This is a genomic window from Pseudomonas sp. 65/3-MNA-CIBAN-0223 (genome assembly GCF_040310425.1).
Lineage (GTDB): Bacteria > Pseudomonadota > Gammaproteobacteria > Pseudomonadales > Pseudomonadaceae > Aquipseudomonas > Aquipseudomonas gregormendelii.
This window is the reverse complement of the sequence record NZ_JBEOPV010000006.1, coordinates 168993-226663: the sequence shown is the minus strand read 5'-3', so window position 1 is coordinate 226663 and position 57671 is coordinate 168993. Positions and strand designations below refer to the sequence as shown.

General features: G+C 58.0%; 46 protein-coding genes, 2 tRNA genes, 1 other RNA gene and 1 pseudogene (1 of these 50 only partly in view). 33 read left to right on the top strand and 17 right to left on the bottom strand.

Annotation, left to right across the window (positions count from 1 at the left end; genetic code table 11):
* Nucleotides 1-232 precede the first annotated feature (232 nt).
* The 3 genes from AAEZ09_RS09170 to AAEZ09_RS09160 all read right to left on the bottom strand — a co-directional run bounded on the left by AAEZ09_RS09170 (nt 233) and on the right by AAEZ09_RS09160 (nt 4559).
* Entirely contained in the window at nt 233-1243 is a 1011-nt protein-coding gene (locus AAEZ09_RS09170) for a helix-turn-helix transcriptional regulator (protein WP_350599144.1), read from the bottom strand.
* Nucleotides 1244-1335: 92 nt separating this feature from the next.
* Nucleotides 1336-3447, bottom strand: coding sequence for an AAA family ATPase (locus tag AAEZ09_RS09165; protein ID WP_350599142.1), 2112 nt, complete (start codon nt 3445-3447; stop codon nt 1336-1338).
* A 275-nt stretch (nt 3448-3722) separates the two neighbouring features.
* Nucleotides 3723-4559 carry a BrxR family helix-turn-helix transcriptional regulator gene (locus AAEZ09_RS09160; RefSeq protein ID WP_350599262.1) on the bottom strand — a complete coding sequence of 279 codons (837 nt, stop codon included), beginning with the start codon at nt 4557-4559 and terminating at the stop codon, nt 3723-3725.
* Nucleotides 4560-4717: 158 nt separating this feature from the next.
* On the opposite strand from AAEZ09_RS09160, the pseudogene AAEZ09_RS09155 reads away from it, so the two are divergent.
* The 5 genes and pseudogenes from AAEZ09_RS09155 (at nt 4718) to AAEZ09_RS09135 (ending at nt 10843) form a co-directional block, all read left to right on the top strand.
* Nucleotides 4718-4974: pseudogene (locus tag AAEZ09_RS09155) on the top strand (hypothetical protein).
* A gap of 9 nt (nt 4975-4983) precedes the next feature.
* A complete protein-coding gene (locus tag AAEZ09_RS09150) occupies nt 4984-6036 on the top strand; it encodes an ADP-ribosylglycohydrolase family protein (RefSeq protein ID WP_350599141.1) in 1053 nt (350 codons plus the stop codon).
* A 512-nt stretch (nt 6037-6548) separates the two neighbouring features.
* Nucleotides 6549-7424, top strand: coding sequence for a putative GTPase (locus AAEZ09_RS09145; RefSeq protein ID WP_350599138.1), 876 nt, complete (start codon nt 6549-6551; stop codon nt 7422-7424).
* Nucleotides 7425-7479: 55 nt separating this feature from the next.
* Nucleotides 7480-9111 (top strand): GTPase, encoded by a 1632-nt coding sequence (locus AAEZ09_RS09140; protein WP_350599137.1) that lies wholly within the window; start codon nt 7480-7482, stop codon nt 9109-9111.
* Nucleotides 9098-10843, top strand: a complete 1746-nt coding sequence (locus tag AAEZ09_RS09135; protein WP_350599136.1) for a LeoA/HP0731 family dynamin-like GTPase — start codon at nt 9098-9100, stop codon at nt 10841-10843. Before AAEZ09_RS09140 ends, AAEZ09_RS09135 begins: the two co-directional genes overlap by 14 nt.
* A gap of 48 nt (nt 10844-10891) precedes the next feature.
* Here the strand turns inward: AAEZ09_RS09135 and AAEZ09_RS09130 are convergent, their stop codons facing one another.
* The 10 genes from AAEZ09_RS09130 to AAEZ09_RS09085 form a co-directional block, all read right to left on the bottom strand.
* A complete protein-coding gene (locus AAEZ09_RS09130) occupies nt 10892-12358 on the bottom strand; it encodes a DUF726 domain-containing protein (protein WP_350599133.1) in 1467 nt (488 codons plus the stop codon).
* A gap of 699 nt (nt 12359-13057) precedes the next feature.
* The gene (locus AAEZ09_RS09125; RefSeq protein WP_350599131.1) at nt 13058-14662 is read right to left on the bottom strand and encodes a hypothetical protein; all 1605 of its coding nucleotides are present in this window, start codon (nt 14660-14662) and stop codon (nt 13058-13060) included.
* A 299-nt stretch (nt 14663-14961) separates the two neighbouring features.
* Nucleotides 14962-16218, bottom strand: coding sequence for an integrase domain-containing protein (locus AAEZ09_RS09120; protein ID WP_350599260.1), 1257 nt, complete (start codon nt 16216-16218; stop codon nt 14962-14964).
* A gap of 185 nt (nt 16219-16403) precedes the next feature.
* Nucleotides 16404-16800: a transfer-messenger RNA gene (gene ssrA / locus AAEZ09_RS09115) on the bottom strand.
* 99 nt (nt 16801-16899) lie between these two features.
* Nucleotides 16900-17181 (bottom strand): PA2433 domain-containing protein, encoded by a 282-nt coding sequence (locus AAEZ09_RS09110; protein ID WP_122837448.1) that lies wholly within the window; start codon nt 17179-17181, stop codon nt 16900-16902.
* Between the two features lie 126 nt (nt 17182-17307).
* On the bottom strand, nt 17308-20118 hold the full coding sequence (locus tag AAEZ09_RS09105; RefSeq protein ID WP_350599128.1) for an FAD-binding and (Fe-S)-binding domain-containing protein: 2811 nt from the start codon (nt 20116-20118) through the stop codon (nt 17308-17310).
* Entirely contained in the window at nt 20115-20786 is a 672-nt protein-coding gene (locus tag AAEZ09_RS09100; protein WP_225570520.1) for a LutC/YkgG family protein, read from the bottom strand. The genes AAEZ09_RS09105 and AAEZ09_RS09100 overlap by 4 nt, the downstream gene beginning before the upstream one ends.
* Nucleotides 20786-22240: a LutB/LldF family L-lactate oxidation iron-sulfur protein gene (locus AAEZ09_RS09095; protein WP_350599125.1), complete on the bottom strand. Its 1455-nt coding sequence runs from the start codon at nt 22238-22240 to the stop codon at nt 20786-20788. Before AAEZ09_RS09095 ends, AAEZ09_RS09100 begins: the two co-directional genes overlap by 1 nt.
* Nucleotides 22237-23061: a (Fe-S)-binding protein gene (locus AAEZ09_RS09090; protein WP_350599123.1), complete on the bottom strand. Its 825-nt coding sequence runs from the start codon at nt 23059-23061 to the stop codon at nt 22237-22239. Before AAEZ09_RS09090 ends, AAEZ09_RS09095 begins: the two co-directional genes overlap by 4 nt.
* 151 nt (nt 23062-23212) lie before the next feature.
* Nucleotides 23213-24907 (bottom strand): lactate permease LctP family transporter, encoded by a 1695-nt coding sequence (locus AAEZ09_RS09085; RefSeq protein ID WP_350599121.1) that lies wholly within the window; start codon nt 24905-24907, stop codon nt 23213-23215.
* 261 nt (nt 24908-25168) lie between these two features.
* On the opposite strand from AAEZ09_RS09085, the gene AAEZ09_RS09080 reads away from it, so the two are divergent.
* Nucleotides 25169-25936, top strand: coding sequence for a GntR family transcriptional regulator (locus tag AAEZ09_RS09080; protein WP_350599119.1), 768 nt, complete (start codon nt 25169-25171; stop codon nt 25934-25936).
* A 143-nt stretch (nt 25937-26079) separates the two neighbouring features.
* Here AAEZ09_RS09080 and smpB read toward each other — a convergent pair whose 3' ends face one another.
* Nucleotides 26080-26562, bottom strand: a complete 483-nt coding sequence (smpB, locus tag AAEZ09_RS09075; RefSeq protein ID WP_028623113.1) for an SsrA-binding protein SmpB — start codon at nt 26560-26562, stop codon at nt 26080-26082.
* A 118-nt stretch (nt 26563-26680) separates the two neighbouring features.
* Between smpB and AAEZ09_RS09070 the strand changes: the two genes are divergently transcribed.
* Genes AAEZ09_RS09070 through AAEZ09_RS09060 form a run of 3 tightly spaced genes read left to right on the top strand, consistent with a single transcriptional unit; the run spans nt 26681 to nt 28833 of the window.
* Nucleotides 26681-28084, top strand: coding sequence for a sodium-dependent transporter (locus AAEZ09_RS09070; protein ID WP_045060060.1), 1404 nt, complete (start codon nt 26681-26683; stop codon nt 28082-28084).
* Between the two features lie 7 nt (nt 28085-28091).
* Entirely contained in the window at nt 28092-28526 is a 435-nt protein-coding gene (locus AAEZ09_RS09065; RefSeq protein WP_045060059.1) for a type II toxin-antitoxin system RatA family toxin, read from the top strand.
* A complete protein-coding gene (locus AAEZ09_RS09060; RefSeq protein ID WP_045060058.1) occupies nt 28519-28833 on the top strand; it encodes an RnfH family protein in 315 nt (104 codons plus the stop codon). The genes AAEZ09_RS09065 and AAEZ09_RS09060 overlap by 8 nt, the downstream gene beginning before the upstream one ends.
* A gap of 58 nt (nt 28834-28891) precedes the next feature.
* Here AAEZ09_RS09060 and AAEZ09_RS09055 read toward each other — a convergent pair whose 3' ends face one another.
* Nucleotides 28892-29419, bottom strand: coding sequence for an outer membrane protein assembly factor BamE (locus AAEZ09_RS09055; RefSeq protein ID WP_045060057.1), 528 nt, complete (start codon nt 29417-29419; stop codon nt 28892-28894).
* A gap of 97 nt (nt 29420-29516) precedes the next feature.
* On the opposite strand from AAEZ09_RS09055, the gene fur reads away from it, so the two are divergent.
* Nucleotides 29517-29921, top strand: a complete 405-nt coding sequence (fur, locus tag AAEZ09_RS09050) for a ferric iron uptake transcriptional regulator (protein WP_045060056.1) — start codon at nt 29517-29519, stop codon at nt 29919-29921.
* Nucleotides 29922-30123: 202 nt separating this feature from the next.
* Here fur and recN read toward each other — a convergent pair whose 3' ends face one another.
* Entirely contained in the window at nt 30124-31797 is a 1674-nt protein-coding gene (recN, locus tag AAEZ09_RS09045) for a DNA repair protein RecN (RefSeq protein WP_350599116.1), read from the bottom strand.
* Nucleotides 31798-32037: 240 nt separating this feature from the next.
* Between recN and grpE the strand changes: the two genes are divergently transcribed.
* From grpE to AAEZ09_RS09005, 8 genes are all read left to right on the top strand, one after another.
* On the top strand, nt 32038-32604 hold the full coding sequence (grpE, locus tag AAEZ09_RS09040; RefSeq protein WP_045060054.1) for a nucleotide exchange factor GrpE: 567 nt from the start codon (nt 32038-32040) through the stop codon (nt 32602-32604).
* 102 nt (nt 32605-32706) lie between these two features.
* Entirely contained in the window at nt 32707-34623 is a 1917-nt protein-coding gene (gene dnaK / locus AAEZ09_RS09035; RefSeq protein ID WP_045060053.1) for a molecular chaperone DnaK, read from the top strand.
* 298 nt (nt 34624-34921) lie between these two features.
* Nucleotides 34922-36046 (top strand): molecular chaperone DnaJ, encoded by a 1125-nt coding sequence (gene dnaJ / locus AAEZ09_RS09030; protein ID WP_205893406.1) that lies wholly within the window; start codon nt 34922-34924, stop codon nt 36044-36046.
* A 10-nt stretch (nt 36047-36056) separates the two neighbouring features.
* Nucleotides 36057-36860 carry a 4-hydroxy-tetrahydrodipicolinate reductase gene (dapB, locus tag AAEZ09_RS09025; RefSeq protein WP_045060051.1) on the top strand — a complete coding sequence of 268 codons (804 nt, stop codon included), beginning with the start codon at nt 36057-36059 and terminating at the stop codon, nt 36858-36860.
* A 258-nt stretch (nt 36861-37118) separates the two neighbouring features.
* Nucleotides 37119-38255: a glutamine-hydrolyzing carbamoyl-phosphate synthase small subunit gene (gene carA, locus AAEZ09_RS09020; RefSeq protein ID WP_045060050.1), complete on the top strand. Its 1137-nt coding sequence runs from the start codon at nt 37119-37121 to the stop codon at nt 38253-38255.
* 116 nt (nt 38256-38371) lie between these two features.
* Entirely contained in the window at nt 38372-41593 is a 3222-nt protein-coding gene (carB, locus tag AAEZ09_RS09015; protein ID WP_045060049.1) for a carbamoyl-phosphate synthase large subunit, read from the top strand.
* On the top strand, nt 41590-42066 hold the full coding sequence (gene greA / locus AAEZ09_RS09010; RefSeq protein WP_008029775.1) for a transcription elongation factor GreA: 477 nt from the start codon (nt 41590-41592) through the stop codon (nt 42064-42066). Before carB ends, greA begins: the two co-directional genes overlap by 4 nt.
* A 31-nt stretch (nt 42067-42097) precedes the next feature.
* The gene (locus AAEZ09_RS09005) at nt 42098-42502 is read left to right on the top strand and encodes a hypothetical protein (protein ID WP_045060048.1); all 405 of its coding nucleotides are present in this window, start codon (nt 42098-42100) and stop codon (nt 42500-42502) included.
* A 9-nt stretch (nt 42503-42511) separates the two neighbouring features.
* On the opposite strand, the gene AAEZ09_RS09000 is transcribed toward AAEZ09_RS09005, so the two are convergent.
* Nucleotides 42512-42820: a YhbY family RNA-binding protein gene (locus AAEZ09_RS09000; protein WP_045060047.1), complete on the bottom strand. Its 309-nt coding sequence runs from the start codon at nt 42818-42820 to the stop codon at nt 42512-42514.
* A 101-nt stretch (nt 42821-42921) separates the two neighbouring features.
* Here AAEZ09_RS09000 and rlmE point away from each other — a divergent pair, with 101 nt between their 5' ends.
* The 15 genes from rlmE to pnp form a co-directional block, all read left to right on the top strand.
* Nucleotides 42922-43551, top strand: coding sequence for a 23S rRNA (uridine(2552)-2'-O)-methyltransferase RlmE (gene rlmE / locus AAEZ09_RS08995; protein WP_045060046.1), 630 nt, complete (start codon nt 42922-42924; stop codon nt 43549-43551).
* Between the two features lie 197 nt (nt 43552-43748).
* Nucleotides 43749-45659, top strand: a complete 1911-nt coding sequence (ftsH, locus tag AAEZ09_RS08990; RefSeq protein ID WP_045060045.1) for an ATP-dependent zinc metalloprotease FtsH — start codon at nt 43749-43751, stop codon at nt 45657-45659.
* A gap of 8 nt (nt 45660-45667) precedes the next feature.
* Nucleotides 45668-46519, top strand: coding sequence for a dihydropteroate synthase (gene folP / locus AAEZ09_RS08985; RefSeq protein WP_350599110.1), 852 nt, complete (start codon nt 45668-45670; stop codon nt 46517-46519).
* A gap of 17 nt (nt 46520-46536) precedes the next feature.
* The gene (gene glmM / locus AAEZ09_RS08980) at nt 46537-47874 is read left to right on the top strand and encodes a phosphoglucosamine mutase (protein ID WP_045060043.1); all 1338 of its coding nucleotides are present in this window, start codon (nt 46537-46539) and stop codon (nt 47872-47874) included.
* A gap of 66 nt (nt 47875-47940) precedes the next feature.
* Nucleotides 47941-48696 (top strand): triose-phosphate isomerase, encoded by a 756-nt coding sequence (tpiA, locus tag AAEZ09_RS08975; RefSeq protein ID WP_045060042.1) that lies wholly within the window; start codon nt 47941-47943, stop codon nt 48694-48696.
* Between the two features lie 4 nt (nt 48697-48700).
* Nucleotides 48701-49084 carry a preprotein translocase subunit SecG gene (secG, locus tag AAEZ09_RS08970; protein ID WP_017336473.1) on the top strand — a complete coding sequence of 128 codons (384 nt, stop codon included), beginning with the start codon at nt 48701-48703 and terminating at the stop codon, nt 49082-49084.
* Nucleotides 49085-49106: 22 nt separating this feature from the next.
* A tRNA-Leu gene (locus AAEZ09_RS08965) sits at nt 49107-49192 on the top strand.
* A gap of 96 nt (nt 49193-49288) precedes the next feature.
* Nucleotides 49289-49365 (top strand) — tRNA-Met (locus AAEZ09_RS08960).
* Between the two features lie 138 nt (nt 49366-49503).
* Nucleotides 49504-49962, top strand: a complete 459-nt coding sequence (gene rimP, locus AAEZ09_RS08955) for a ribosome maturation factor RimP (RefSeq protein ID WP_010463487.1) — start codon at nt 49504-49506, stop codon at nt 49960-49962.
* 47 nt (nt 49963-50009) lie between these two features.
* A complete protein-coding gene (gene nusA, locus AAEZ09_RS08950) occupies nt 50010-51491 on the top strand; it encodes a transcription termination factor NusA (protein WP_045060041.1) in 1482 nt (493 codons plus the stop codon).
* A gap of 27 nt (nt 51492-51518) precedes the next feature.
* Nucleotides 51519-54044 carry a translation initiation factor IF-2 gene (infB, locus tag AAEZ09_RS08945; RefSeq protein ID WP_350599106.1) on the top strand — a complete coding sequence of 842 codons (2526 nt, stop codon included), beginning with the start codon at nt 51519-51521 and terminating at the stop codon, nt 54042-54044.
* 159 nt (nt 54045-54203) lie between these two features.
* On the top strand, nt 54204-54605 hold the full coding sequence (gene rbfA / locus AAEZ09_RS08940; protein ID WP_045060039.1) for a 30S ribosome-binding factor RbfA: 402 nt from the start codon (nt 54204-54206) through the stop codon (nt 54603-54605).
* Nucleotides 54606-54608: 3 nt separating this feature from the next.
* Nucleotides 54609-55526 (top strand): tRNA pseudouridine(55) synthase TruB, encoded by a 918-nt coding sequence (gene truB, locus AAEZ09_RS08935; protein WP_045060038.1) that lies wholly within the window; start codon nt 54609-54611, stop codon nt 55524-55526.
* Between the two features lie 117 nt (nt 55527-55643).
* The gene (gene rpsO, locus AAEZ09_RS08930) at nt 55644-55913 is read left to right on the top strand and encodes a 30S ribosomal protein S15 (RefSeq protein ID WP_028623136.1); all 270 of its coding nucleotides are present in this window, start codon (nt 55644-55646) and stop codon (nt 55911-55913) included.
* 195 nt (nt 55914-56108) lie between these two features.
* A protein-coding gene (gene pnp / locus AAEZ09_RS08925) for a polyribonucleotide nucleotidyltransferase (protein ID WP_045060037.1) crosses the window boundary here: on the top strand, nt 56109-57671 show its 5' portion. The gene runs 543 nt beyond the window's last position; only the first 1563 of its 2106 coding nucleotides appear in the window; its start codon is at nt 56109-56111; its stop codon lies beyond the right edge, outside the window.

The window sequence follows — 57671 nt, the reverse complement described above, 5'->3', positions numbered from 1 at the left end:
CAGCTACGGGCTGCCTGATGGATCAACTTATGCCAATTACCGTCAGCATATGGGCCCTCAATACCCCACATATCAACGACAAATAGCAGTGCAATTTTTTTCGGCCGACGGAGATTCGGAGTGAATTCAAGGGAGTCTGTCATTTAAAGTCCTTATTTATTGGGCGATGCTGATAAAACCGTGATGATGAGATTCCGATTACCGTCTATTTTCAGCCTGCATGGTTCCACTCTCACTCATACCCAGCCGCAGCATTCCTCAGCTTTTGCGCAATTTGCTCGCGTAGGTTCAGCGGCATTTCAACCACTAGCGCATCGCCCAGCGACAAGATCCACCACTGCAGTTGCCAGCTATCGCTGATCGTTGCTGTGACGCGATAGCCAACGCCATTGCCAAGGTCGGTTAGCGCCATATCTGCGCTCAGCGGCGTTTCTCGCAGCAGGCGAGCTTGCTTTTCACTTAGCCAAGCCTGGAAGGCGATTCTTTCTGTATTGCCGAACTGCAGCGCATCGCCATGCAAGTAGGCCTGTAGATTGAAATCCTTCAGTCCCTGCGTTGGGGACTCCAAGAGGGACAATTCGCGGAATCGATGGACTGCGTACTGGCGCACATCGGTGTAAGAGTCGGCGGTGCCGATCAGGTAAGTGATCAATCCACGTTGCACCAGGGCCAGCGGATTGAGTTTCAGTTGGCTGACTTTGTCGGAGTGTGCGGAGTAGTACTGACATTGCAACTGTTTCTCCTCCAGCAAGGCCTGTTGCAACGTCTCCAGAATTTCCTCTGGAATTTCCGGCGCTTGCAGGTTCAAGTCGGGGCGCACGCTGGCTACTTTATCCAGCCAGCGTGCGGCTTGATTCTCCTCGCCCAATGACTTGAGTTTTTGTCGCGCGTGGTTGAAACGAGGCTCCAGCACTCTGAGCATGCTGTTAGGCAGCAGTGGGCGGATTGCGTCTTCGACTAGAGCCAGGCTCAACGCCTCGGTCAGGGTAACTCCCTGCAATTCGACGCTGACACCGGGTTGCCAGTACCAACCGTAAGGCGCGCTTGCGTCATTGCATTGCAGGGGGAACATCAGCGACAGATCGATCAGGTCGCGTTCAATCGTACGCCGGCTGATTTTATAACCCGATAAGTGTAGGCGCGTGGCGAGTTCGGCGGTGGTGATTCCGGGTGATCTGGACGGCAACTGGCGAAGCAATTCCCACTGACGGCTGACGGTGGATTGGGCTTTGGCAGAGGGCAAGACAGGCTTCCTTGTGTAGTACTTAAGCTCGGCATGGCGACAAGGGTGATGGATGGCACTAAGCCAGTCAACACCCGTCCAAACGTCCGTTATTAGTGTACGAACCCTATAGGTCTCTGCTTCCCGGCAGTTTTGAGGCGGGTTTCAGCGATGAGCGCGCTGGCCAACTCGTTCGCATTGGTGAAGGGTTTGAAGCGCGCTTGCCTGGCCACAGAGGCAAAGTCGCCTGGGGTCAATTGCTGTTCGCTTCTCAGCCGCAGACTTGCCGTCCTGGTGGGGTCCTTGAGTTTAAGTGCCTGCAAGTGGGTGCTGAATAGCTGCTGTACCTGGGGTTGGTCCAGGTAACCAAAGTAGATTTTCATGTCGAAGCGGCGCAGCGATGCTTCGTCCAGATCACGGATCAGGTTCGTTGAGGCAATGAACAGGCCACGATAGCTTTCCATCTGGGTGAGCATTTCGTTTACCGCTGTCACTTCCCAGCTTTGCTTTGCCTTGCGTCGATCCTGCAAAAAGCTGTCGACTTCATCGAGGAGCAGTACCGCGCCGTCCTGAGTGGCCTGTGCAAAAGCTTCGGCAAGATTCTGTTCGGTCTGGCCCACATACGGGGAAACAAGATCAGATACCCGTTGCAGCATCAGCGGCCTGTCCAGTTCCTGTGCCAACCAACAGCCGAAGGCGGTTTTGCCAGTGCCAGGAGGCCCGTAGAAACATAAGCGTGCTTCAGCGTGCTTCCGTAAACCTTCGACCAGACCATCGAGCGGTACATCGGTGTTGATCAGTTCCGGCGAGTAAAAGCTCGGCAATCGCTGGCCCTGTGCGCCCTCCAACTTGCCAAAACCCTGGGCTTTGAGTGTGCTGTCGACCAGGCATTCGACCGTTGCATCAAGCTTTTTGCCGGCGCGGGGATTCAGGCTGCGGGCGATGCGAACCGCGCGAGTGATCACTGCCGGTGTTGCATGTTCATGATCGATAAGTTTCTCCACAAGCTCATCGCCCAGTTTGTCGGCGCTGCAGTCCCTAATGATTTGCTCGCGTTGTGCCCGAGGCGGGTTTGGCAGGTTGATGACCAGATCAAAGCGGCGAATGTGCGCCGCATCCAGCGACTCGACACTGTTGCTCAGCCAGAAGCAGGGCAGGGCGTTTTCTTCGAGCATCCGATTGATCCAGCCTTTCTGTGCCTTGCTGCGGGCACCCATACCCATGGGCGTGGGGCTATCGAAAATGTCTTCGATTTCATCCAGGACCAGCAGCGATTTGTGCGAATGCAAGACGCTCATAGCCGAGCGCAATGCGCACAAGCGCTGGCTGGCACTGACCGGATCGCCGTCACTGTCGGTGCAGGCGATCTCATACAGATCGGTATTCAGTGTTTTGGCGAGCAGGCGGCTCAACTGTGTCTTACCCGTACCCGGCGGGCCATAAAGCAGAATGTTCACCCCGCTTCGGCCTTCGACCAATGCCTTGGCCAGGTAGGCTTGGGCGATATCTACGTGCTGACGCAGGTGTTCGTATTTATCGAGCCCGAGCTCACCCGGCGGGCTAAGCCTGAACGCATACTTGAACAACTCGATGGGCTCGTCCTGATTGAAACGCATCAATCCCGGCAAATCAGAATTACCCACGCTCAAGCGGCTGCTCAGGGTGGTGACCGAGCAGGACAGGGTATTGACTTCAAGCAGCCCCGCCCGGACCAGTTGACCGTAGTTGCTCAGATACCGTGTCAGTTGCAGCTGTGGAATATCCAACAGGGTGCTGAGCACAGCGAGCATGCGGTTGAAACCGAGCATTCCCAGCTCGTCGGCAGCGTTGGTGAGCGTCGGATCGGTATGCATCAGGACACAAAAACCGAGAATGCGCAGTTCCGCCGCATCAAGTTCGAGCAACTCTCCCAGCGCCTCGAGATTTTCTTCCAGCATGTCGGGGTAATCGTAGGTGGTGAACGTCTCATCAAACAGCTTGCGTTCGCCCTTCAAGCGCAAGAGCGCCTGGCGTGGGTGGAAATCCTCTTCATCGATCAGCGCTTGCAGGCCCAGTTCGATGGCCAGTTCGTCATCGTTAAAGCCATGGCGCTGGATAAGATTCCGATGCCCGCCAAGATCGAGCATCATCATGAACGACCACTTCAGGGTCAGGGCGCAGGTGTCCGCGTTATGGGGGCCGGAACTACGTACATTACTGCGATTCAGCGAACGCGGGATGGGCACGGCGACTACTCCTGATACTGGCGAGACATGATCATGAGGCCAAGGTGCGTCGTAATGTGTCGCGCTCGGGTCAGGGGTGGAATGGCGATGATGCCGTGTCGAAAGAGGCTGGCATACTGATGCGCAGTCCTTGCTGGTGATGAATCAGAAGCAACGGGATGGACTCTCCTCACCTCGGGATCTTGAGTGTCAGACTGCAAGTGCGAATCTCAGTCAACAGTGAGAAGGGGTCCGGATTCCCGGCGTGGAAGTCCACGCCATCCACCACTTGAGCGTCAACCATTCATAAGCCAAGGCTTCAGTTCCTTGAGATTGGTCACCACTATTTGTTGCGCTTCAGGATTAGTGGTCAGGTTTCTGGGGTCGATCTGATAGCGTTGCAATACATACTTCACCAGCGCCCTGCGACTGGGAACCACTAGCTGGCCATCAACCATGCCGAAGTCGGTTTCGATGATTGACTTCTGCGCTGCGTTCAATCGCCCATCGGCTGCAAAGATGACGGGGATCTCGGTATTCCAGTCTTCATCCAGCTTACGAGTGTTCGGCGATTCGTCGAGCAAATCCGGCTGGCCCCGTAGACGGCTGAGTACAAAGTCGCGGTACTGGCCGTTTTTTTCACAGTAAGCCCGCACATGCCAGCGCATACCGGTATAGACCAGCGTGTGAGGGGTTATGAGGCGAATCTCCACGTTCGGGGTATTGAGCGACACGTACTCGGTTTCGAGGCGCAGGCCATCGCGACAAGCCTTGAGCAATGGGCGCAGGACTTCCGGCCGAATCGGACGATCAGGGACTTCGAGCACCTTGGTGTGGGCGTAGGCCAGGGCGAGCCCATCGATGTGCGGGGCGCGTTCGTTGTTCTGGTAAAGCAGGTGCAAATAGGCGCTGGCGCTGTCGTCGATGAACAGCGGCGTGAACGTCTTGCTGGGCACGTAGCCTTTTATTTTTTTGTCATATGTAAGATTTTTAGGCGCATGTTCTGTGATGTAGGTGTTGATGTCCTTGGACGCCTGCTGACGGCTGATGCCGAAGCTCTGCATCAAGTGTCCCGTGGTCAACCGGCCCTCCCACCAGGCAACGGTCTCAATCAAACGATAGCGAAGTGCCAGATCCTAGCGGACCTGTTCGATGGACTGCTTGCGTTTCATACCCTCTCCATGTGCGCGAATACTTTACCTGTATAAGTCTACATTCTAGACCTGTCGTTAAACACTACATATCGTGTGTCTGTCTTCAAAATGTATTGAAGTCATGAAAGGAAGTGGAGATGAGTATGTCGGAAGCGGTTTCGACGGGTGCATTGGTGATGATGGGGCAATCCTGCTGGTGCTTCTGCATCAGTGTCTGCGGCTGCATGAGCTCTGGCAGATGACTCTGGGCTGCCAGAAGAGTGTGCGCTGGGCGCGGATCTGGGAAATGGAAAACCGCGAACTGCGTTCAGCGTTGCGAGCCGAGAAAGAGCACGTCCAGCAGTTGCAGAGAAAGCTGGTGATTTTGCAGGAATTGATCCCTGCAGAAGGATGAGGAAAGGATATGAACAGACTTGAACGGATCAAGGGTTGCCTGCTCGGCGGCGCCGTCGGTGATGCGCTAGGCGCCCCAGTGGAGTTTCTCGAATGGTCAGCTATTGAAGCTAAGTTCGGTTCACAAGGTATCATTGATTTTGCCTCTGCTTTCGGTACCACCGGCGCCATCACCGACGACACTCAGATGATGCTTTTCACCGCAGAGGGCTTGCTGCGGGCTTATGTGCACAGCAGCTCACGAGGGACTTGCCACATCCCCAGCATTATTCATCATGCGTTGCTGCGCTGGCTGATAACCCAAGACTACCCTACGGCGATGCCGATCAGCGTGGACGGCTGGCTGATCAAGCAATCGGAACTCTGGTCTCGGCGCGCCCCTGGCACTACTTGCCTAGGTGCACTCAAGGCCAGTCCGCGGCTGGGAGCAGTTGCCGAGAACTACAGTAAAGGCTGTGGCGCCTTGATGCGCGTTGCGCCTTGCGCCTTTTTTGCAAACGCCTTTGACTACGCAGTCCAGTCCGGCCGCCTGACTCACGGACACCCTACGGGCTACCTGGCGGCCGGGCTGTTCGCCGATATTCTCCAGCGCATTGTCGATCGGCAAGACAGCCTGGAACACGCAGTCACTCAGAGCCTGGCCCAATATGGACAAGTGCCCGGTATGGAAGAAATACGGAGCCTCATTGAGCGCGTACTTTTCTTCTTTTACGAGGGCTACCAGCCCACTCCGCAACGAATAGGCGAGCTCGGTGGCGGATGGGTCGCCGAAGAAACGCTGGCTATCGGATTGTGGTGTGCCCTGGCAGCGCCTTCGTTCGAAGAAGGCGTAATCACGGCGGTGAATCATAGTGGCGATAGCGACAGTACCGGGCTCATCGCCGGGCACTTGTTGGGTGTTCAGTATGGTGCTGCAGCGATTCCTGCTCGGTGGTTCGAACAATTGGAGCTGCGCGAAGTGATTGTGCAAATTGCCGAGGATATTGAGCGCATTCCTCGTGAGTATTGTGGGTATGGCGGAGAGTTTGATCAGCAGATCGAACTGGCATATCCCGGTAGCTGAGAGAGCTGATGGTACTGAATTCGGACAAGTACTTAAGAGAGCAGAAATGCCAATGAAACCCAGGCCCTTTACGTATGAGTGTGAAGAGTGCGGTTGGACGAAAACAGTGGCGCCGCGCAGTGACGCATTGAGGCCGGGGGAGCGGTTTGACCGGTGTCCGAAGTGTGGGAGCAAGGCACCGAGGATGCGGGCTGCAGGATGGTTTGAGGGAGCGATAGCAGAGTTTCTGGCGCGACGGCGATTCTGAATCGTGGATGAAGTTGATGCCACGGAGAGGGAGTCTCACCCATATGCAGAGCTGAGATTCGAACCGTATTTATCTGGTGGGTGATTTTGCCAATGCGGCAGAAACCAGTCAGGAGCTGGAGGCTAGATCCTGCAAAAGTATTGCTCGGCAGGCGATTGCCAGATTGATCGTGTACTACACCGTCGATGAACTTGACAGCAATAGTGGCTAAATGCAATTTAGCCACCTTGATGTTCAGTGCAGTTGGGAACTAATAAGGAACGATATGAGTAAGGCACAGGATTTCTCCAAGCTTTACGCTCGGGTGGCGAGTGATATTGCCACGGCACTGGATGATGTCTCCAGGCTGGATGTGAGCAATGACAAGGGAAATGCGCACCTCGTCAACGTCAAGGGTAAGCTCGGCGAAATGAAGTCTCGGTTTGACTCCGAGATTTCTTATCTCGAGAAGCATGCCGAATGGGACAACTTCACCATTGCTTTCTTCGGCGAAACCAACGCAGGGAAAAGCACGATCATCGAAAGTCTGCGAATTCTGTTTGAAGAAAAGAAGCGTCAGGCACTTATCGAGAGAAACCAGGCCACTGTCAGCGATATCCAGGCGGTGTTCTCGGAGAAAAGCGACGCGCTAATCGACGAACTCAGCACTCGTTATGTCAGCTTCTGCGAGGACATTGCAGCGCTGGGAGACGACATCGGCGCCTTGGTCAACCAGACCCAGCGCGACCTGCAAAGCACTCGCCAACAGCTCGAACATACTCAGCAGGAGTACAACTACGGCAAGGAGCGGCTGAGCCATACCCTGATAGACCTCGATAGTACTCGTCAGGCGCTGCAGCGATCCGAAGCGCGTCTGGGTGAAAGCCAGATGACTCTCGGCCAGGTGCAGGGTGAACTGCAGCAAGTCGGACTGCAGCTACAAGGTGTGCGCAGCGACTTCCAACGTAGTCAGCAACAGCTGACGGAGCAGGGCACTCAGCTGCAGGCTTGCCAATCGAAATTGATTGAATGCCAACGTGAGGGCGAGGCAACGCGCATTTCGCTGGAGCAGCGCGCGAAGGTGCAATTGGTGCTCGGGTTGGTAGTGGGGGCGGCGATCGGTGTCATCGCGGGAGCGCTGGGCTATGCCCAGTTGCTGTGAGGCCAAGGCTTTTCGCTCAGCACTTATCTCTCTTTAGTCGAATCCGGACCCACCCATGCGCGAACAACATTCCTTGAGCGAGTTGGTCAGCGACAGGCTGCCAACCCTGCTGAAACAACAGAAAGAACTGGAGCGCCTGCAGCGCTGTGCAGGACAGGTCGACGGCGAAATCGTCGGTACCGGCCAGGCGGATTTCACACAGGACAATGTGATCTATGAGTTCAGCCACCAGGGCAAGAACTTCCACCTGATAGACGTGCCCGGTATCGAGGGTAACGAATCCAAGTATGAATCGATGGTCCAGGCCGCCATTGCCAAGGCCCACCTGGTGTTTTATGTAAACGGCACCAATAAGAAACCGGAGGCCGAGACCGCTCAGAAGATCAAGCATTACCTCAACCGTGATGCCAAGGTTTACGCCATCTGCAATTTGCGCGGCAAGGCGGACTCCTATGAGTTCTATAGGGACCGCGAGTCGCTTGATCGAACCCATAAAGACGCGAACGCCATTCGCGAACAGACCCGGGGAGTGCTGGAAGATATTCTCGGTGCTGAACTGGTTAGTGGTTGCCAAAGCCTGCAAGGGTTGCTGGGCTTTACCGGCGTAGCGTTCGACGAGCGAGGCCTGACCAGTATCCATTCCGGCCGGGCTGACCTGCTGAAATCGCAACGTGCCTATAAGCAGGACTTTGTCAGCCAACAAGCCATGCGCAGCTTCAGCCAGCTGGACCAGTTGCACCAGGTCATTGGTGATGGCTGCGCCAACTTCGAAGTCGACATCGTCGAAAGCAACAAGCGCAAAGTGCTGCGCCTACTGCAAGACACCGTCAATGATCTGAAGAAGCAACGGGACGAACACCAGGCGTTTACCGACAAGATCGGTGCAGAGATTCTGGAGTGCCAGAAAGCTATTCGGCTCAGTTTTGAAGAGCTGAAAAGCAGTTTCACCAAACAGCGCAGCAACGCCCTCGGTATCTTTTTCAATGAACTGACAAGTGCGGCACGGGCAGCTGTCGAAGAGCACTTCAGTGATAAAGATGATGTGGAGCGGGTGATCCAGGAGCACGTCAGTGCTGGCCAGCAGCAGCTTGCGAAAAACCTGGCAAAGAGCCAGGAGCAACTGCTTGAGCAACTGTCGCAAAGTATTGAACGGGCGCTCAAGCGTCTGCAGGAAAACGCCGAGCGGGTCAGCTTTCAACAGCGCTTGAGTGCCGCGGCCAGCAATTCACTCTCGCTTTCCAGCGCTATGGATGCAATCAGCTTCAATTTTTCCGATGTCGGCGGCTTGCTGCTGAGTGTCGGTGGTTATGCCATGAGTGGTTTCGCGCTCGGCTCGTTCTTCCCCGTGGTGGGTAACATTGTCGGCGCGGTTATTGGCGGTATCGTTGGAGTAATTGCCGCAGGCCTGAGCTACTTCTTTGGCGGGCGCAGTAAGAAGATCGCCGAGGCGCAAGCCAATGTCACCGAGGCCATCAAGAAAGAACGCGTTGCCAGCGAGAAGACATTCGATCAGGACACCCAGGCCATGCTGGCGAAAATCAAGGCGCAGATTGAGGGCTCGACCCTGAACCAGTTGGATGACGAACGTCACAAGATGGCCGACGTCGGTGCCTTGTTCGATGAAAAAATTGCCTCTATCCAGGCGCTGAAAAACGAAGTGGAAGCCAAACCCTATGGAACAATTTAAGCAGTTCAACGCCAGCAAAACCGAGGTCATCAAGTCGCTCGACAACCTCCAGAACCTTGTTGGTGCGCTTGAAAAACTGGGGCTGGACGTGACCCAGGACATCGACAAGATCAAAAAGGCTATTGGTGATGTCCAGGCCGATGCCTTGCGCATTGCCCTTCTGGGTGCGTTCTCTGACGGCAAGACCAGCGTGGTTGCCGGCTGGCTGGGCCAAGTCATGAAGGACATGAAAATCGACACCAACGAGTCTTCCGACGCTCTGGCGATCTACCGTCCTGATAACCTCCAGGACCGCTGCGAAATCGTCGATACCCCCGGTCTTTTCGGTGATAAGGAAAAAGTCGCTGAAAATGGCGCCTTGGTCCAGTACGGCGATATCACCAAGAACTACATATCCGAAGCGCACCTGATTTTCTACGTGGTCGACGCCACCAACCCGCTCAAGGAAAGCCATCAGGACATCGTTCGCTGGGTATTGCGCGATCTCAATAAGCTCAGCTCGACTATCTTCGTTATCAACAAGATGGATGAAGTGGCAGACCTGCGTGACGCCGAAGAATTTCAGCAACAGAGCAGCATCAAGAAGAACAACTTGCTGGATAAACTACAGCGTTTTGTTGACCTGTCGCCGGCCGAGCGCGAAGCGATCAACGTGGTCTGCGTTGCTTCCAACCCCAACAGCCGCGGGCTGGAGTTCTGGCTTGAGCAAAAGGACCTGTATGACCAGCGTTCGCGCATCAGCGAGCTCAAGCAGGTCACCCAACGGGTGCTGGACGGCAGCGGTCGTGAAACCCTTATCAAGAAGACTGGTATCGACGTCGTGCGCGACGTGCTGTGCAAGAAGATCGCCATCGCCAAGGATGAACTGATCAAGTTCGAGCTTCTGGCTGCTAACCAGCGTCGCGACTCGGCGCGCATCCAGGAAGACATTGATGAGGGCAAGCGCAAAGTCCTTGCCACCGTCGGCAACCTTTACCAGGAGCTTAGCAACCTGGAAAAAGACCTGCTTAACAGCATTCGCACCTTGCCCCGTGATCAGGTTCACGCCTTTCTTGAGGCGGAAATCGGTTTCACGAAGAACGACATCGGCGAGAAATTGCGGTTTCGCATCGACCATCTGTTCAGCACGGCGTTCAACCAGTCCTCCACCATCATGAATGGCATCAGCGCCAGCATCGAGCATCAGTTGGATACCTCGTCAGACTTTGCCGACAGCATCACTGCCTCGGCCTTGTCGGCCTCGAGCAGGGCGTTGAGTGCGGTGTCGAAGATTCCCGTCGAAAGCATCAAGAGTGGCGTGTTCCTAGCCCGAGAGACCCTGAAAAACCTCACCGGCTACGTTTATAAGTTCAAGCCTTGGGAAGCCACCAAACTGGCCGCCAATATCAGCCGCTGGGCAGGGCCGATCGGCGCTGGTATCCAGGTGCTGACCGACATCATCAGCGTTGCTCAGCAGCAGCGTGCGGAGGCGGAGCTCAAACAGCTGCAGAATGACCTCGCCGAAGTGGTCAAGAGCCACTTTGCCGAGCCAATGAAGCTGCTCAAAGATCACGACAAAGTGATGGAAATTTTCGCGCCGCAGATCAAAGCGTTTGAGAAGATCCTGGTCGAGCAGGAGGAAAGCCTGGACAACCTGCGCAACCGGCAAACGCAGCTGGCGGAGCTGGAGACCCATTTGAGCCAGGCGTTTAGTTCGCAAGCGGTGATTGAAGGGGAGTATCGGGTGGTTTGATCGCGTGAGCCTGGTCAGCGTTGCTGGCCAGGCCCACTAGCGTGGGCGTTAGAGCAGTCCTTCGTTATTCAGCTTCACGCGCGCATAGAAGAGTATGGCAACGGCCGGAATCAATGCCGAGTAGCCTGGTTTGACCGCACTTTTCAAATTGGTGACCGCCGTCTTCATGTGCACAGTTGGTATCAGTGCGCTGAGCGATGGCAGTATCGATGCGGATGCCAATACCAGTTCTTTGTTCGCCTTGGACAGCACCGAGCTTGTCTCCCGATACACCGGCGCAGGCGCTTCAGGTGTCGAGAAGTATGACGTTATCGTCAGGCTGGCTGCCAAGGCATCCACCTGTTCGAAGTAGCCTTTCTCGGACATGACGCCAACTTGCTGGAGAATTTCCTTCTTCGAAGCGAACGCGTGGCCCTCGCCAAAAGAAGACTGGAAGAACTGGCTGATCAGCAGTGCCTCCAGTTCGATCACTTGCGCACAATCGTGTAACTCATTTACCAGGTCATAATGCTCTGCGAGCATAAGCAGGATCTGCACGTACTTGAGCCCGCTACCCCTGGCCAGATTGACCAGGCAGTGCCCGCCGAGCAATTGCAGCTCCTTGGTCAGCAGATACAACGAATTGTCGGTTTCAAAGCTCGTCCAACTACTGGTACGCAGGTGCTTGACAACCTGGCTACGGATTCGGTCGCTGGTTAGCTCGAGCAGGTCGTAGAGCAGATGGTCGGACACAACCGGATCGGGATTCTTTAAGATTGCCTGTGCCTGAGTTGACGCTGGTAGGCCGCCTTGATAACCATGGAAACGTGAAGCTCGCAATACCCTCTCCAAACGCGGCCAATAGTCCGTATGGCCAAATTCGGGCATCTCGACGTTCTTACAGTTATCAACTGGGTTGCGACCTGCACTGGTTTCGTCAAGGTTCAACAGCAGGATATTGTCGGCGCTCGAAAAGGCATTGCACAGGCTGCCCTTGATGCGTTTGCCGATTGCAGAGGCTTCTTCCCCCGAGAGTTCAGAGGCGGCAGCCATCAACAGTACGTCACCGACTTCGAGGCCGTCAGGAGCCTGGTTGCTTAGCAGCTCGCGCAGTGCGCTGATCACCACGCGTCCACCGAGCGAGTGCCCGAGCAAGTTCACAGTCCCCACGTAGGGGTGATGCTTGAGAATGTAGGCTTCGAGTTGCTTGAGCAGTGTCTTGCCCATGGCGGTGGCGCGTTTGCGGCTGATGTTGAAATGAAGAGCGCGATCGGCGACTGCGGTACCAACGCCGGCAAGGAGGTTGAATCGGCCGGCCGCCAGAATACCTTTGGTGGACAATTCGTCGAACTGGCTCCAATGCCCCGATGGCCAGAAGGCGAAGATGTTGATGCAGTTGTGTAATGACGAAGGAATGTACCTGCGCAGGGAGGAGCGGTCTTCCATGTCGTGGCCGGCCGAGTAGCCGTGGATGAATACGTTTGCAACGGTTCCCGAGCGCTGGGGAAGTGTCAGGAATTTGAATTGGGTGCTCACTCAACGTCCTTGCATGAGGCTATAGGGTAAGGGGGATGATGGCATTGCGCTATTTTTATGTAAACGGATTTGCTAAACAGACAGGGAAGCAGCGAGAGGCGAGCAACGCAGGTATCGGTAGTGTTGGCAGGGATGATGTTCAACACATGCCAAATATCACAACAGGTTGAGTATATGTGCTGGAGCTGCTTTTGTTACTGCTACTACTGCAACAGGTGCGGATGCTGGGAGCGGTGTCGGGGTAGTTACTGCTGGTGTTGCTGTAGGAGTCTTGGGGAATTGGTTATATTTCTGTGGTTTTCGAGCTGGGGCGATAGCAGCCTTTATGCAAAAGAGCAGCTTCAGACACTCAAGTAGCCCGCGCACGTGTCCGCCTGCATGTCCCGCAGCAGGCCGATGGCAGAGAGAAGGGGGACGTGCACAATACCCAGAAGCTCACCGACTGGGGAGTGATTCCGGTAGCCAACGTGTTCAACAGAATCGGTCAGTTTCGGCCAGTCGTGGACACGTGACTTGCTGGTCAAATCCGATGCAAATGCTGGTCAGTTTTCAATCAGCGCCAACACACTGGCTCCAGTCCTTGTATTATTGCTGGCTCATTCCAGCTTCCATCGGGGAATACCTTGCGCGCGTGCCCAATACCCTGATTGAACCCGTCCCGGATGGGTCTGAATTCTGTGGTCGGTGACCGTTTCTCGATTATTGGCCCATCATTTTCTTATCTAGTTTTTTCAGCCCGGTCAAAAGGACGCGGCCTACAAAGCGGCTCGGTCTTGATGCGAGCACCTTGTAGCCCAGTTCGGCAGTGCCAACCAGCGCTCGTGCGGTACCTTCGATCGCAACGCCGACGCCTTCAAATATCGATTCAACCCCATCGCCACCGTTCTTGTGACGCTCTGCTGCATGGTTGATGCCCTGTATGGTGGCAAACAGTCCCAGCCCACCGATGCCGCTCAGTAACGCATCAGCAGCTGTATCTTTGACATCAATAACTGAGTCGCCGAGTGCAAGCTCTACCGAGCGTTCGAGTTCTTCATTGCTGTAGCCAGAGTTGATGGCTCGGGTCTGTTCTGCCACTTCTGAAGTGGCGATGACCGGAATATCCTCTTCGACGCTGTTGACGTAGACGGCGCTGGCGGTGGCTTTGAGTTGGTATGCCTGACCATCAATGATGATGTCGGTGCCAGGGTTGTTGAAATGCTCAAAAAGAGTTCCGCTTGTATCCGCAGCAACCAGCTGCTCGAAATAAGCACCTTTGGTCAAGGAGGCCAGCCCGGCGAGCTGTTCACTGGGCATGAACAGGGTTTGCCACCAGACTTCGGCATCGCTCATACCCGCGTAATTGCCGTTTACTTCTCGCAGGGCATCGTAGATATCTCCTGCTGTGGCCATATCCGCCCAGGCGGAAATCGGCACCGAAAGGGCTGAGAACCAGAGTGCCGCAGTCAGCGGTAGGTTCTCTACCTGTTCGCGCGTCACCTCGGTGGCAATGAAGTGCTGGATCTGTTGCTGGCTGGATATGATTCTATTTTTTGCCCTGTTGCTCAGCTCCGCAAAGTGCGTATCGAGTAGGGCAAAGTCCTCGGCATGTTTGCATAGCATCTTTTTCTGCATTTTCTCCAGCTCATGGATGGTTTTATCCATCTCGCTGAAGTCCAGTTCCCCGCCGTATTTCAGCTTGTTCCACCAGGACAGTGTCGGATAAGCCTGCTTCCATTGACGATGAAGCTGTTCGCGCCGCTGTTGCAGACCGCTTAGTGTATTGCGAACGCTGTTTTCGGCCATGACTAGCGGAATTCGGTTTTTGATATTTTTCAGACGCTGGTCACATTGTCTGGTTGCCTTGGCGCACTCAGCTGCAAGCTCGCTGTGCAACTGACGCCGAGTCAGGTTGTCGAGGTGTTGGTTCAGCGGGAGTTGCAGCGATTGCAGCGCCTCAGCAATCAGTGGCTGTCTCTTTGCCTGTTCGCGGACTGTGGCAATGGTGTTCTGGACAGCGGACAGTTGCTGGTTTTGCAAGGTGTTATTGAGCTTATCGAGCGTGTTTGCGTAGCTACGCTGGCGCAGGCGATGAAAGGTATAACCCGCCCATGCCAGCGCGCCGGCAAGGAATAGGGTTGCCAGTAATACGGTAAAGAGGTCGTGATAACCCACTTTCCTGCCGACAAGCAGGAAGGACTCAGCCGGCAATTGCTGCATGGCAACCATCATGAGCAGCGCCGCAACCGACAAGGCGACGGCTTGCAGTCGATACTTATGGTAGGCAACAACGCATCGTTGTAATTCTGGAGTCGAGGCGGTCACCGGATAACCACCAACAACGTGCGGTTTTTCTCCGTTTCCGGCTTGCCATTCACCAGTTGCTTAAAAGTGTCGAGTCGAGTCACGATGATGCTCATTTTCCTGGACATTTATTTTCCGATCTCGCGTGTAGCCTGGATGATCTCCAAATCGCGCTGCCCTTGCTGGGCTGCACCTCTGAAATCTGAAAGTCGTACCTAACCACCCTTAAAGTCTGGGTTGTGGGCATTTTTCAACGTAAAGATGCAAGTAGGGACGGTTGCACCATCGAAGCCGATATATTCCAACTGTGTAGCCCTTGCTCACCGTATAGCAACGACTTTTTTATCCCGATTTTCCTTGATCGCTGACACTGACAAACTGCCGGTAGCCGCATGCTGAATGTGCTCACTCCACCAGATCATCATGGGGCGTCTTCTCTCAATGTAATCTGCTCGGTTGTAAGCGCTGCGTACCTCGTCTTTGTCCACGTGCGCAAGTGCGACCTCGATCAGTTCAGCGTCCCATCCCTGTTCGTTCAGGATGGTACTGGCTATGGAGCGCATGCCGTGGCTCACCAATCGACCCTCAAAGCCCATTCGTTTCAGGGCCATGTTTGCTGTCTGGCTGTTGCAGTGAGTCCGTGGGTCTCTGTCAGCAGGGAACACGTACTCTCTGTGGCCACTGTAGGGTTTAATCGTTTCTAGCAGAGCAAGTGCGTGTTCGGTCAGTGGTATGACGTGAGCGCGTCGCTTCTTCATACGCTCCGCCGGGATCGTCCAGGTTTTCTTGTCGAGATCAATGTCAGTCCAGGAGGTCGTGGCGGCTTCCGCAGGACGGGTCATGGTGTGGAGCTGCCATTCGATCAGGCAGCGTGTGGTTCTTTTTATGCTCGCATTGGCGATGGCTACCATCAGCTCTGGCAACTCTTCGGGGCGGAGGGCGGCCATGTTCTGTTTTTTCGGCTTTTTAAAAACAGCCCGGATGCCGCTGAGCGGGTTGGCAAAGATCATTCCCGAGTTCACGCCGTAGGTCATGATCTCGTTGAGCCGTTGGGTCAGTCGCTTCACTGTCTCCAGACTGCCTTTGGTTTCTATAGGGCGCAGCAGCTCTATGACCGTCGGGGCATTGATCTGCGAGATAGGTGTTGTTCCTAGCGTTGGAAAAACATGCAGTGTGAGCGAGCGCCAGATGTCCTCGGCATAAGCTTGAGTGACGGAATCTTTTTTCAGTTCAAACCAAGCAGACGCCACGTTCTCGAATGTGTGCTCAGTTGCCTGCCTTTTTGTCTGCTCCAGCGCGCTACGTTGTACTTTTGGGTCGATGCCCTGGGCCAGAAGCTCTCTGGCTTCGACCGTTTTCTTCCTGGCTTGCGCGAGCGAGAGTTCTGGGTAGGTGCCGAGGCCCATGTTGATACGGTTCTTGGTAACCGGCTGCCGGTAGTTGAAGTTCCATAGCGTAGAGCCATTGGTTCTCACTCGCAGCTGAAGGCCGTCCCCATCGCTGAGGACGTAATCCTTGTCTTTCGGTTTCACAGCCTTGAGCTGGCGATCAGAGAGGCGGGTGGCTTGGGCGCACATGAGGTATTCCATGACAGCATTCGGTATTCCAAAAATTACCACTGAAGGGCTTGGAATACCATGTGGAATACCTTGTGACGTGGATTCTGTCGGACGTCCATGGACGCTAATGGATCATAAAGCCCTGATTTAACAGGATTTAAGGCACAAAAAAAGACGTCCGTGGACGTCTTTAGATGATGAAGTGGTGGAGCCGGGGGGATTTGAACCCCCGTCCGCCAGTACTCCGCTGTCGGTACTACATGCGTAGCCGTTTCTATTAAGTTAACCCTCAGCGACCCGAAGGGCAGGGTGCTTTGGGCGAGTTGTGTAAGTTTTAGCCGCTTCGTCCACAACGTACTGCACGGCGATTCTGTTCTATATGACAATCACTTCGGGTTTACAGACATCCCCTAGTGATTGCTGGGCCCGAAGGCACCAGAAGCTCAGGGCTAAGGCTGCTTACGCAGCGAGAGCGAATTCCTGGCCGTAGTTTTCGTCATTGGCAACTATAAGTAGTTGCAACAGTGGATTTACGAGTTCTGTTACCAACTCGGCATGCACCTAAAGTTTCGCGACCGGCGTCGAATCCTAAACGGCCCCGAACTCATTGCTCGTGAATCTTGGTGAGCAACAAGCCTGTACAGTGTACGGCAAATCGACCCGGAAGGCCAACCCGAAGGTTCACCTTCCGGGCAAGGGTCATTTATTGGTGCCGCTGCTGGCGTTCTGGATGTCCTGGATAGTCTGGGTGGTCTCAGCAATGCACTTCTCGGTGCCTTCCTTGGTGTTCATGGCCTGGTGCGCCTTGGCTTGCTGGACGCTGGCCTCGACACGGGTCTGGATTTCCGGCGCCTGGATCTGCGACTTGGCATTGGCGATGGTCTGCAGGTTCACTGCGCACAGGTCTTCAGTCGCGGCGAAAGAGGTGGAGGCCATCATGGAAGCAGTAACGAACAGACCTAACAGTACAGAACGTTTCATGTGTATCTCCTTGAACTGAGGCGCCGGGCTTGGCCGGCGTCAGGACGGGCTGCCGAGTTTGGGTAAAGCCCGGCAGGGCCGGGTTACTTGGTTGACTACAGCCAGGCGCAAGGGTTCTATTTTTCTTCAGGTCGCTCGCGCTCGGGTGACCCGGTCCACGAGGTAGACCAGCCCGTGGTAGTCGATTCCACCGTGTTGGCTGAGGCCGATTTCACAGGTGCGGCTGGTGGATATGCCTTCGCTGCAGTGCTGCACGGCGTCCTTGAGCGAGCGCAGTGAATGCGCGTTCAGTTCCGGGGTGGTGAAGCCTTTGTCGCCGGCAAAACCGCAGCAGTGAATACCTTCCGGAATGACCACGTTGGTGCTGCATTTGCGCGCCAGGTCGATCAGCGCCTGGCTCTCGCCCAGGTGTTGGGTGCTGCAGGTGACGTGGACGGCGATGGGCGCTTGCTGCGGGGTGAAGTCGAGGCGATCCATCAGGTGGGTGCGGATGAATCGAACCGGGTCGTACAGGTCCAGGCGCACTTCGCCCAGGTCCTGGACCAGGCGCAAGGTGCAGGGGCTGGTGTCGCAGTAGATCGGGTCAAGCCCGCCGCGGCTGGCGTGCAACAGTGCGCCGATGAGCTCCTGGCGCTTGTGTTCGGCCTGCTCGGCGTAGCCCTTGGAAGCGAAGGGCTGGCCGCAGCAGAGACTGTCCAGGTTGTCTGGGAAGACCACCTGGTAGCCGGCCTTTTCCAGCAGGCCGCGGGTTTTGTCGTAGAGCGACATTTGCTCGTTATCACCGGCTGCCGGGCCCATCACACGCGAGACGCAGGCGGCCAGATAGACCACCCGGGGGCGGTCGTCCGAGAGGGTCGGGCTGAAGCGAATGGCTTTTTCCGGCTGGGGCATGGCGTTGGTCCACTGCGGGACCTGGCCTCTGGATAATTTGCTGAGTGCCGCTGACACCTTCGCCAGTCGCGGCGCACCCAGGAGCATCCGGGCGCCGTTGGCCACGTGCAGGGTGAAGCGCGCGCCTTGCAGGGCGGTGGCGAAATTGCCTTCCAGCCAGTTGGCGGTTTTCTGGCTGGTTGCCTTGCGGCTGCGCAGCTTCTTCACCAGTTCGCCGGTATTGATGCCTACCGGGCAGCGCTGTGCGCAGAGACCAGTAGCGGCGCAGGTGTCGATGCCCTGGTATTCGTAAGCGGCTTCCAGCTCTGTGGTGTCGACACCGGCGCGTTTTTTCGCCTGGATATCGCGCCAGATCACGATGCGCTGGCGCGGGCTCAGGGTCAGTCCCTTGGACGGGCACACGGGTTCGCAAAAGCCGCACTCGATACACTTGTCCACAATCTCGTCGGCGGCGGGCAGGGGCTTGAGGTGCTTGAGATGGATCTGCGGGTCTTCGCTGAGTACCACGTCCGGGTTGAGGATGCCGGCGGGATCGAGCAGGCGCTTGAGCTGCCACATCAACTGGTAGGCATCGCTGCCCCACTCCAGTTCAACGAAGGGCGCCATGTTGCGGCCGGTGCCGTGTTCGGCCTTGAGCGAACCGCCAAATTCCACGGCGACCAGTTGCGCCACGTCTTCCATGAACGCCTGGTAGCGCGCGACTTCTTGGGGGTTGTTGAAGCCTTGGGTGAAGACGAAGTGCAGGTTGCCTTCCAGGGCGTGGCCGAAGAGGATCGCTTCGTCGTAATGATGTTTGTCGAACAGCTCGATCAGGCGGTTTACGCCGATGGCCAGCTGTTCCACGGGGAAGGTGACGTCTTCGATGATGACCGTGGTGCCGGTTTTACGCACGGCGCCGACGGCGGGGAAGGTGTCCTTGCGGATCGCCCAGAGGCGGGCGTTCTCGACCGGGTCTTCAGTGAAGTCGACTTGTTTTTCCACGGGGAACGAAGTCAACGACGCCATGATCCGCGCCAGTTGTTCCTGCAGCAAACTCGATGACGCGGCGCGGGATTCGATCAGCAGGGCGCAGGCATTGTTCGACAGCTGCTGTACGAAAGCCGGCATGCCGGGTTTGTCCTGCACCGAGCGCAGGCTGCGGCGGTCGAGCAGTTCCACGGCGGACACCGGCTGGCTTTTCAAAACGCTGACCGCGTTGCAGCAGGTTTCGACGTCCGGGAAGACGATCAGCGCCGAGGCTTTGTTGGGGTGGTCGATCACGGTGTCGTAGGTCACGGCGCTGATAAAGCCCAGCGTGCCTTCGGAGCCCACCAGCAGGTGGCTCAAGATATCCACAGGCTCGTCGAAATCCACCAGGGCGTTGAGTGACAGGCCGGTGGTATTTTTCAGACGGTATTTGTGGCGAATTCTTGCCGCCAGTTCGGTATTGGCGCGGGTTTCACGGCCTAGCGTGGCCAGGCGCTCCAGCAGGGCTGCGTGGCTCTGGCGGAATGCCGCGACACTGGCCGCGTCTTCGGTGTCGAGGCGGCTGCCGTCAGCCAGCACCAGGCGAATGCCGGCCAGGGTGTGATAGGTGTTTTGCGCAGTGCCGCAGCACATGCCGCTGGCGTTGTTGGCGACGATGCCGCCGATTTTGCAGGCGTTGATCGACGCCGGGTCCGGGCCGATCTTGCGTCCGAACGGCGCCAGCCATGCGTTGGCCTGTGCGCCGATCACGCCCGGTTGCAGGCGGATTTGTGTGCCCTGGCCGCGGATCTCGCGGCCGTTCCAGTTATCCCCAAGCACGATCAGCACCGAGTCGCTGATTGCCTGGCCGGACAGGCTGGTGCCCGCCGCGCGGAAGGTCACCGAAACCTGGTCCCGTTGCGCCAGCTTCAGCAGCGCCACCACTTCGTCTTCGGACTCGACTCGGATCACCAGCTGGGGAATCAGCCGGTAGAAGCTGGCGTCGGTACCGAAGGCCAGCGTCGACAGCGGGTCGTCGAAGCGCCGCTCCTGGGGGATCAGTTGCTGCGCGTCTCGCAGGAAAGCCGCCGGTAAAGTCATTGGTCCTCCAGAATCAAAACCACCAGGTCTTTCGGGCCGTGGGCGCCGTAGGCCAGCACTTGTTCGATGTCAGCAGTCTTCGACGGACCGGACACCAGCAAGGCGTTGGTCGGCATGCCTTGGGCCCACTCGAATTCCTGTTGCACCTGGTAGAAGTTGTCGCGGATTTCGCTCGCCTTGAGCAGGGCGAAATGCACCGGCGGCACCAGGCTCATCAAGCGAGGCTCTTCCCGGGTTGGCCAGAGGATCAGGCTGCCGGTGGCGGCGATGGCACCCAGGGTCGTGGTCAGGCTGGCCGGCGTGTCGTGGAACAGCTCGGCTTTCCATTCCTCGATCGGACGATTGTATGATTTGAGTGTTGGCAGCTGCGGATTGTTCGCCCAATGCTGAGTGACGCGTTGGCCGTGTGCAGTGGTCGGGGCGATCAGCAAGCTGGGTAGCTGGCGATCCTTGACTAGTTGCGCGAGCAGTGCCGGCCACTGTTCATCGCACGTCAGGTGGATCTCGGTGTGCACCGCTTCCATCAGCTTGCGCAGTTGCGGGATGCGTTGTTCGGGCGCGTAGGTGTAGGGCGCTGTCAGCAGTTCGACGTCGAAGTCGTCAGGCACCGGCGTGGTTCCCGTCAGACTGTTGCGTAACTTGCCGAGGATATTCTGCTTGGCACTCATCAACGATCTCCCTGTCTGGCCAGATGTTCGCGGGCCATGTCGTGCAATGAACGGGCAGCCGGCTTTGGCGCGCTGTGGTTTTGTGTCCACGGGCCCAGGCGGGTCGGTGTGAGGGCGCGCAGGCGGGTGGCGAAGAAGCCGAACAGGCGATAGAGCGTCGGTGAACTGTTGAGCCTGGCCCAGGAATTCCAGATGAAGCGTTCCTTGCGCGAATACTTGCTGCCCTGGCCGCGCATGACCGGGTTCGGGCTGTCGGGGGCCTTGACGTTCTCTTCGCGCAGGCGCCGCAGCAACGCGGGGATAGGAATTTTGACCGGGCAGACTTCACCGCACGCCCCGCACAGCGACGATGCGCTGGGGTGGTCCGGAACCTTCGCCAGGCCAACCAGGTGTGGGGTGATGATTTTGCCGATGGGCCCTGGGTACACCTCGCCGTAGGCGTGGCCGCCGATTCGGGTGTAGACCGGGCAATGATTCATGCAGGCGCCGCAGCGGATGCAGTTGAGGGTCTGGCGCAGCTCGCTGTCGGCGAAAGCCTGGCTGCGGCCGTTGTCCAGCAGCACCAGATGCACTTCCTGCGGGCCGTCGAGTTCATGTTCCTGGCGCGGGCCGGAGATCATGTTGACGTAGGTGGTGATCGGCTGGCCGAGGGCGGAACGGGTCAGCAGCGACAGCAGCGGCACCACGTCGCGCAGGTTCTCGACCACTTTTTCGATGCCGGTGACGGCAATGTGCACCGGCGGCACCGTGGTGGTCATGCGCCCGTTGCCTTCGTTTTCCACCAGCAGCAGGGTGCCGGTTTCGGCCACGGCGAAGTTGACACCGGAGACGCCGATGTCTGCTTCGAAGAATTTCTGCCGCAGGACTTTGCGACCGATCTGAATGAGTTGGTCAACGTCCTTGGTGTACTCCACGCCAAGTTTGTCGTGGAACAAGGACGCGACCTGACCGGCATTCTTGTGGATTGCCGGCATAATGATGTGTGAAGGCTTCTCGTGGTCGAGCTGGACGATGTACTCGCCCATGTCCGATTCCAGGCATTCAATGCCCCGATCAGCAAGGAAATGATTCATCTCCATTTCTTCGCTGACCATCGATTTGCCCTTGATCACTTGCCGCCCCTCGTGAGCGCGGATGATCGAGAGGACGATGCCATTGGCCTCGTCCACCGTTTCCGCCCAGTGCACTGTCACACCGTTGCGGGTCAGGTTCTGTTCAAGCTGCTCGAGCAGGTCGGGCAGCTTGGATAAAGCACGGGCGCGGACGGCATTGCCGAGCGTTCGCAGATGTTCCCTTTCGTGGGCATCGCTGAAAGACGCTGCCCTTTTTGTCATCAGTGAATCCATCGCCGTGCGAAAGTTGTTTCGCAACTGCGGGTCACCCAGTGCCGTGTGGGCTCGGGTGCGAAAATCTTCTTCTACGGCAACCGTAGGAATAATCGCGGAAGCGTTCATAGAACACCTCCGGTTCGCTGCCAGAGGAAACTGGCCAGGTGTTGGCCGCGTAACGCTTCCTTCTGTTTTTCCAGCGAGCCGTTGATGTTCATCAGGCAACCGCAATCGGCACTCAGTACCTGGTGCGCGCCCGACTCCTTCAGCGACCGGGTCTTGTCAGCCACCATCGCGCCGGAAATGTCTGGCATACGGACGCTGAAAGTCCCACCGAAGCCACAGCATTCACTTTCGTGGCTGTGGTCGACTCGCTCCACGTTGCTCAGTTGCGACAACAACTCGCGACCGTGCAGGTGGGTGTTCATCTCACGACGCGCCGAACACGAGGTGTGCAACGCCACTTTCACCGGCTCGCCGCTGTCCTTGAGCTGCACCTTGCAGACAAACAGCAGGAACTCGGCCAGTTCATACGTCCGGGCCGCCAGGGCCTGAACCTGTTTCAGCGTTTGCGGCTCGTCCTTGAACAAGTCGGCATAGTGTTCGCGCAACATCCCGGCACAGGATCCCGACGGCACTACCACCGGGTAATCTGCGGCGAACAGCGCCAGTTGCGAGCGCGCGACGATCCTTGCCTGCTCGGTGTAACCCGAGGTGTAGGCCGGTTGTCCGCAGCAGCTCTGCCCCTGCGGGTACTCGACCCGAATGCCTTCGCGTTCCAGCAAGCGGATCGCATCCATCCCGGCTTCGGGATAGAACAGATCCACCACGCAGGTCCCGAACAGGTAGACCCGTGACGGTTTCTCTCTGGGGTATTGCCGAGGCTCAGGCAGTGGCGGGGCCACGCGGGTCGCGTTCGGCACGGCGTTGTAAAAAAGCTCGCTCATCAGGCGTGTCTCCGGGTGGGCCCGGTTATCCGTCCGCTGAGGCTGCTGAATATAGAGAGGGAAGCTTTCAGCAGCCTTACAGACCGGGTTGTGAATAGCTGACGCCGGAGTCATGGTCCGGCGTCGGTTTTTTCGATGCTGCTTCTAGGTCTTAGTGCACCAGCATGCCGGTGAGCCAGTAGGCCTGGATGTAGGTGATCAGGCCGACGATCGTTGCAAAGAACAGGCTGTGCTTGAGGGTGAAGCGGAACAGATCCGACTCCTTGCCCACCAGGCCGGTCGCGGCGCAGGCCACGGCGATCGATTGCGGCGAGATCATCTTGCCGGTCACGCCGCCACTGGTGTTTGCCGCTACCAGCAGCACATCACTGACGCCGATCTGGTGCGCGGTGGTCGCTTGCAACGAGCTGAACAGCGCGTTGGACGACGTGTCGGAACCGGTCAGGAACACGCCCAGCCAGCCGAGGAACGGCGAGAAGAACGGGAAGGCCGCGCCGGTGCCTGCCAATACCAGCGCCATGGTCGAAGACATGCCCGAGTAGTTGGTGACGAAGGCAAAGGCCAGGACCATACCGATGGACAGAATCGGCCAGCGCAGTTCGTAGAAGGTCTCTCTCAAAGTGGTAAGACCAGTTTTGAAATTGATCTTCAGTACCAGCATCGAGATCAGAGCGGAGAAGAAAATCGCCGTGCCGGTGGCGGAAATCGGGTCGAGCTTGAACACCGCTGGAATGGCGGTTGGCGCAGTCACGATCGGTGCGACTTTGATCACCATCTGATCCAGGTGCGGAATCGCGAAGTTGAACACCCAGCTGTACATCGAGCCGCCGGCAGCAAACATTGCCTTGAACGGTTTGAGGGTCCAGATGGTGACCAGCACGGTGAGAATCAGGAACGGCGACCAGGCTTTGATGATTTCGAACAGGCTGTATGGGGATGCCACGCTGGTGCGCGGTTGGCCGAAACCACCGGCGCTGGCGGTCACCACCGAGGCCGAGACGGCACCGGCGATGTGTTGGCCGGCGGCGCGTTTTGGCTGCCAGACTTTCAGGAACAGCGTCAGGGAAATCAGGCTGACCAGGGCCGAGGTGATGTCCGGCAGCTCAGGGCCGATAAAGTTCGACGTGAAGTATTGAGTGATGGCAAAGCTCAAACCGGCGACCAGCGCAGCAGGCCAGGTCTCACGAACGCCGCGCAGGCCATCCATCATGAACACCAGCCAGAACGGCACGAACAGCGACAGCAGCGGCAGTTGGCGACCGGTCATGGCGCCGATCTTGAACGCGTCGATGCCGGTCACTTGCCCGGCCACGATGATCGGAATCCCCAAGGCACCGAAGGCCACTGGCGCGGTGTTGGCGATCAGGCACAGGCCCGCGGCGTACAGTGGGTTGAAGCCGAGTCCTACCAGCAATGCGGCGGTAATCGCTACCGGCGCACCGAAACCGGCAGCACCTTCCAGGAACGCACCGAAGCAGAAACCGATCAGCAGAACCTGCAAGCGCTGGTCGTCGGTGATCGACAACACCGAGCTGCGGATGACCTCGAACTGACCACTCTTGACCGTCAGTTTGTAGAGGAACACAGCGGCAACAATGATCCACGCAATCGGCCACAGACCGTAGGCGAAGCCATAGCCTGCAGCGGCGAACGCCATGTCGACGGGCATCTGGAAAGCGAAGATTGCGACGGCGATGGACAACGCCAGCGTGATACTGCCGGCCACGTGCCCTTTGAGGCGGAACACCGCCAACGCCAGGAAGAAAAACACGATGGGGATAACGGCGGCGAGCGCGGAGAAGCCAAGGCTGCCGAGCGGGGTATAGAGCTGTTGCCAGGTTTGCATATGGGGTGGCCCCTAATTGTTGTTGGTCAGGCACTGGTCAGCGTGCTTGGATAATTGGTAATACCAATTTACAATCGCTGTTGGCTAGGGTAAAAGCCTTCTGGGGGGTGTGTCAATTTGCCGCCCGCAAACTTTCGTCTTAGGTGCGCCTGGCGGGTCGATTTTTCGTTCGACTTAACAGTGTCTGGCAGGTGCCTGCGCAGCGCCGATAGGCCAGAATAGAGAGCCCGGCGAGTGGTCGGGATCGTGGAGAAATGAGTCATGGGGTTTGATCAGATTCGGCAGCGCCGTTTGTCTGACGATATTGTCGAGCAGCTCGAGGGGATGATTCTCGAGGGCACGCTGAAGGCCGGTGAGCGCTTGCCTGCCGAGCGTGCGCTGGCCGAGCAGTTCGGCGTTTCGCGGCCGTCTTTACGCGAAGCGATCCAGAAACTGGCGGCCAAGGGCTTGCTGGTCAGTCGTCAGGGCGGTGGCAACTATGTGGTGGAATCCCTGGGCACGACGTTCAGCGATCCGTTGCTGCATCTGCTGGAAAGCAATCCCGAGGCACAGCGCGATTTGCTGGAGTTTCGCCACACCCTGGAAGCTTCATGCGCCTATTACGCAGCGCTGCGCGCTACCGATGTGGATCGCGAGCGATTGACTGCGGCATTCAATCAGCTGCAGGACTGCTACACGCGACACGATGAAATCAGTCGCGCGGAGGAGGGCGCCGCTGATGCGAAATTTCACCTGGCGATTGCCGAAGCGAGCCACAACGCCGTGTTGTTGCACACGATTCGCGGGCTGTTCGATCTGCTAAAGCGCAATGTCGTGACCAACATCGGCGGGATGTACAAGCAGCGCACGGAAACCCGCGACATGCTGATCACTCAGCACCGGGAGCTGTACCTGGCGATTATCGAGGGGCGTGCCGAGCAGGCGCGAGAGGTGTCCAGCAGGCATATCCTGTATGTGCAGGAGGTGCTGGAGGAGGTGCGTCAGGAAGTGCAACGCATGGCTCGGGCGGAGCGGCGCAAAGGAATGTAAACGGTTTTGAGTGCAAAAGATCGCAGCCTTCGGCAGCTCCTACATGGATTTTGTTTCAACCCGATTCATCGGGCTCGCAAAAAACTGTAGGAGCTGCCGCAGGCTGCGATCTTTTCGCAGGCGCCGCATTTCAGGCAGAAGAATTAATCTTCCTTGCCCTTGTTCCGCACCGCACGCTGCAGCTCTCGACCGGCGTCGCGTTCGCGTTCGGTGTCGCGCTTGTCGTATTCCTTCTTGCCCTTGCCCAGAGCGATCTCGCACTTGACCATGTGCTTGCTCCAGTACCAGGACAGGCATACGCAGGCATAACCCTTCTGCTGCACGGCGGCGGCCAGCTTTTCCAGCTCGCGCCGATTCAGCAACAGCTTGCGCGTGCGGGTCGGGTCAGCAATGACGTGGGTGCTTGCGGTCATCAGTGGCGTGATATGGCTGCCAAGCAGCCAGGCTTCGCCATCCTTGAGCAGTACATAACTGTCAACCAGTTGTAGCTTGCTCGCCCGCAAACTCTTTACTTCCCAGCCGGCCAGGACCAGACCAGCCTCGAACCGATGTTCGATGAAGTAATCGTGTCGCGCCTTTTTATTTTGCGCGATGGTCCCTGTGGGGTGTTTCTTCTGTTTAGCCATAGGGGCGGCATTATAGGGAGTTGCAAGCAAGTCGGCTACGGTATCGCTACGTGCTTGAGCAGGTTGATTGAATCCCGGACAATGCGCGCTCTTTTTTGAACGCTTGGGCGTGATAACGATGTCGACAGACAAGGTTTCTGTCCACGGCAGTTGGGCTAGCCGCTGGGTCTTCATACTCGCCGCGACCGGTTCGGCCGTGGGCCTGGGTAGTATCTGGAAATTCCCCTACATGGTCGGCGTCTATGGCGGCGGCGCCTTTGTGCTGATGTTCCTGGCCTGCATCGCGCTGATCGGGGTGCCGGTCATGCTGGCCGAAACCCTGATCGGCCGCCGTGCCCGGCAAAGCCCGGCGAATGCCTTGAAGGTGCTGGCCATCGAGGCCGGGCATTCGGGCAAGTGGTCCTGGGGGGCCTTCGCCGGCATGATCACGGCGTTGCTCATCCTGTCTTTCTACAGTGTGGTGGGCGGCTGGTCGCTGGATTACATCATCGACATGGGGCGTGGCGATTTCCAGGGCGTGACACCTGATCAGGTCGGCGCGTATTTCGGTAATGTCATCGCCGACCCCTGGCGCCTGACACTTTGGCACACAATATTCATGCTGCTGTCGGCCGTGGTGATCGCCAAGGGCGTCGTCGCCGGGCTCGAGCGCAGCCTGCGGATCATGATGCCACTGCTGTTCGTGATGATCCTGGTGTTGCTGGGTTACAGCATGACCACGGGCCACTTCATGGAAGGCGTGCATTTCATGTTCGACTTCCATCCGGAAAAAGTCCTTGATGGCTTGCTGCCCGCGATGGGCCATGCGTTCTTCTCCCTCAGTGTCGGCGTTGGTTCGATCATGATCTACGGCGCCTACATGCCGAAGGATTCGTCGATTTCCGGTACGGTTGTTGGCGTGGCGCTGCTGGATACCTTCGTGTCCCTGGTCGCCGGATTGGCCCTGTTCCCGATCGTGTTCGCGGCCGGCCTGAACCCGAGCGAAGGTCCAGGGCTGATGTTTGTCAGCCTGCCTTTCGCCTTCGGCAACGTAGCCTTCGGCCAACTGATGGGCGTAGTGTTCTTCGTGCTGGTGGCCGTTGCGGCCTGGAGTTCGGCGATTTCCCTGCTCGAACCGATGGTGGCCTACCTGGTTGAACGGACCAAGGTCAGCCGCGCCTGGGTGACGTTCTGGCTGGCTTTCACCTGCTGGTTCGTGGGGCTGGGCACGGTGTTTTCCTTCAATATCTGGAAGCAAGCCAAGTTTTTCGTGAACGAAGGCGGGATGTTTCACCTCTATCAATGGGGTGCGGCCGGGGGATTGGACTTCTTCGGCGTGATCGATTTCTTCACCTCGCGAATCATGTTGCCCCTTGGCGGGTTATGTTTCGTGGTGTTTGCAGGCTGGGTAATGGGCCGTGAGGCGGTGCGCGACGAATTGTCGATCCGCCGTCCGGCACTGTTCGCCCTGTCCCTGTTTTTGATGCGCTATGTGGCGCCCATCGGCATTCTTGTAGTGTTTGCCGCCCAGCTGTGGAAGTGACGCTGACATGACGACACATATTCAACGTTCGGCGCTGCTGCCGTATCCGGCACAAGCGCTGTATGACCTGGTGAACGACGTGGCGCGCTATCCGGAATTCCTGCCCTGGTGTTCGTCTGCCGAGGTCCTGGAGAGTTCTGCCGAGCATATGCGCGCCAGTGTCGGCGTGGCGAAGGGTGGCCTCAGCCAGCATTTCGTGACGCGCAATACGCTGGTGCCCGGTCAGTCCATCGAGATGAACCTGGAAGAAGGTCCGTTCAATCAGCTGCATGGCGTCTGGGTGTTCAAGGCGTTGGGCGAGAAGGCCTGCAAGATCAGCCTCGATCTGTCGTTTGATTATGCGGGCCCGATCGTTCGCGCCACCTTGGGGCCGCTGTTCAACCAGGCCGCCAACACCCTGGTGGATGCGTTCTGCCAGCGTGCCAAGCAGATGCATGGTTGAGGTCATGATCGACGTTGAGGTGATGTACGCCGCCGTTGATCGCCAGCTGTTGTTGGCGGTGAGCGTGCCGCCGGGGCTGACCGTGCGCGAGGTTGTGCGGCGCTCCGGGGTTGGCGAAGCGTTTCCCGAGCTTAATCTTGACGAGTGCCCGCTTGGGATCTTCGGCAAGGTGGTGGCCGATCCGCAAAGCCGGCTGGCCCAGGCCGGTGACCGGATCGAGATTTACCGGCCATTGCTGGCGGACCCCAAGGAAGTTCGGCGGCTGCGCGCAGCAAAAGCGGCTGAAGCCAGGGCGCGTAATCAGTAATCGCTGAACCGCAGACAATAAAAAACCCGGCATGCCGGGTTTTTTAATGCGTCGCAAATTATTGCGGCGAAGTGTCCAGAGGCTCTGGAGTCGGGACCGGAACGGTCTCTACGCCGTCCACGTCCTTCTGGATCTGGTCCAGCAACGAGCCTGGCTTGACCGGTTTTTCCGGTTTCGGCTTCTCGACGTTCTCTGCAGGTGCGGTCACATTAGTGCCGCCATCCTGGCCGAGAATGGCTTCGTCACGGCTGACTCCCGGCATGAAATCACCGGAAAGGCTGACAAGCTGGTCATTTGGGTTGAAGATAACGCTAATGCGTTCCTGTTGGCGTTCACCGCCACCGGGTTGCAGGCTGTACAGGTAATCCCAGCGATCGGCATGGAACGTGTCAGTCAGCAGGGGGTTGCCCATGATAAACCGTACTTGCCGACGGGTCATTCCCGGGCGTAACTGGTCTATCATGTCCTGCGTGACGACATTGCCCTGCTGGATGTCGATTTTGTAAACCCCGGGGAATGAACAACCGGCGAGTGCGAGCAGTCCCACAAAGGTGAAACTGGTTAGCAAGAGCTTGGTGTTTTGCATCGGTGGGCGACTTCCACTATCTTGGCTGGGACAACGTAAACGCCGATCATACCCGCATTAAGAGAAGCTGCGAAGCAGCATCGCGAGAAAGCTGACCATGGTTGAAAATAGCGAACTACGCAAAGCCGGCCTCAAAGTGACCCTTCCGCGGGTCAAAATTCTGCAAATGCTCGATTCCGCCGAGCAACGCCACATGAGTGCCGAGGACGTCTACAAGGCGCTGATGGAGGCTGGTGAGGACGTCGGTCTGGCCACGGTTTACCGTGTACTGACCCAGTTCGAGGCAGCTGGCCTTGTGGTGCGGCACAACTTCGACGGAGGCCATGCGGTCTTCGAGCTGGACGACGGCAAGCATCACGACCATATGGTCGACGTCGAAACCAGCGAAGTGATCGAATTCTTCGACGAAGAAATCGAGCGTCTGCAGAAAGCCATCGTCGACAAGTATGGCTTTGAGATGGTTGATCACAATCTTGTGCTGTACGTACGCAAGAAAAAGTAAGTATGTCGCGCGAACCTTCGGTTCGCGAAACGAGCGAAGGCGACCCCAGGGTCGCCTTCGTGCTTTCTGCCGCCTGGCTTGCAAGCGGTTTCGGTAGGAGCTGCCGCAGGCTGCGATCTTTTGATCTTTGCATTACAATGGGCAAAGTCAAAAGGTCGTCCGAACGCGGCCCGAGCCTGCGGCAGCTCCTACAGGGTTCGCTTTAGTTTTTTGCGGTAACCACCATTTTTTTCGCGTGAGCGAGAGATTCCTTGGTGAGGTCGATGCCGCCCAGCATGCGCGCCACTTCTTCCACTCGTTCATTCTTGCTGAGCTTGGACACGGCGGTACGCGTCGCGTCCTCCCCGCGCACCTTGTGCACAAACAGATGTTGATGACCTTGGGCGGCCACCTGCGGCAAGTGGGTCACCGTCAGCACCTGGCCGCGTTCGCCTAGGCGGCGCAGCAGCTGGCCGACAATTTCTGCGGTGGGGCCACCGATACCCACGTCCACTTCGTCGAATACCAGGGTTGGCACCCGAGAGGTCTGGGCCGTGATCACCTGAATGGCCAGGCTGATCCGCGACAACTCGCCGCCCGACGCCACTTTCGCCAGGGCTTTGAGCGGCTGGCCGGGGTTGGCGCTGACCAGCAATTCAACCTGCTCCAGCCCGTTAGGCAGCAGTTCATCACTGGTGTTGGGGCGCAATTCGATACTGAAGCGCCCGCCGGGCATGCCCAGGCGCTGGATTTCCTGTTCAACCGCGCTGGCCAGGCTGCCTGCGGCCTGGTGGCGCAGGTCGCTGAGGTCACGGGCCTTCTCGTGATAATGACGGGCGTAAGACGCCAGCTCATCACTCAAGCGCTCGATGGATTCGTCGTTGGCATTGAGTGTCTCGATTTCATCCAGCAGTTTCTGCTGCATTTCCGCGACTTCGGTCGGCTGGATGCGGTGCTTGCGTGCCATGGTGTAGATCGCATCCAGGCGCTCCTCCAGGTATTGCAGGCGTGCGGGGTCGGCATCGAAGTTGTCGAGGAAACGATTTAGCTCGCCAACGGCTTCTTCGACCTGGATCTGTGCGCTGGTCAGCAGGCTGCTGGCTTCGCCCAGGGCGCCGATGGAGTTGTTCACGCTCGACAGGCGATTGAGGCTGGCCGTCAGGGCGTTCAAGACATTTCCCGAATCACTTTCGCTGCATTGCTCGACCACTTGGCGGCAAATGCCCAGGAGTGTCTCGGCATTGGTCAGGTTCTTGTGCTCCTGCTCCAGCTGTTCCAGCTCGTTTTCGCCAAGGCCGAGGTTTTCCAGTTCTTCGAGCTGGTAGCTGAGCAGTTGATGGCGGGCACGCTGTTCGTCGCCGGAGTTGGAGAGGCGGTCCAGCTCGTGGCGGGTCTGGCGCCAGCGCTGGGCGGCCAGTTGAACATGGCGGGCCAGGTCGGTTGCGCCGGCATACTCGTCCAGCAGGCGGCGGTGAGTGTCGGTCTTCAGCAGGGACTGGTGTTCGTGCTGGCTATGGATGTCGATCAGCAGTTCGCCCAGGGACTTGAGGTCGCCAAGGGGGCAGGGGGTGCCATTGATGTAGCCGCGGGAACGGCCCTCGGCGGTGATCACCCGGCGCAGGATGCACGGCCCGTCGCTGTCGAGGTCGCGCTCGGCCAGCCAGGCACTGGCTTCAGGGATGTCGATCAGGTCGAAGGTGGCCAGGATGTCGGCCTTGTCTGCGCCTGGTCGCACCACGCCGCTGTCGGCGCGATCGCCCAGTGTCAGGCCCAGGGCGTCGAGCATGATCGACTTGCCGGCGCCGGTTTCCCCTGTGATCACGCTCATCCCGCGATCAAGTTCCAGATCGAGATGTTCAACGATGGCGTAGTTGTGTACAGACAGGTGCACCAGCATAAGGGCCGCTCCCAGGTGTTAGGTCTGGTTATTTATACAGTGTTTTCATTCTGGCTGACAATGGCCTCGCTTAGCTCGATTTGCTTGATCCGACGAAACCCTTAGTCCCGTGTTGAATCACAATGCAGCTCTTTTTTGTAGGGTTAATCCGCTCAACCCCTTGAAGCTGGTTTTTGCGGCCCCATATAGCTGGGCAGAAGCGCGAGTTGAGCTCGCGGACGTCATTGAAAGGAGAAATCTATGGCTGACGAACAGACAGTAGATACGCAAAATCCAGACGCCAATCAGGCGCCCGAGACTTCGGGTGATGACCTGGCGACCCGTGTAAAAGTGCTCGAAGAGCAACTGGCAGGCGCTCAGGATCAGGCTTTGCGTGTAGCCGCCGATCTGCAGAACGTCCGCCGTCGCGCCGAGCAGGATGTAGAAAAGGCTCACAAATTTGCGCTGGAAAAATTCGCCAGCGACCTGCTGCCGATCATCGACAGCCTGGAGCGGGGCCTGGAGTTGTCCAACCCGGATGACGAAAGCATCCGCCCAATGCGTGAAGGCATCGAGCTGACCCTGAAAATGTTCCAGGACACCCTGAAGCGTTATCAGCTGGAAGCGATCGACCCGCATGGCGAACCGTTCAACGCCGTTCATCATCAGGCGATGGCCATGCAGGAAAGCGCCGATGTCGAGCCAAACAGCGTGCTCAAGGTGTTCCAGAAGGGCTATCAGCTCAATGGTCGCCTGCTGCGCCCGGCCATGGTCGTGGTCAGCAAGGCCCCTGCGCCAGTTTCGCCTTCTATTGACGAGCAGGCTTGAAATTAGCCGCAAGGCCCCCATTTAGAAGTCAAGTGTTTAAGTGCTACCGCAGTTAGCCACCACTGCTGCGGCAACCAAATCCAAAGTTTCGGGAGAGTTAACATGGGCAAAATTATCGGTATCGACCTGGGGACTACCAACTCCTGCGTCTCCGTGATGGAAAACGGCAAAGCCAAAGTTATTGAAAACGCTGAAGGCGCGCGTACCACGCCGTCGATCATCGCTTACGCCAACGATGGTGAAATCCTGGTTGGCCAGTCGGCCAAGCGTCAGGCAGTGACCAATCCGCACAACACCCTGTACGCGGTGAAGCGTCTGATCGGTCGCAAGTTCGACGAAGAAGTCGTACAAAAAGACATCAAGATGGTCCCTTACAAAATCGCCAAGGCTGACAACGGCGACGCATGGGTAGAAGTGAACGGCCAGAAAATGTCGCCGCCACAAATCTCGGCTGAAATTCTGAAGAAAATGAAGAAGACCGCCGAAGACTACCTCGGCGAGCCAGTGACCGAAGCGGTGATCACCGTTCCGGCCTACTTCAATGACAGCCAGCGTCAAGCGACGAAAGACGCCGGCCGCATCGCGGGCCTGGACGTTAAACGTATCATCAACGAACCAACCGCAGCTGCTCTGGCTTACGGTATGGACAAGGCCAAGGGCGATCACACCGTGATCGTTTACGACCTGGGCGGTGGTACTTTTGACGTTTCCGTGATCGAAATCGCTGAAGTTGATGGCGAGCACCAGTTCGAAGTACTGGCCACCAACGGTGACACGTTCCTGGGCGGTGAAGACTTTGACATTCGTCTGATCGACTACCTCGTTGACGAATTCAAGAAAGAAAGCGGCATGAACCTCAAGGGTGACCCGCTGGCGATGCAGCGCCTGAAAGAAGCCGCTGAAAAAGCCAAGATCGAACTGTCTTCGAGCAATTCGACCGACGTGAACCTGCCGTACATCACTGCAGACGCTACCGGTCCTAAGCACTTGAACGTGAAAATCTCCCGCGCCAAGCTCGAAGCGCTGGTTGAAGACCTGGTTCAACGCACCATCGAACCATGCCGCATCGCTCTGAAAGACTCCGGTATCGACGTTGGCGCTATCAACGACGTGATCCTGGTTGGCGGTCAGACCCGTATGCCACTGGTTCAGAAGCTGGTGACCGAGTTCTTCGGTAAAGAAGCTCGTAAAGACGTGAACCCGGACGAAGCCGTTGCCATGGGTGCTGCTATCCAGGGCGCAGTATTGGCCGGTGATGTGAAAGACGTCCTGCTGCTCGACGTCAGCCCGCTGACCCTGGGTATCGAAACCATGGGTGGCGTGATGACTGCGCTGATCGAGAAAAACACCACGATTCCAACCAAGAAATCGCAAGTGTTCTCGACTGCCGACGACAACCAGGGCGCTGTGACCATTCACGTGCTGCAAGGTGAGCGTAAGCAAGCCGCTCAGAACAAGTCTTTGGGCAAGTTCGACCTGGCCGAGATTCCACCAGCACCACGTGGCGTGCCACAAATTGAAGTGACCTTCGACATCGACGCCAACGGCATCCTGCACGTAGGCGCCAAGGACAAGGCCACTGGCAAGACTCAGTCGATCGTGATCAAGGCCAACTCGGGTCTGTCCGAGGAAGAAATTCAGCAGATGATTCGCGATGCTGAAACCAACGCCGACGAAGATCGCAAGTTCGAAGAGCTGGCCGCTGCCCGTAACCAGGGTGATGCGCTGGTGCACTCGACTCGCAAAATGATCGCTGATGCTGGCGACAAGGTTAGCGCTGAAGAGAAGACTGCAATCGAAGCTGCTGTGGTAGCCCTGGAAGCCGCTGTCAAAGGCGACGACAAGGCTGCGATCGAAGCCAAGGTTGAAGAGCTGTCGAAAGTCTCCGCTCCAGTGGCGCAGAAGATGTACGCCGAACAGGCCCAGCCTGCTGAAGGCGCTGCACCGCAGGACGAAAAGGCTGAGAAGGCCGATGACGTCGTCGACGCTGAGTTCGAAGAAGTCAAAGACAACAAGTAAGTTGTTGGTCGCCCGGTTGACTGCCTTCAGGCGGTGACTGGTAGGATGTCGCCGCGCGGGAGCCTGCTCCCGCGTTGGCGTGTCTGGAGTACGAGAATTTTTTACAGCATGCGGCAGCGTTCGTATGTTGCTGGTATGGCCGGGAATGCTCCTGCTTTCCGCGCCGCAAGTACCGCAATGAATCAAAGACCAGGATCGTTGAATTGACGTGAGTTGGGTCCGGGCCTGTATTGGGGCTCAACGAGTTTGGCAAGGCTCAGGAGAGGTTTGCCGGACGTCCTCAAGAGTGCAAAGACTTATGGCAAAGCGTGACTATTACGAAGTGTTGGGTGTTGAGCGTGGCTCAAGCGAAGCAGACCTGAAGAAGGCCTACCGCCGCCTGGCAATGAAGCATCACCCGGACCGTAATCCCGATGACAAAGCGTCGGAAGAGATGTTCAAGGAGGCCAACGAGGCCTACGAAGTGCTGTCCGATTCGAGCAAGCGCGCCGCTTACGACCAGTACGGTCATGCCGGCGTCGACCCGAGCATGGGCGGCGGTGGGCCAGGTTTCGGTGGTCAGAATTTCTCCGACATCTTTGGCGATGTGTTCAGCGATTTCTTCGGTGGCGGTCGCGGCGGTGCTCGTGGCGGCGCCCAGCGCGGCAGCGACCTGCGCTACACGCTGGAGCTGAACCTGGAAGAGGCGGTGCGCGGTACTACCGTGAATATCCGCGTTCCGACATTGGTCAACTGCAAGCCGTGCGATGGCTCGGGTGCCAAGAAGGGCTCGGCGCCTGTTACCTGCCCGACCTGCGGCGGCATCGGCCAGGTTCGCATGCAGCAAGGCTTCTTCTCGGTACAGCAGACCTGCCCGCGCTGCCATGGCCAGGGCAAGATCATTTCCGACCCGTGCGATTCCTGCCAGGGAGACGGTCGTATCGAAGAGTACAAGACCCTGTCGGTGAAAGTGCCGGCCGGTGTCGATACCGGTGATCGCATCCGCCTGTCCGGCGAAGGCGAGGCGGGTGCCCAGGGCGGCCCTACTGGCGACCTCTATGTGGTGATCAACGTGCGCGAGCACGCGATCTTCCAGCGCGACGGCAAGCATCTGTTCTGTGAAGTGCCGATCAGTTTCGTCGACGCGGCGCTGGGCGGCGAGCTGGAGATTCCGACCCTGGATGGTCGAGTCAAGCTGAAGATCCCCGAGGGCACCCAGACCGGCAAGCAGTTCCGGGTCCGTGGCAAAGGCGTTGCGCCGGTGCGCGGTGGCGGTGCCGGCGACCTGATGTGCCGGGTGGCGGTCGAAACCCCGGTAAACCTGGGTCGTCGTCAGCGCGAATTGCTGGAAGAGTTCCGCAGCTCGCTGGCGGACGATAACAGCCATTCGCCGAAAACCACTGGCTGGTTCGAAGGCGTGAAGCGCTTCTTCGGCGATTTGTAAGGAGAAGGGCATGCGACGTATTGCAGTGATGGGCGCCGCCGGGCGCATGGGTAAAACCCTGATTGAAGCCGTGCAGCAAACCCCGGGCGCCGGCCTGACGGCGGCTGTGGATCGTCCCGACAGCACGCTGGTCGGTGCGGATGCCGGTGAGCTGGCGGCGCTGGGTCGCATTGGCGTTCCGCTGTCTGGTGACCTGGCTCGGGTGGCCGACGAGTTCGACGTGCTGATCGACTTTACTCACCCGACAGTGACCCTGAAGAACCTCGCCTTCTGCCGCAAGCACGGCAAGGCGATGATCATCGGCACAACGGGTTTCAGTGTCGAAGAGAAGCAACTGCTGGCCGAGGCGGGCAAGGACATTCCAATTGTCTTCGCTGCCAACTTCAGCGTCGGCGTCAACCTGTGCCTGAAACTGCTCGATACGGCGGCGCGGGTGCTGGGTGATGATGTCGATATCGAAATCACCGAGGCTCACCATCGGCATAAAGTCGATGCGCCGTCAGGCACTGCCGTGCGCATGGGTGAGGTGATTGCCGATGCCCTCGGTCGTGATCTGAAGAAGGTTGCGGTGTACGGTCGTGAGGGTCAGACCGGCGCTCGCGAGCGCGAGACCATCGGTTTTGCCACCGTGCGTGCCGGCGACATCGTTGGCGATCACACGGTGCTGTTCGCCGCCGACGGTGAGCGCGTCGAGATCACCCACAAGGCGTCCAGTCGCATGACCTTCGCCAAGGGTGCGGTGCGTGCCGCATTGTGGCTGGACGGGCGTGAGCCTGGTCTGTACGACATGCAAGACGTGCTCGACCTGCGTTAAGATGCACCTGAAATCGGGCTCGCGCGCAGCGTTTGAGCCCGTTTTTACTCCGCCAAGCGACGACCTGTCGCATTCTCCGGCCTTTAAGGCTCATTGGCGGTAGACCAAAAAGGCCTTTTTCTGTAAGCTACAGCTTTAGTGTGTTCACTAAAAGCGCGCAGAATAATTCAGTGAATGAGCGGGGTGACGTGTCCATACGTCACTCCGCTTTTTTACACCTGCGATCGCCCTTTCAGGCTTTATTTACGGGAGGTCTTCTTGACTAAGCCAGCCATACTCGCCCTTGCTGATGGCAGCATTTTTCGCGGCGAAGCAATTGGAGCCGACGGTCAAACCGTTGGTGAGGTGGTGTTCAATACCGCCATGACCGGCTATCAGGAAATCCTTACCGATCCTTCCTACGCCCAACAGATCGTTACCCTGACCTATCCGCACATCGGCAACACTGGCACCACGCCGGAAGACGCCGAGTCTGACCGCGTCTGGTCTGCTGGCCTGGTCATCCGTGACTTGCCACTGGTTGCGAGCAACTGGCGCAACACGATGTCCCTGTCCGATTACCTGAAAGCCAACAACGTCGTGGCCATCGCCGGTATCGATACCCGTCGCCTGACCCGCATCCTGCGTGAGAAAGGTGCACAGAACGGCTGCATCATGGCCGGTGACAACATCTCAGAAGAAGCTGCCATTGCCGCCGCCCAGGGTTTTCCTGGCCTCAAGGGCATGGACCTGGCGAAAGTCGTCAGCACCAAAGAGCAGTACGAGTGGCGCTCGACGGTCTGGGACCTGAAAACCGACAGCCACGCGACCATCGACGCTTCTGAGCTGCCGTACCATGTGGTCGCCTACGACTACGGCGTAAAGCTGAACATCCTGCGCATGCTGGTCGAGCGCGGTTGCCGCGTCACTGTGGTTCCGGCCCAGACGCCAGCGGCCGACGTGCTGGCGATGAAGCCCGATGGCGTGTTCCTGTCCAACGGCCCGGGTGATCCGGAGCCATGCGACTACGCGATCCAGGCGATCAAGGACGTACTGGAAACCGAGATCCCGGTATTCGGTATCTGCCTCGGTCACCAGCTGCTGGCCCTGGCCTCCGGCGCCAAGACCCTGAAAATGGGCCACGGCCACCACGGTGCCAACCACCCGGTGCAGGACCTGGACAGCGGTGTAGTCATGATCACCAGCCAGAACCACGGTTTTGCGGTGGACGAAGCGACCCTGCCGGCCAACGTGCGCGCGATCCACAAATCGCTGTTCGACGGCACCCTGCAAGGCATCGAGCGTACCGACAAGAGCGCCTTCAGCTTCCAGGGTCACCCGGAAGCCAGCCCTGGCCCGAACGACGTAGCGCCATTGTTCGATCGCTTCATCAACGAGATGGCCAAGCGACGCTGATCGCTCGCCCTGATGCAGCAAAGCTTGAGGGCGGCCCCCATCGGCGGCCCCCTCAAGGCTTCACAGATTGAACAAGACGGCTTGCCGACTGACCTGCGGATTTGAGTGACAAACCCATGCCAAAACGTACAGACATAAAAAGCATCCTGATTCTCGGCGCTGGCCCGATCGTGATCGGCCAGGCCTGCGAATTCGACTACTCCGGCGCCCAGGCCTGCAAAGCCCTGCGCGAGGAGGGCTACCGCGTCATCCTGGTGAACTCCAACCCGGCGACCATCATGACCGACCCGGACATGGCCGACGCCACCTACATCGAGCCGATCAAGTGGCAGACCGTTGCCAAGATCATCGAGAAAGAGCGTCCGGACGCGCTGCTGCCAACAATGGGTGGCCAGACCGCCCTGAACTGCGCCCTGGACCTGGAGCGCGAAGGCGTCCTGGAAAAATTCGGCGTAGAGATGATCGGCGCCAATGCCGACACCATCGACAAGGCTGAAGACCGCTCGCGCTTTGACAAGGCGATGAAATCCATCGGCCTGGACTGCCCGCGCTCGGGTATCGCCCACAGCATGGAAGAAGCCAACGCAGTGCTCGAGAAGCTTGGCTTCCCGTGCATCATCCGTCCGTCCTTCACCATGGGCGGCACCGGTGGCGGTATCGCGTACAACCGTGAAGAGTTCGAAGAAATCTGCGCCCGTGGTCTGGACCTGTCGCCAACCAAAGAGCTGCTGATCGACGAATCCCTGATCGGCTGGAAAGAATACGAGATGGAGGTTGTCCGCGATAAGAAGGACAACTGCATCATCGTCTGCTCCATTGAAAACTTTGACCCGATGGGTGTGCACACCGGTGACTCGATCACCGTTGCGCCGGCACAGACCCTGACGGACAAGGAATACCAGATCATGCGTAACGCCTCCCTGGCGGTACTGCGCGAGATCGGCGTGGAAACCGGCGGCTCCAACGTCCAGTTCGGCATTTGCCCGGACACTGGTCGCATGGTGGTCATCGAGATGAACCCGCGGGTATCCCGTTCGTCGGCACTGGCCTCCAAAGCCACCGGTTTCCCGATTGCGCGCATCGCTGCCAAGCTGGCGATCGGCTACACCCTGGATGAACTGCAGAACGAAATCACCGGCGGTGCTACGCCTGCGTCCTTCGAGCCGTCCATCGACTACGTCGTGACCAAGCTGCCTCGCTTCGCCTTCGAGAAATTCCCGAAAGCCGACGCGCGCCTGACCACTCAAATGAAGTCGGTGGGTGAAGTCATGGCCATCGGCCGGACTTTCCAGGAATCCCTGCAGAAAGCGTTGCGCGGCCTGGAAGTGGGCGTTTGCGGCCTGGACGAGAAGCTCGACCTGAGCAATCCGGAAAGCATGAGCATCCTCAAGCGCGAACTGACCGTGCCGGGAGCCGAGCGTATCTGGTACGTGGCTGACGCCTTCCGCGCCGGCCTGTCGGTCGAAGACATCTTCGGCATGAACATGATCGACCCGTGGTTCCTGGTGCAGATCGAAGATCTGATCAAGGAAGAAGAGAAGGTCAAGACCCTGGGTCTGGCCAGCATCGACCGCGACCTGATGTTCAAGCTCAAGCGCAAAGGCTTCTCCGACATGCGTCTGGCCAAGCTGCTGGGCGTGACCGAGAAGGCGCTGCGTCGTCACCGCCACAAGCTGGAGATCTTCCCGGTCTACAAGCGCGTTGACACCTGCGCGGCCGAGTTCGCCACCGACACCGCCTACATGTACTCGACTTACGAGGAAGAGTGCGAAGCTGCACCGTCGGGTCGCGACAAGATCATGATCCTCGGCGGCGGTCCTAACCGTATCGGCCAGGGCATCGAGTTCGACTACTGCTGCGTGCACGCGGCATTGGCCCTGCGCGAAGACGGTTACGAGACCATCATGGTCAACTGCAACCCAGAAACCGTTTCCACCGACTACGACACCTCCGATCGCCTGTACTTCGAGCCAGTGACCCTGGAAGACGTGCTGGAAATCTGCCGCGTCGAGAAGCCAAAAGGCGTGATCGTCCAGTACGGCGGTCAGACCCCGCTGAAACTGGCACGAGCCCTGGAAGAAGCCGGCGTGCCGATCATCGGCACCAGCCCTGACGCCATTGACCGCGCCGAAGACCGTGAGCGCTTCCAGCAGATGGTCGAGCGCCTGAACCTGCGCCAGCCGCCAAACGCCACCGTGCGCAGCGAAGACGAAGCGATTCGCGCTGCCAGCAAGATCGGCTACCCGCTGGTGGTTCGTCCGTCCTACGTGTTGGGCGGTCGTGCGATGGAAATCGTCTACGAAGAAGAAGAGCTCAAGCGCTACCTGCGTGATGCGGTGAAAGTGTCCAACGACAGCCCTGTGCTGCTTGACCACTTCCTCAACTGCGCCATCGAGATGGACGTGGATGCGGTCTGCGACGGCACCGACGTGGTGATCGGCGCGATCATGCAACACATCGAGCAGGCCGGCGTTCACTCCGGTGACTCCGCATGCTCCCTGCCGCCTTACTCGCTGCCTGCGCACATCCAGGACGAGATGCGCGAACAGGTCAAGAAAATGGCCCTGGAGCTGGGCGTTGTCGGCCTGATGAACGTGCAGTTGGCGCTGCAAGGCGAAGACATCTACGTCATCGAAGTCAACCCGCGCGCTTCCCGTACCGTACCTTTCGTGTCCAAGTGCATCGGTGTTTCCCTGGCAATGATCGCGGCTCGCGTCATGGCCGGCAAAACCCTGAAGGAAATCGGCTTCACCAAGGAAATCATTCCTAACTTCTACAGCGTGAAAGAGGCGGTGTTCCCATTCGCCAAATTCCCTGGTGTGGACCCGATCCTGGGCCCTGAGATGAAGTCCACCGGTGAAGTGATGGGCGTGGGCGACACCTTCGGCGAAGCATTCGCCAAGGCCCAGATGGGCGCCAGCGAAGTGCTGCCGACCGGCGGTACCGCGTTCATCAGCGTGCGCGACGATGACAAGCCACTGGTTGCAGGCGTGGCCCGTGATCTGATCAACTTGGGTTTCGAAGTGGTTGCCACTGCCGGTACTGCCAAGCTGATCGAAGCCGCAGGCCTGAAAGTGCGCCGTGTGAACAAGGTGACCGAAGGTCGTCCGCACGTGGTCGACATGATCAAAAATGACGAAGTCACCCTGATCATCAACACCACCGAAGGTCGTCAGTCGATCGCCGACTCGTACTCCATTCGTCGTAATGCGCTGCAGCACAAGATTTACTGCACCACCACCATTGCTGCTGGCGAAGCCATCTGCGAAGCGTTGAAGTTCGGTCCCGAGAAGACTGTGCGCCGCTTGCAGGATCTACACGCAGGATTAAAGGCATGATCAAGTACCCAATGACCGTCCAGGGCGCCAAAGCCCTGGAAGAAGAACACGCTCACCTGACCAAGGTCGTCCGTCCGAAGCTCAGCCAGGACATCGGGACGGCCCGCGAGTTGGGTGACCTGAAGGAAAACGCCGAGTACCACGCTGCCCGCGAGCAGCAAGGGATGGTCGAGGCGCGGATTCGTGACATCGAAGGCCGGATTCAGAACCAGGTCATCATCGACGTCACTTCCATTCCTCATACCGGTAAAGTGATTTTCGGCACCACCGTTGAGATCGCCAACGTCGAGACGGATGAGCGCGTCACTTACCACATCGTGGGTGAGGACGAAGCTGACTTCAAACTCGGCAAGATTTCGGTGGGTTCACCACTGGCCCGCGCCTTGATCGCCAAGGAGGAGGGTGACGTGGTTGCCGTGAAGACGCCGGGTGGCGTTATCGAGTATGAGATTGTCGAAGTTCGCCACATCTGATAAGCCATGGCGCCCGCTTCGTGCGGGCGCGATGCTTTGGCAGCTGACCCAGATGTTATGGGTAGGCGGCCTGTGGCTGTTGCATATCGGTCTGCTGCCGGTGCTGGGCTGGATTGGCCTGGCACCGCTGCTGATCGACGAAATTGCAGGCATGTTGAATGCGCTGATGGTGGGATTTGCCGCAGCGTGTGTGATTTTTCAGGCTTTGGTGCTGATTCAGGCCGAGGGCCTTGCCAGTCTATGGCGCGATATTCGCGGGCAACTGCTGTTGATGGCGCTGTATGCGTGCGGGATGTTTGTCGCTGTGCGCCTGGGATGGCCGGATGCCGTGAGCTGGCAGGTTTTCAGCTATCTGGTCCTGGGGTTTTCCGGGCTGGTGCTGGTGTTGCAGCCGGTACCTGGATGGAGTGGCAGGGTGCGCGAAGCACACCCTTGACCCTTGTCATCACTTGAAGCGATGGACGTTCGACAGCTGCTTGTTGACGCTGAAGTTCTTGCGGTGAATCAGTGCCATCTTGCCAATGACCTGGACCAGGTCCGCTTTACCGACCTTGCACAGCTCTGCAATGGACGCCAGGCGCGATTCGCGATCGAGGATGTTGAGCTTGATCTTGATCAGCTCGTGATCCGCCAAAGCGCGTTCAAGTTCGGCTAACACACCTTCAGTCAAACCGTTGTCCGCCACGATCAAAACCGGTTTCAGATGGTGGCCAATGGATTTGTACTGTTTCTTCTGCTCTTGAGTGAGCGGCATAATCTGACCCTTTCGTCTGGATTCTGTAAAATGGCGGCCATTTTACCCGAGGGCTCGTGGATCCGCCCAATTAATCACGACCCTTATCATCGAGGTGCCCAATGGCGCGTTCCAAGACAAGCCTTGGCTGGCTGAAAAGACATGTCAATGATCCCTATGTGAAGCAGGCGCAGAAGGATGGTTACCGCTCGCGTGCGAGCTACAAGCTTCTGGAAGTCCAGGAGAAATACAAGCTGATCCGTCCGGGTATGAGCGTTGTCGACCTGGGTGCGGCGCCCGGCGGCTGGTCGCAGGTCACCAGTCGGCTGATCGGCGGTCAGGGGCGTCTGATCGCTTCGGACATTCTGGAAATGGACAGTATTCCGGACGTGACTTTCATCCAGGGTGACTTCACCCAGGACGAAGTGCTCGCCCAGATCCTTGAAGCCGTGGGTAATTCGCAGGTGGACCTTGTGATTTCCGATATGGCCCCCAATATGAGTGGTACGCCTGAAGTAGACATGCCAAAAGCCATGTTTCTATGTGAGCTGGCGCTTGATCTGGCGGCCCGGATACTCAAGCCGGGTGGTAATTTCGTGATCAAGGTGTTTCAGGGCGAAGGGTTTGATGCTTACGTGAAGGACGCTCGTCAGAAATTCGACAAGGTCCAGATGATCAAGCCGGACTCTTCCCGTGGCAGTTCCCGCGAGCAATACATGCTGGCTTGGGGCTATCGCCGTCCTGCCGAGTAAGGTTTTTTAGCGGGTCGATAGGATTTTCGTATTTCGCCCCGCGGGCAATAGCGAATATTGTGTAGAAAGTGTTTCACAAAGGGTTACAGACGGCGCCTGCCACCGCCGTTCGTAATGTAGTAAGTTAGGCCGGTGAATATCATGCGAAGCGCGCGCCATTAGCGGAGCTTGCTTCAGAGGGTAGTTAATTGAACGATATGGCAAAGAATCTGATCCTGTGGTTGATCATCGCGGCAGTCCTGGTGACGGTGATGAACAACTTCTCCAGCCCTAACGAGCCGCAGACCCTCAACTATTCCGACTTCATCCAGCAGGTCAAGGATGGCAAGGTCGAGCGCGTAGCCGTTGATGGTTATGTCATCACCGGCAAGCGCAGCGATGGCGACAGCTTCAAGACCATCCGTCCGGCAATCCAGGACAATGGTCTGATCGGTGACCTCGTGGATAACCACGTCGTTGTCGAGGGCAAGCAGCCTGAGCAGCAAAGCATCTGGACTCAACTCCTGGTGGCCAGCTTCCCGATCCTGGTGATCATCGCCGTGTTCATGTTCTTCATGCGCCAGATGCAGGGCGGTGCAGGGGGCAAGGGTGGGCCGATGAGCTTTGGCAAGAGCAAGGCACGCCTGCTCTCCGAAGATCAGGTCAAGACCACATTGGCTGACGTTGCCGGTTGCGACGAAGCCAAGGAAGAAGTTGGCGAGCTCGTCGAATTCCTCCGCGATCCGGGCAAGTTCCAGCGCCTGGGCGGTCGCATCCCTCGCGGCGTGCTGATGGTCGGTCCTCCGGGTACCGGTAAAACCTTGCTGGCCAAGGCGATTGCCGGCGAAGCCAAGGTGCCGTTCTTCACTATTTCCGGTTCCGACTTCGTCGAGATGTTCGTCGGCGTGGGTGCGAGCCGTGTTCGTGACATGTTCGAGCAGGCCAAGAAGCACGCGCCTTGCATCATCTTCATCGATGAAATCGACGCCGTCGGTCGCCACCGTGGCGCCGGCATGGGTGGCGGTCACGACGAGCGCGAACAGACTCTCAACCAGTTGCTGGTAGAGATGGACGGCTTCGAAATGAATGACGGCATCATCGTCATCGCCGCGACCAACCGTCCGGACGTACTGGACCCTGCGTTGCTGCGTCCGGGCCGTTTCGACCGTCAGGTTGTGGTCGGTCTGCCGGATATCCGTGGTCGCGAGCAGATTCTCAAGGTGCACATGCGCAAAGTGCCAATGGGTGACGATGTCGCTCCTGCGGTGATTGCCCGTGGTACCCCGGGTTTCTCCGGTGCCGACCTGGCCAACCTGGTGAACGAAGCGTCGCTGTTCGCTGCCCGTACCGGCAAGCGCGTCGTCGAAATGAAAGAATTCGAGCTGGCCAAGGACAAGATCATGATGGGCGCCGAGCGCAAATCCATGGTCATGTCGGAAAAAGAGAAGCAGAACACCGCTTATCACGAAGCCGGCCACGCCATTGTGGGTCGCGTAGTGCCTGAGCATGATCCGGTCTACAAGGTCTCCATCATCCCGCGCGGTCGTGCGCTGGGTGTGACCATGTTCCTGCCGGAAGAAGATCGCTACAGCCTGTCCAAGCGTGCGCTGATCAGCCAGATCTGCTCGCTCTACGGTGGCCGTATCGCTGAAGAAATGACCCTGGGCTTCGACGGTGTCACCACCGGCGCTTCCAACGACATCATGCGTGCCAGCCAGATTGCGCGGAACATGGTGACCAAGTGGGGCCTGTCGGAAAAACTCGGTCCGTTGATGTACGCCGAAGACGAGGGCGAAGTATTCCTCGGTCGTGGCGGCGGTGGTCAGAGTGCAAGCTTCTCCGGTGAGACAGCCAAGCTGATCGACTCCGAAGTGCGCAGCATCATTGACCAGTGCTACGGCACTGCCAAGCAGATCCTCACGGACAACCGCGACAAGCTTGATGCGATGGCCGATGCCCTGATGAAGTACGAGACGATCGATGCTGAGCAGATCGACGACATCATGGCGGGTCGTACTCCTCGCGAACCTCGCGACTGGTCGGGTGGTACAGGGACTTCCGGTACTCCTCCGGCAGTACAGGATCCGCGTCCGGAAACACCGATCGGCGGTCCTGCTGCTGACGTTTAAGGTTTGAAATGACTTCTGTTCAGTCCTCAACCCGGTTGCCTTGCGGCAACCGGGTTCTTGATTTGGCCCATACGCATGTCATGGGCATTCTCAATGTAACTCCCGACTCTTTCTCCGATGGTGGCCGATACAGCCAGCTCGATGCGGCCTTGCGCCATGCCGAAGCGATGGTGGCCGCCGGCGCGACCCTGATCGATGTCGGCGGTGAGTCGACCCGGCCGGGTGCCAGGGCGGTTTCTCCGCTGGAGGAGATCGAGCGCGTAGCGCCTATCGTCGAGCGCATCAGCCGCGAACTCGATGTGATCATCTCGGTGGATACCTCCACCCCGGCAGTCATGCGCGAAGCCGCGCGGCTGGGGGCCGGGTTGATCAATGATGTGCGCTCCCTGCGTCGTGAGGGTGCCCTGGATGCCGCGGCAGCCACCGGCTTGCCCGTGTGCCTGATGCATATGCTGGGCGAGCCTGGCGACATGCAGGATGATCCGCATTATCAGGACGTGACCAAAGAAGTCGGTGAGTTTCTCGCCGAGCGCATGGCCCAGTGTGCGATGGCTGGAATTCCAGCCGAGCGGATCATCCTGGATCCGGGCTTCGGCTTCGCCAAAACCTTGCAGCACAATCTAAGCTTGTTCAGGCACATGGAAGCTTTGCATGCCCTGGGGCGCCCCCTGCTGGTCGGGGTTTCGCGCAAGAGCATGATTGGTCATGCGTTGAATCGCCCGGTCGGGGAGCGCCTGTATGGCGGCCTGGCACTGGCGGCACTGGCGTGCGCCAAGGGAGCGCGTATATTGCGCGTCCATGATGTAGCCGAAACAGTTGATGTAGTGCGGATGATTACCGCAGTTGAAACAGCCGAATAAGAGTGATGGAGCAACTTATGACTAAGAAATATTTTGGTACCGACGGCATTCGCGGTCGTGTCGGCGAATACCCTATTACCCCTGACTTCATGCTCAAGCTCGGCTGGGCGGCAGGCATGGCCTTTCGCAAGATGGGTGCATGCAAGGTGCTGGTGGGCAAGGACACGCGCATTTCCGGATACATGTTTGAGTCGGCGCTGGAAGCTGGCCTGACGTCGGCCGGTGCCGATGTGATGCTGCTGGGGCCGATGCCGACGCCTGCCATTGCCTATCTGACCCGTACGTTCCATGCGCAAGCCGGGATCGTGATCAGTGCCTCGCACAATCCCCACGACGACAACGGCATCAAGTTCTTCTCCGGCAAGGGCACCAAGCTGCCGGATGAAGTCGAACTGATGATTGAAGAGCTGCTCGACACCCCGATGACCGTGGTTGAATCGAGCAAGATCGGCAAGGTTTCGCGCATCAACGATGCCTCGGGTCGTTACATTGAGTTCTGCAAGAGCAGCGTCCCGACCGGCACCAGCTTTACTGGCTTGAAGATCGTGCTCGACTGCGCCCACGGTGCCACCTACAAGGTGGCGCCGAGCGTATTCCGTGAACTGGGGGCTGAAGTCGTAGTGCTCTCCGCCCAGCCCAACGGCCTGAACATCAATGACAATTGCGGTTCGACCCACATGGGCCAGTTGCAGGCTGCCGTACTGGCCGAGCATGCGGACCTGGGTATCGCCTTTGATGGCGATGGCGACCGGGTGTTGATGGTCGATCACACCGGGGCCATCGTTGATGGCGACGAGTTGCTCTACATCATTGCCCGCGACCTGCATGAGCGCGACAAGCTGCAGGGCGGCGTGGTCGGTACCCTGATGAGTAACCTGGGGCTGGAACTGGCACTGGCTGAGCTGTCGATTCCTTTTGTGCGCGCCAATGTCGGCGACCGGTATGTGATTGCTGACCTGCTCGAGCGCAACTGGCTGGTGGGTGGCGAAAACTCCGGGCATATCGTGTGCTTCAGCCACACCACTACGGGCGATGCGATCATTGCGGCGCTGCAAGTGCTGATGGCGCTCAAGACTCGCGCCGAAGGCCTCGCCCAGGCACGCCAGGCGCTGCGCAAGTGCCCTCAGGTGCTGATCAATGTGCGTTTTGGCGGCGGCGCCAACCCGCTTGAACATCCGGCAGTCAAGGAGGCCAGCCAGCGCGTTACTGACGCCATGGCGGGTCGTGGACGCGTGCTGTTGCGCAAGTCCGGTACCGAGCCGCTGGTGCGTGTCATGGTCGAAGGCGAGGACGAAACACAGGTTCGCGGCTACGCCGAAGAGCTGGCAAAGCTGGTTACTGAAGTTTCTGCCTGAATTCGGCTTGCCAGCCTTGATTGTGTTGGGTAACATCTGCGCCCACTTTGACCGACGAGGTACAGCATGCGTCGCCCTATGGTAGCTGGTAACTGGAAGATGCACGGTACCCGCGCCAGCGTCGCTGAGCTGATCAACGGCCTGGGTCAACTGGCCTTGCCAAGCGGTGTTGATGTAGCGGTATTCCCGCCTTGCCTGCATATCAATCAAGTGATTGATGGCTTGAAAGGCCTGCCGATCCAGGTCGGTGCGCAGAATGCTGCGGTGCAAGCCCAGCAAGGTGCGTTGACCGGTGAGATTGCGCCGAGTCAGTTGGTGGATGCAGGTTGTACCCTGGTTCTTGTTGGACACTCCGAGCGCCGCCAGATCATGGGTGAGCAGGACGGAACACTGATCCGCAAGTTCGCAGCGGCACAGGCATGTGGCTTGATTCCGGTGTTGTGTGTAGGGGAAACCCTCGAGCAGCGCGAAGCCGGAAAAACTCTTGAAGTGGTCGGGCGTCAGCTGGGTTGCATCATCGAGGAGCTGGGTGTTGGTGTCTTTGCCCAGGCAGTCATTGCTTACGAGCCGGTCTGGGCCATTGGCACAGGGCTAACGGCTTCGCCGCAACAGGCGCAGGATGTGCATGCAGCCATCCGCGCTCAGTTGGCGGCAGAAAATTCTGAGGTCGCACAAGGTGTGCGGCTTCTATACGGCGGCAGCGTGAAGGCGGCCAATGCGGTCGAACTGTTCGGCATGCCGGATATCGATGGGGGGCTCATTGGTGGAGCTTCCCTGAATGCAGATGAGTTCGGTGCGATCATTCGCGCCGCGGGAAACTGAAAAAATGCTGGAAACAGTCGTAGTCGTTTTTCATCTGCTGGGTGCATTGGGCGTAGTTGCTCTGGTTTTGCTTCAGCAGGGTAAAGGTGCGGATGCTGGTGCGTCTTTCGGAGCAGGTGCTTCAAATACTGTGTTCGGAAGCCAAGGTTCCTCTACCTTTCTTAGTAAGTTTACTGCTATACTTGCCGCAGGTTTCTTCATAACCAGCTTAGGGTTAGGTTACTTTGCTAAAGAGAAAGCTCACCAGCTGACTCAAGTAGGTTTGCCAAATCCAGCAGTGTTGGAAGTGCCAAAGCAACAGCCGGCTTCTGATGATGTTCCGGTGCTTCAAGAGCAAAAGTCGGCTACTCCAGCGACTGACGTGCCTCCAGCTCAAGAGCAGAAGTAAGAAGGGTTTCAAACGTAGTATTGCCGAGGTGGTGGAATTGGTAGACACGCAACCTTGAGGTGGTTGTGCCCATAGGGTGTAGGGGTTCGAGTCCCCTTCTCGGTACCAATTATCAGGAGAGCCCGCTGTTGCGGGCTTTCTTGTAGGTGGAAGGTTACATTGACCCTGGAAGGGATCGGTCGTATACTTCCGCCCCAGCTTTGTCGCGGGGTGGAGCAGTCTGGTAGCTCGTCGGGCTCATAACCCGAAGGTCGTCGGTTCAAATCCGGCCCCCGCAACCAGTTTAAAGAGCCCCTTTTAAGGGGCTTTTTGTTAGCTGGACACTTTCAACGCCGCTGTTCGACGGCGTTTCAAGGATGGGCGTTTCGCCCATTTTTTTATTTTGCACAGCATGCACATACATGCACGAGGGGGTTCAGGTGTCGAGCAAGCTAGAAGAGTTGCAGGCCTTGCTGGCCCCGGTGGTCGTGGCCCTAGGCTATGAATGCTGGGGTATTGAGTTTTCGGCTCAAGGTCGCCACTCAATGTTGCGCGTTTATATTGATAAAGAGGGCGGTGTGCTGGTGGACGACTGCGCCATTGTCAGCCGTCAGATCAGTGGTGTCCTGGACGTTGAAGATCCAATCGCCGTTGAATACACCCTCGAAGTTTCCTCGCCTGGCATGGAACGCCCGCTGTTCACTATTGAGCAGTTTGCAAAATTTGCCGGTGAACAAGTGAAGATCAAGCTGCGCTCGCCTTTTGAAGGACGACGCAACTTTCAGGGCCTTCTGCGCGGTGTAGAAGAGCAGGACGTCGTGGTGCAGGTAGAAGACCATGAGTTCCTGTTGCCGATCGATATGATCGACAAGGCCAACATTATTCCCAGTTTTGACTGAGACGCGGATCCCGCGGATCCAATGGCTTGCGAAAGGCGAGGCGTACGATGAGCAAAGAAGTACTGCTGGTTGTTGAGTCGGTATCCAATGAAAAGGGCGTACCGGCAAACGTAATTTTTGAAGCGCTGGAGCTGGCTCTGGCCACTGCTACCAAGAAGCGTTTCGAGGACGAAGTTGATCTGCGTGTGGAAATCAATCGCCACACCGGTGCCTACGAGACTTTCCGTCGCTGGACGGTAGTCGAAGAAGCGGACCTGGACGATCCGGCTATCGAAACCTGGCCAAGCAAGGTTGCTGAAACGCATCCTGGTGCTCAGGTCGGTGACGTAGTCGAAGAAAAGATCGAGTCCATCGAGTTCGGCCGTATCGCTGCACAGACCGCCAAGCAGGTCATTGTGCAAAAAGTTCGCGAAGCCGAGCGCGCTCAAGTCGTTGATGCTTATCGCGAGCGCCTGGGAGAAATCATCTCCGGCACCGTGAAGAAAGTGACCCGCGACAACGTGATCGTCGACCTGGGCAACAACGCAGAAGCGTTGCTGGCTCGTGAAGACATCATCTCCCGCGAAACTTTCCGGGTTGGCGTGCGCTTGCGTGCGCTGCTCAAGGAAATCCGCACCGAGAACCGCGGCCCGCAGCTGATCCTGTCGCGTACCGCGCCGGAAATGCTGATCGAGTTGTTCCGCATCGAAGTGCCGGAAATCGCTGAAGGCCTGATCGAAGTAATGGCTGCATCCCGTGACCCGGGTTCGCGTGCCAAGATCGCGGTCCGTTCCAAGGACAAACGCATCGACCCGCAGGGCGCTTGCATTGGTATGCGCGGTTCGCGCGTCCAGGCAGTGTCGGGCGAGTTGGGCGGCGAGCGTGTGGATATCGTCCTGTGGGACGACAACCCGGCTCAGTTCGTGATCAACGCCATGTCCCCGGCTGAGGTTGCGGCAATTATCGTTGACGAAGATGCCCATGCAATGGACATCGCCGTTGGCGCAGACAATCTGGCTCAGGCCATCGGTCGCGGAGGTCAGAACGTGCGTCTGGCCAGCCAGTTGACTGGCTGGACCCTGAACGTGATGACCGAATCGGACATCCAGGCTAAGCAGCAAGCAGAAACCGGCGACATCCTGCGCAACTTCATCGACGAGCTGGAAGTCGACGAAGACCTGGCACAGGTGCTGGTAGATGAAGGCTTCACCAGCCTGGAAGAGATTGCCTACGTACCGGTGGAGGAAATGCTCAACATCGATGGCTTTGACGAAGAAACCGTCAACGAGCTTCGCGCTCGTGCCAAGGATCGTTTGTTGACCAAAGCCATCGCTACTGAGGAAAAGCTGGCAGACGCCCATCCGGCCGAAGACCTGCTCTCGCTTGAGGGTATGGACAAGGATTTGGCGATGGAACTGGCGGTGCGCGGCGTAATTACCCGCGAAGACCTGGCCGAGCAGTCTATTGACGATCTGCTCGACATCGACGGCATTGACGATGATCGTGCCGGCAAGTTGATCATGGCCGCCCGAGCCCATTGGTTCGAGTAATTAGGCGCGGCCTGAGGAGAGAAGTGCATGACGCAAGTCACGGTGAAACAACTGGCCGATGAGGTCAAAACACCGGTAGAGCGCCTGTTGCAGCAGATGCGTGAGGCAGGTCTGCCGCACACCGCCGCCGAAGAACATGTGACTGACAGTGAGAAGCAATCTTTGCTGACTCACTTGAAAAGCAGCCACAAGGCGAAAGTGGAAGAACCACGTAAGATCACGCTGCAGCGTAAAACCACCAGCACCCTGCGTGTTGCTGGCAGCAAAAGCATCAGCGTTGAAGTACGCAAGAAGAAAGTTTTCGTACAACGCAGCCCGGAAGAAATCGAAGCCGAGCGTAAACGCGAACTGGATGAACGTCGCGCAGTAGATAATGCTGCTCGTCAGAAGGCTGAAGAAGAAACCAAGCGTCGCGCCGAAGAAGAAGCGCGTCGCCAGCCTGCGCAAACCGGTACCAACGACGTAGTCGCGGCTCCTGCTGCGGCCGCCGAACCTGTGCGTGAAAGCGCTCCGGTTGTGGCTGCTGCTCCAGCACCGTCTGCAGACGTTCGTAACAAGCAGAACGAACAGCGCCGTCCGGACAAACCACGTGCAGACGATAACAATCGTCGCAGCGGTGGTGGCGATGGCGAGCGCAAAAACGCTCCGCATCGTGCCTCGGTCAAAGAGAAAGCGCCTGCTCCACGGGTTGCTCCACGTACTACCGACGAAGAAAGCGATAGCTTCCGTCGTGGTGGTCGCGGCAAGGCCAAGCTGAAAAAACGCAACGCCCACGGTTTCCAGAGCCCAACCGGCCCTGTCGTGCGTGATGTGCAGATCGGCGAGACCATCACTGTTGGCGATCTCGCCAATCAGATGTCGGTCAAGGCTGCTGAAATCATCAAGTTCATGTTCAAACTGGGTACTCCAGCGACCATCAACCAGGTGCTTGATCAGGAAACTGCTCAGCTGGTAGCCGAAGAACTGGGCCACAAAGTGACCCTGGTCAGCGACACCGCCCTGGAAGATTCCCTGGCCGAGTCCCTGAAGTTTGAAGGTGAGACGTTCTCCCGTGCGCCAGTTGTGACCGTAATGGGCCACGTTGACCATGGTAAGACTTCGCTGCTCGACTACATCCGTCGTGCCAAGGTAGCTGCTGGCGAAGCCGGCGGTATCACCCAGCACATCGGTGCGTACCACGTTGAAACCGAACGCGGCATGGTCACCTTCCTCGACACCCCGGGTCACGCCGCGTTTACCGCCATGCGTGCTCGTGGTGCCAAGGCGACTGACATCGTGATCCTGGTAGTTGCAGCGGACGACGGCGTGATGCCGCAGACCATTGAAGCTGTCCAGCACGCCAAGGCTGCCGGTGTTCCACTGGTGGTTGCAGTGAACAAGATCGACAAGCCGGGCGCTGATCTCGATCGCATCCGTAGCGAGCTGTCGGTTCACGGCGTGACTTCGGAAGAGTGGGGCGGCGACACCCCGTTCGTATCGGTTTCGGCGAAAGTCGGTACCGGCGTGGACGAGTTGCTCGAAGCTGTCCTGCTGCAAGCTGAAGTTCTTGAATTGAAAGCGACTCCGTCGGCTCCTGGCCGTGGCGTCGTGGTTGAATCGCGTCTCGACAAAGGTCGTGGCCCGGTTGCAACCGTTCTGGTTCAAGACGGTACCCTGCGCCAAGGCGACATGGTGCTGGTCGGTTCGAACTATGGCCGTGTACGTGCCATGCTCGACGAGAACGGCAAGCCAATCAAGGAAGCCGGTCCTTCCATCCCTGTCGAGATCCTCGGCCTGGACGGTACCCCGGACGCTGGCGACGAGATGAGCGTGCTGTCGGACGAGAAGAAAGCCCGTGAAGTGGCTCTGTTCCGTCAAGGCAAGTTCCGCGAAGTCAAACTGGCTCGCGCTCACGCCGGCAAGCTGGAAAACATCTTCGAAAACATGGGCCAGGCAGAGAAGAAGACGCTTAACATCGTCCTCAAATCCGACGTCCGTGGTTCGCTGGAAGCGTTGAACGGTGCCTTGAACGGCCTGGGTAACGACGAAGTGCAAGTGCGTGTTGTCGGTGGCGGTGTCGGTGGTATCACCGAGTCCGACGCCAACCTGGCACTGGCCTCCAACGCTGTACTGTTCGGCTTCAACGTGCGTGCCGATGCTGGCGCTCGCAAGATCGTCGAGCAGGAAGGTCTGGATATGCGTTACTACAACGTGATCTACGACATCATCGAAGACGTCAAGAAAGCCCTCACCGGTATGCTGGGCAGCGATGTTCGCGAGAACATCCTGGGTATCGCTGAAGTGCGTGACGTTTTCCGCTCGCCGAAGTTTGGCGCGATCGCCGGTTGCATGGTGCTCGAAGGTGTCGTTCACCGTAACCGTCCAATCCGTGTACTGCGTGAAGACATCGTTATCTTCGAAGGCGAGCTGGAATCCCTGCGCCGCTTCAAGGATGACGCTGCCGAAGTACGTGCCGGCATGGAATGCGGTATCGGCGTGAAGAGCTACAACGACGTCAAGGTCGGTGACAAGATCGAAGTCTTCGAGAAGGTTCAGGTTGCTCGCAGCCTCTAACTCGCGCACTTCAAGGGCCACGCCAGGCCGCCGCATGCAGATGCGCGGCCAGGTGTCAGGACTCTAAACGCAACGCCCGGTCTGGCTTCTGTCAGGCCGGGCGTTTGCCGCTTTCAGACCACACGGGTTTCACCGTGGGGCAGTAACAGGTAACAAGACATGGCAAAAGAATACAGCCGTACCCAACGTATCGGCGATCAGATGCAGCGTGAGCTGGCACAGCTGATCCGTCGTGAAGTCAAAGACCCGCGCGTCGGCCTGGTCACCATTACTGCTGTTGAAGTCAGCCGTGACGTCGGTCACGCCAAGATCTTCATCACCGTGATGGGCCAGGACAACGCCGAAGACATCGCGCAAAGCATCAAGGTGCTCAACTCCGCCGCAGGTTTCCTGCGCATGCAGCTGGCCCGTGAAATGAAACTGCGCAGCGTTCCGCAGCTGCACTTCCACTACGACGAAAGTGTCGTGCGTGGCGCGCACCTGTCGGCCCTGATCGAACGTGCGGTGGCTGAAGACAGTCAGCGCCCGGTAGCGGCTGAACCCGAAGACGCCAAGGAGTAATCGGTGGCTCAGGTCAAACGTATCCGTCGTAACGTCAGCGGCATCATCCTGCTCGACAAACCGCTGGGGTTCACCTCCAACGCGGCGTTGCAGAAGGTTCGCTGGTTGCTGAACGCCGAGAAGGCCGGTCACACCGGCAGTCTCGATCCGCTGGCCACCGGTGTATTGCCGTTGTGCTTCGGGGAGGCGACCAAGTTTTCGCAATACCTGCTCGATTCCGACAAGGCCTATGAAACCCTGGCGCAGCTGGGCAAGACCACCACCACGGCGGATGCCGAAGGTGAGGTTTTGCAGGAGCGCCCGGTGACCGTTGGTCGCGTCGATATCGAAGCGGCTTTGCCAAAATTCCGTGGGCAAATCAGTCAGATACCGCCTATGTACTCGGCGCTCAAGCGTGACGGGCAGCCGCTCTACAAGCTGGCTCGTGCAGGCGAAGTAGTGGAGCGCGAACCGCGTTCTGTTACTATTGCGCGCTTGGAATTGCTGGCCTTCGAAGGCGATACTGCGCGGCTGGCGGTGGATTGCAGCAAAGGCACCTATATTCGTACCCTCGTGGAGGATATCGGTGAGCAACTCGGTTGTGGCGCTTACGTTGCAGAATTGCGACGTACCCAGGCCGGGCCTTTCACGCTGGCGCAGACTGTCACGCTTGAAGAGCTGGAAGCGGTACATGCCGAGGGCGGTAACGAAGCGGTCGATCGCTTCCTGATGCCATCGGACAGCGGCCTGCTGGATTGGCCACTGCTGCAGTTTTCGGAGCACAGCTCGTTCTACTGGCTTAACGGCCAGCCGGTACGAGCCCCGGACGCGCCGAAGTTCGGCATGGTACGGGTACAGGATCACAATGGTCGCTTCATCGGAATCGGTGAAGTGAGCGAAGACGGGCGCATCGCGCCGCGTCGACTGATTCGGTCAGAATGACCGGACGAGGGTGGCTGTTAATAGGCACGGTCACTACTCATTTTTAGATACAGGGATTTGTCCCTGGCCTATTGAGACTGTTTTTCTGAAACAGTTTCCTGATAAAAGGATTGCCTCATGGCTCTCGACGTTCAAGAAAAAGCTCAAATTGTTGCCGACTACCAGCAAGCTGTTGGTGATACTGGTTCTCCAGAAGTGCAAGTTGCACTGCTGACCCACAACATCAACAAACTGCAAGGTCACTTCAAGGCCAACGGTAAAGATCACCACTCCCGTCGTGGTCTGATCCGCATGGTAAACCAGCGTCGTAAGCTGCTGGACTACCTGAAAGGCAAAGACGTGAGCCGTTACAGCGCTCTGATCGGTCGCCTGGGTCTGCGTCGCTAATAAGCGATTGCGCTATGAGGTTGGTTGTTTGCTGTGCGTCAGCGGGTTTCCCGCTGGCGCATGGCAGGCTCCCAGCCTCAAGTTTTATCTGGATACACGTTTTACCCTGGACAGGCGTTGGGCCGATTCCCGACATTGCCCAAGAATTTCGCAAGAAGACAAGTTCCCCAAGAGCCACAAAGAAGGTAGGACACCGTGAACCCGGTTATCAAAAAATTCCAGTTCGGTCAGTCGACCGTTACCCTCGAGACAGGCCGTATCGCCCGTCAAGCCTCCGGCGCAGTGCTGGTTACCGTTGACGACGACGTTACCGTATTGGTGACCGTTGTTGGCGCCAAGACCGCTGACCCGAGCAAAGGCTTCTTCCCTCTTTCCGTTCACTACCAGGAAAAGACTTACGCTGCCGGTAAGATCCCTGGTGGTTTCTTCAAGCGCGAAGGCCGTCCTTCCGAGAAAGAAACCCTGACTTCCCGACTGATCGACCGTCCGATCCGTCCGCTGTTCCCAGAAGGCTTCATGAACGAAGTGCAGGTTGTCTGCACCGTCGTCTCCACCAGCAAGAAGACCGATCCGGACATCGCTGCGATGATCGGTACCTCGGCGGCCCTGGCCATCTCCGGCATTCCTTTCGATGGCCCAATCGGCGCTGCCCGTGTTGCGTTCCACGAAAGCACCGGCTACCTGCTGAACCCGACTTACGAGCAACAGAAAGCTTCGAGCCTGGACATGGTCGTTGCCGGTACCTCGGAAGCCGTACTGATGGTTGAATCGGAAGCCAAAGAGCTGACCGAAGATCAGATGCTGGGCGCTGTACTGTTTGCTCACGACGAGTTCCAGGTTGTGATCAACGCCGTTAAAGAACTGGCTGCCGAAGCGGCCAAGCCAACTTGGGCCTGGGCTCCACAGCCTGAAGCTACCGCTCTGCTGGGCGCTATCCGTGCCGAGTTCGGCGACGCGATCTCCCAGGCCTACACCATCACCATCAAGGCCGACCGTTACGCTCGCCTGGGTGAGTTGAAAGACCAGGTGGTTGCCAAGCTGTCCGGTGAAGAAGGCCAGCCTTCTTCCAGCGAAGTGAAAGCTGCCTTCGGTGAAATCGAATACCGCACCGTTCGCGAAAACATCGTAAACGGCAAGCCACGTATCGATGGTCGCGACACCAAGACCGTACGTCCTCTGAACATCGAAGTCGGTGTTCTGCCAAAGACCCACGGTTCGGCCCTGTTCACCCGTGGTGAAACCCAGGCCCTGGTTGTTGCAACTCTGGGCACCGCCCGTGACGCGCAGCTGCTGGACACCCTGGAAGGCGAGAAAAAAGACCCGTTCATGCTGCACTACAACTTCCCGCCGTTCTCGGTAGGTGAGTGTGGTCGCATGGGTGGCGCTGGTCGTCGCGAAATCGGTCACGGCCGTCTGGCCCGCCGTTCGGTTCAGGCGATGCTGCCAGCCGCCGACGTGTTCCCGTACACCATCCGCGTTGTATCGGAAATCACCGAATCCAACGGTTCGAGCTCGATGGCTTCGGTCTGCGGCGCTTCCCTGGCCCTGATGGACGCTGGCGTGCCAATGAAGGCACCGGTTGCCGGTATCGCCATGGGTCTGGTTAAAGAAGGCGAGAAGTTCGCCATCCTGACCGACATCCTGGGTGACGAAGACCACCTGGGCGACATGGACTTCAAGGTAGCCGGTACCGCCAAAGGTGTTACCGCGCTGCAGATGGACATCAAGATCAAGGGCATCACCGAAGAGATCATGGAA

Coding starts and splice junctions, on each gene's coding strand:
- AAEZ09_RS09150 (WP_350599141.1), top strand. CDS start 4,984: ATGAACAGACTTGAACGGATCAAGGGTTGCCTGCTCGGCGGCGCCGTC.
- AAEZ09_RS09145 (WP_350599138.1), top strand. CDS start 6,549: ATGAGTAAGGCACAGGATTTCTCCAAGCTTTACGCTCGGGTGGCGAGT.
- AAEZ09_RS09140 (WP_350599137.1), top strand. CDS start 7,480: ATGCGCGAACAACATTCCTTGAGCGAGTTGGTCAGCGACAGGCTGCCA.
- AAEZ09_RS09135 (WP_350599136.1), top strand. CDS start 9,098: ATGGAACAATTTAAGCAGTTCAACGCCAGCAAAACCGAGGTCATCAAG.
- AAEZ09_RS09120 (WP_350599260.1), bottom strand. CDS start 16,218: ATGTGCGCCCAAGCCACCCGCCTCTCTGATCGCCAGCTCAAGGCTGTG.
- AAEZ09_RS09110 (WP_122837448.1), bottom strand. CDS start 17,181: ATGAAACGTTCTGTACTGTTAGGTCTGTTCGTTACTGCTTCCATGATG.
- AAEZ09_RS09105 (WP_350599128.1), bottom strand. CDS start 20,118: ATGACTTTACCGGCGGCTTTCCTGCGAGACGCGCAGCAACTGATCCCC.
- AAEZ09_RS09100 (WP_225570520.1), bottom strand. CDS start 20,786: ATGAGTGCCAAGCAGAATATCCTCGGCAAGTTACGCAACAGTCTGACG.
- AAEZ09_RS09095 (WP_350599125.1), bottom strand. CDS start 22,240: ATGAACGCTTCCGCGATTATTCCTACGGTTGCCGTAGAAGAAGATTTT.
- AAEZ09_RS09090 (WP_350599123.1), bottom strand. CDS start 23,061: ATGAGCGAGCTTTTTTACAACGCCGTGCCGAACGCGACCCGCGTGGCC.
- AAEZ09_RS09085 (WP_350599121.1), bottom strand. CDS start 24,907: ATGCAAACCTGGCAACAGCTCTATACCCCGCTCGGCAGCCTTGGCTTC.
- AAEZ09_RS09080 (WP_350599119.1), top strand. CDS start 25,169: ATGGGGTTTGATCAGATTCGGCAGCGCCGTTTGTCTGACGATATTGTC.
- smpB (WP_028623113.1), bottom strand. CDS start 26,562: ATGGCTAAACAGAAGAAACACCCCACAGGGACCATCGCGCAAAATAAA.
- AAEZ09_RS09070 (WP_045060060.1), top strand. CDS start 26,681: ATGTCGACAGACAAGGTTTCTGTCCACGGCAGTTGGGCTAGCCGCTGG.
- AAEZ09_RS09065 (WP_045060059.1), top strand. CDS start 28,092: ATGACGACACATATTCAACGTTCGGCGCTGCTGCCGTATCCGGCACAA.
- AAEZ09_RS09060 (WP_045060058.1), top strand. CDS start 28,519: ATGGTTGAGGTCATGATCGACGTTGAGGTGATGTACGCCGCCGTTGAT.
- AAEZ09_RS09055 (WP_045060057.1), bottom strand. CDS start 29,419: ATGCAAAACACCAAGCTCTTGCTAACCAGTTTCACCTTTGTGGGACTG.
- fur (WP_045060056.1), top strand. CDS start 29,517: ATGGTTGAAAATAGCGAACTACGCAAAGCCGGCCTCAAAGTGACCCTT.
- recN (WP_350599116.1), bottom strand. CDS start 31,797: ATGCTGGTGCACCTGTCTGTACACAACTACGCCATCGTTGAACATCTC.
- grpE (WP_045060054.1), top strand. CDS start 32,038: ATGGCTGACGAACAGACAGTAGATACGCAAAATCCAGACGCCAATCAG.
- dnaK (WP_045060053.1), top strand. CDS start 32,707: ATGGGCAAAATTATCGGTATCGACCTGGGGACTACCAACTCCTGCGTC.
- dnaJ (WP_205893406.1), top strand. CDS start 34,922: ATGGCAAAGCGTGACTATTACGAAGTGTTGGGTGTTGAGCGTGGCTCA.
- dapB (WP_045060051.1), top strand. CDS start 36,057: ATGCGACGTATTGCAGTGATGGGCGCCGCCGGGCGCATGGGTAAAACC.
- carB (WP_045060049.1), top strand. CDS start 38,372: ATGCCAAAACGTACAGACATAAAAAGCATCCTGATTCTCGGCGCTGGC.
- greA (WP_008029775.1), top strand. CDS start 41,590: ATGATCAAGTACCCAATGACCGTCCAGGGCGCCAAAGCCCTGGAAGAA.
- AAEZ09_RS09005 (WP_045060048.1), top strand. CDS start 42,098: ATGCTTTGGCAGCTGACCCAGATGTTATGGGTAGGCGGCCTGTGGCTG.
- AAEZ09_RS09000 (WP_045060047.1), bottom strand. CDS start 42,820: ATGCCGCTCACTCAAGAGCAGAAGAAACAGTACAAATCCATTGGCCAC.
- rlmE (WP_045060046.1), top strand. CDS start 42,922: ATGGCGCGTTCCAAGACAAGCCTTGGCTGGCTGAAAAGACATGTCAAT.
- ftsH (WP_045060045.1), top strand. CDS start 43,749: ATGGCAAAGAATCTGATCCTGTGGTTGATCATCGCGGCAGTCCTGGTG.
- folP (WP_350599110.1), top strand. CDS start 45,668: ATGACTTCTGTTCAGTCCTCAACCCGGTTGCCTTGCGGCAACCGGGTT.
- glmM (WP_045060043.1), top strand. CDS start 46,537: ATGACTAAGAAATATTTTGGTACCGACGGCATTCGCGGTCGTGTCGGC.
- tpiA (WP_045060042.1), top strand. CDS start 47,941: ATGCGTCGCCCTATGGTAGCTGGTAACTGGAAGATGCACGGTACCCGC.
- secG (WP_017336473.1), top strand. CDS start 48,701: ATGCTGGAAACAGTCGTAGTCGTTTTTCATCTGCTGGGTGCATTGGGC.
- nusA (WP_045060041.1), top strand. CDS start 50,010: ATGAGCAAAGAAGTACTGCTGGTTGTTGAGTCGGTATCCAATGAAAAG.
- infB (WP_350599106.1), top strand. CDS start 51,519: ATGACGCAAGTCACGGTGAAACAACTGGCCGATGAGGTCAAAACACCG.
- rbfA (WP_045060039.1), top strand. CDS start 54,204: ATGGCAAAAGAATACAGCCGTACCCAACGTATCGGCGATCAGATGCAG.
- rpsO (WP_028623136.1), top strand. CDS start 55,644: ATGGCTCTCGACGTTCAAGAAAAAGCTCAAATTGTTGCCGACTACCAG.